This window comes from Streptomyces sp. NPDC042371 (genome assembly GCF_056437465.1).
In genome coordinates this window covers 222875-279240 of the sequence record NZ_JBWKAP010000009.1, presented here as the reverse complement: position 1 = coordinate 279240, position 56366 = coordinate 222875, and the positions used below count along the sequence as shown (strand labels likewise).

The window sequence follows — 56366 nt, the reverse complement described above, 5'->3', positions numbered from 1 at the left end:
TCGGAGCACGAGTCGCTTGGTTTTTATCGGTGCGGGGGGCCAAGTGGCGTCAATCGTTTCGTACATGGCGGTCAAGCTATCGCTCCCGTCGACCTCACAGGCAGGCGATGAGCTCCTCCCTGCTGGTCACGCCGGTCTTGCGGTAGACCGCCTTGAAGTGGTCGTTCACCGTGTGCGGTGACAGGTCGAGTCGGCGGGCGATCTGTTTGTTGGCCTGCCCCTGCAGCGCTCCCTCGACGACCATCCGCTCCCTGGCGGTGATGCCGTACCAGTGGGTGAGCGCGGGCAGCAGTTCGGCGGCCGGGGCGGGCTGCAGCGTGACCACGACGTCGCCTGTCATCGCGCCGTCGAGCGGGTGTGCCTGCAGCGAGAACCATCCCAGCGGAGTGGGGGCGCGGGTGATCGCGGGCGTTCCGGTGCGGCGGACGGTGTAGGTGATGTGCCAGATGAAGCTGAACAGCTCCTGGTCGGCGGCGGGGTAGACGCCGGGCAGGATTCCGCGCAGCGCGTCGCGTCCTGCCGAGGTCGCCCCGGCGATCTCGTCGTTCTTGCCGATGACGACGATGGCCGGTGGCAGGTGGAGCTGTCGGGGGCGCATCGGCTTGTCCGCCACGTACCGCGTCACGGCCGCGGCGAGCGGCTGCGCCAGTTCGGCGGCGCGGACGGCCTCCGCGGGGGAGAACGGCCTGGAGCCCCGCTCGCGCAGCAGCACCAACGCGCCCCGCGCGACGCCGCGTCGGGACAGGGCGATGCACAGCTCGCTGCCGTAGTCGTCGGCGGCCATGAGGTCGTGGAGGCGCAGCGTCTCGGGGCCCGGGTCCTGCGCGCCCGCGCCGAGCACGACGGCCGGGCAGGGTCCGTGCAGGAGGTCGGCGACGGGTCGGCGGGTCCTGCCGAGGGCGTTCGCCCGGTCCATCCGGCGGCGCGCTGCGCTGCTGTAGCTGTTCTCGCAGGCCAGGAAGCACCGCGCGCCCGTGACGGGGTCGAACCCGGAGAGCAGGTATCCGTCGTGCGGCAGGACCCGGCCGAGCTGCCGTGAGAGCACGCTGCCCAGCTCCGCCACGGTCCCCGCGCGCGCCGCCGCTTCCGGCAGGGCGCGACTCACCGGGACCGGCGCGCTCGTCCCCGTACTCGTCCCCATGACCATGGGTCGAGCATGGCAGCCGCTCCCCCGCAACTGCCGGGTTTTTCGCACACCTTGACATTACGTCTGGTATCGCCATGTCTCGTGTCACCCGGGGAGGCGGGCGCTAGGGGGTCGGGACGACCTGGAGGTGTTCGGCGGCCTCTGCCGCGGTGTAGGTGGAGGCGAAGGTGAACGCGCGCGGGGAGGGCCCGTTCGCCCGCAGGTCCGCCAGCCGCTCCAGCGCCTCGTCCACCGTCGGGAGGTGTCCGGCGGGAACCCACCACAGCACCAGGTGCGCCTCGACGTGCCGCTCGAACCACTCGCGCCGCCGCCGCATCACTTCCAGGTGTCCACTGCGGTAGGTGAACTCCCAAAGGGCTTCGGGGGTTTCCCACACCGACATGGTGATGATGACGTCCTCGCCCGCGGGGCGCAGCGCGGTGGCGTCGGGCTCCCCCTCCTCCACGAGCCGCCACACGAAGCCGGGCGCGCCGTCGGCGGCGGCGTTGACCGGGTTGAGCAGTTCGACGAACGGTGCGATGCGCGGGTCGGTCAACGGGTGGCTGAGCTTGGCGAGGTTGAGCTCGGCAAGATGCGCGACGGGCGCGGATGAGGTCATGACCTCATCCCAGCACGGGCCGCTTTTCTATGTCAATCATCATTATTTTTAGAAGACTCCAGAACGACGCAACACTCCCCCGGCCGGGCGTCCATCCGGGCGCGGACCGGCCCGTCCGCTCCGAGCAGCCCCTCGAGCAGCGCGAGGTTCATGCCGCAGACGAGCGGCGGAAAACGTTCGGCGACGGCGTGGAAGGGGCAGTTGCGCATGCGCACGACGCGGTCGGTCGCCCCACTCGCCTCCTCGGCGCCTTCGATGTGCGGTTCGTAGCCGCGCGCGGCCAGCATCCCCGCGGCCTCGTCGAGGTCGTCGCAGGGCGCCGTCGCGCCGCGCAGGGCCTCACCCCGGCGGCGCGCGGCCGCACAGAGCCCGGCGTCCAGACCGGCCTCCTCGGCAGCCTCGGCGAGCAGTTCGGCGGCGGTGCGGTAGTCGCGGGCGGGCAGCGACACCGACCGCTCGGTCCGTGAGCGCGTGTACACCTTGGCGGGGCGGCCCGCCCCCGGCCCCGAACGGCCCGTCAGGCGACGGCTGCCGCTCTCCAGCAGCCCGGCGGCCACCAGCTTGTCCAGGTGGTGTGCCGCGAGCGTGCGGGCCACTCCGGCCGCCTCGGCGGCCTCGTTGCGGCCGACCTCGCGGCCTTGCCCGGCCACGTACTCGTACAGACGACGCCGCACCGGATCCTGCAGTACCGCGATCGCGTCAATGTCCTCCACCTGGCCATTCTAGGAACAGCACCGGCGGGAGACGTTCCGCGGCCGCTACCGGACGTCGGCGGCGGGCTCGTCCACGAGGAAGGAGCCCACGAGGGAGGTGACCGCCTCGGGGCGCTGCAGCGGCAGCATGTGGTCGCAGTCGGGAAACGTCACGAACCGGCTGCCCTCGATCGTCGCGGCGAAGGCCTGCAGTCGCTCGCGGGGGTGGAGGTGGTCGTGCTCACCGCTGAAGACCATCGTCGGCACACCCGACAGGCCGCCCTTCAGGGGGCGGCGGCGACTGGTCAGAGCGGTGGCGAGCAGGTCCACCTTGCGCGGCACGCGGGCCGCGTTGCGCATGAAGCGCCGCAGGTAGCCGCGGGTCAGGTCCCTGCGGTAGACGTGGTGGCTCTCGTCGAGGCACAGCAGACCGTCGGCCATCAGGTCGGCGAAGCCGTCCGCGTCGCCGTTCCTCGCCCGGTCGACGGCGCTCCGCAGATGGGTGACGAGCTCTTCCGTGGCGTCCCCGGGGACGCCCCCGATGAGCAGGCGCTCGACGCGCTCGGGGCGGCGCTGCGCGTACTGCAGCGTGACGGCCGCGCCCAGGGAGTAGCCGTAGAGACTGACGCGGTCGGCGCCGAGGTCCTCGATGATGCCCTCGAGCCCTGTGCAGAGGGTGTCGAGGCCGTCCTGGCCGACGCCCTGGAACGCGGCGGGTTCCAGCCCGGGCAGGTCCACGGTGACCAGGCTCGCCCTCGGCAGGACCGCCCCTTCCAGGTAGGCCCAGTCGTGCATGCCCTCAAGCACTCCGCCCAGCACGAGGACCGGCGCCACGGTCGAGTCCGACTGCTGAAGTACCCGGTAGGTGTACGACACTCCGTGCACGGTCACCGTGCGGATGTGTTCCTGGATCATGCTTCTTCCCGGTTCAGTCGCGAGCGAGGACGAGTACGGCGTTGTGCCCGCCGAAGCCGAGCGACGTGCTCACCGCACAGTCGAGGCGGGCCGTTCTGGCGGTCCCGGCCACCACCTCGACGGGTACGCCCGGGTCCTGCGTCCGGAGGTTCACCGTGGCGGGCACCAGCTGCTCCTCCAGGGCGAGGACGGTGAAGGCCGCCTCGATGCCACCGGCGGCGCCCAGCGTGTGCCCGGTCATGGACTTGGTGGAGGTCACCAACGGCCCTTCACCCAGCACCCGGTGCAGTACGGCGGCTTCCACCAGGTCGTTCATGACGGTGGACGTGCCGTGTGCGTTGACGTGTCCGACATCGCGCGGGGAGACACCGGCGTCGGCGAGCGCGGCGCGCAGCGCCAGCTCGATGCCCGCTTCGCTCGTGGCGACGGGCGAGGACGCCTCGCTGGAGGTGGCCGCCCCGTACCCGCGCACGGCGGCACGGGACTTGGCGCCGCGGGCCCGCGCGTGTTCCGCACGTTCGAGCACCAGCACCCCGGCCCCCTCCCCCACGACGAACCCGTCCCTGTCGACGTCGAACGGGCGGCAGGCCGCGGCGGGGTCCGTGGTCCGGGTGGAGAGCGCTTTTGCGTTGCACGTTCCGGCGAAGACCGACCGGGAGAACATGGACTCCGCGCCGCCGGTGACGGCGATGTCGCAGGCCCCGGCGCGCAGCAGCTGGAGGGCGGTGCCGATCGCGTCCGTGCCGGAGGAGCAGGCGGTGGCCACCGCGAGGCTGGGTCCGCGGGTGCCGAGGTCCCTGGCGACGCTGCCCGCGGCTCCGTTGACGACGCTGAGCGGTGCCATGCGCGGGGACACCCTGCGTGTGCCGCGCTCGGTCAGTACGGCCTGCTGCTCGTCGTAGAAGGTGAGGCCGCCGTGGGCCGAGCCGACGACCACCGCGACGCGTGTGCTGTCCCAGGCGTCGGGGGCGAGTCCCGCGTCCGCCACGGCCTCCCGGGCGGCGACGACCGCGAGTTGGGCGAAGCGGTCCATGAGCCGGTGGCTGGCCACACCGAGGACGGCGTCGATGTCGAGGTCGTCGATGGTGTACATGAAGTCGCAGGGCAGATCCCGCAACGAGTCCGGCCGTCGCACTCCGCGGGGGGCGGTGGCAGTGGTGACCCGGCTCCAGGTGTCCTTCACGCCGATGCCCGCGGCGGTCACCAGGCCGAGCCCCGTCACGACGACCGCGGCGGGTTCCCGAGTCGCAGCCGTCATGCCGCCGCTGCCTTCTGGCGTACGACGGACATCAGGGCGGCGACCGTGTCGCGCGACGTCAGCGTCATGTCGGCCATGTCGATGGCGCACTCGTCCTCGATCTGCAGGAGGAGTTCCTCCAGCGCGAGGGAGTCGATGGACAGCTGGTACAGGGGGGCGTCGGGGGACACGTCGTCGAGACGGACCCCGAAGTTCTTGTTCAAGAGAACCGTGACGCGATCAGTGGCTTCCACTTCGGTACCGCTCCTTGCCTTGCGATGGTCCACTGGGGAACGCGTCACTGCTTGGGAGGTCACGGGTCACGGGCGGCGGGGGGTGCTTTTCCCGGCTCCGGTGCGACGCCCCGAACACACCTCGGGCCGGGCTGGATACCCGGCCCGAGGAGCGCGCTGAGATCAGTGGTTGTGCACGCCGTTGCCCGAAAGGGCCGGGATGTCGCTGACGAGGTGCGACAGCGGCTCGTCGCCCTTGGCCTGCGTGGAGTTCTCGGCGCACTGCTGGTTCTGCGGCGCCGAGAGGACCGGGATGTCCTGGACGGCGACCGGCACGAGGATGCCGACGAGGGCGCCCACGTTCGCCTTCACGGGAACTCCGGCGCAGAGCTTGTTCACCGAGCCGTCGACCAGGCGCGCCTGCGGGCTGAGGTCCCCCTGGGTGGCGCTGTTGCCGAACGCCTGCTCGGCGCCGTTGCCGCTGAGCGAGGTGGTGCCGGCGTCGTCGCCGATGGCGGCCGCGCTACCGGCGCCGCCGGCCAGTGCGGCGGCGGCGAGGCTCAGGGCGAGGGGGAGATTACGGGTACGCATGTCACTCCAGTACGGAACGTGAGTTGCCGGAAAAGGCCAGTACATTCGGGAACACCCCGGGCCCGGCGCCATTCACTCGTTGGCGGAGTGTCGGCGTGGCGAAGCTGACGACGGCGGCAGGCGAACACGGGAGGGTCCTCACGTGGACCCTGACGGCCGAATGCCGTCTATCCACGGGCGTGTTCATGCCAATATGCTGTGCGACCTTCGCGCCCTGGGGGGTCCCGTGAAAGGTCTCCGTACGGTCGTCATCGGTGCCGTGATCGCGTGTGCCGCGGTCCTGTCACCGACCGCGGTCGTCCCACCGGCCGTGGCTGCCACGTCGGCTGCGGCCGTGCGGTCCGACGCGGCCGTGGAGGCGAGTTGGTCGGCGCTGCCGGTGCCTGCGGCTGCCCCGCCTGCGAACGTGTCCGATCTCGCCGCGCGCGGGCCGGGCGAGGCGTGGGCCACCGGGACCGAACAGGCCGCCGACGGGCCAAGGCCGTTGCTCCACCGATGGGACGGCAAGGCGTGGAGCCGGGACACGACGTTCCCCGGTGCCGATGCGCCGGGCAGGCTCGGCAAGGTGCAGTTCGTCGGCAAGGAGACGTGGATCTTCCGGACCCGCGACGGGGCGGGGGAAATCCTGCGCCGGTCGGCGAGTGGGTGGAGCACCGTCCCGCTCCCCCAGACCCTGTGGACGTACCAGGACTTCACCGCGGTACCGGGTGCCGCATGGGTCGTCGGTGAGGACAGCACCGGACTGAAGGTGCTGCGCTACGACGGTGTCACCTGGACCACGCAGCCCACCCCGGACGGCGTGCTGTTCCTGATGGGGATCACCGCGCGTGCGGCCGACGACGCCTGGGCCTGGGCGGACACCACCAACGGCACCACCGTTCTGCACTGGGACGGCAAGGCCTGGCAGGACGCGAAGGTGCCCCTGCCGCCGAACAGCAACGTGCACACGACGCTCCTCGAACCGCACGGCCGGATGACCATCGGCGGCAGCCAGTACACCGACGGCGTGGGCCGCACCTACCTGATGACGTGGAACGGGCACGCCTGGCGCACCACGTACCCGCCGCTGGGCGACACCCACACCGCCGCGATGGTGCGCGGCCCGGACCACGCGCTGTGGCTGCCAGTGCGCAGCGACCGCGCGTTCCAGTCGAAGTACGCGCGGGTGGACGGCCGTCGCGTCACCTTCTCCTACGGCCCGGAGCGCGCGAGCGCCATCGACGTGAAACCGCGTGCGCTGGCGACCGCCGGGGCCGGGCTGCTGTCCTTCGGGACCGTCGAGATCTACGGCTCCAAACCGAACCTGATGAGCGAGCGGTGGGGAGACTGACCATGACGCGCCGACTTCGGCCATCCGTGCCGCGCCGACTGCTCGTCGCGGCCCTCGCCGTCGCCCTGACCGTCGTGGCCGTCATGTCCTCTGCGGCGGCGGAACCCCGGTCCTGGGTGCACGTTCCGGTCCCGGCGCAGGTGCGACCGCAGGCCGCGCTGAGCGAGGCCGTGGCGTTCGGCCCCGACCGGGCGTGGGCGGTAGGCGCCGACGCCGTCGGGCGCGAGGCGCCGGGGTTCCCGCTGGTGCTGCGCTGGGACGGCGCCGCGTGGCAGCGCCAGGACCTGCCCGGGGTCGGCTGGCAGGGGGAACTGCTCTCCATCGCCGCGGCCTCGGCGAAGGCGGCCTGGGCGGTCGGGCGCGACTCGGCGGGCGGCGCGCGCCTGCTCCGCTTCGACGGCACCGCCTGGCACGAGAGCCGGGCGCCGCGCGGTGTCGTGCTGACCAAAGCCGTCGCGGGCGGCGGTGAGACGTGGCTGATCGGCTCGCGGGACGGGGCGCAGGTGTTGCTGCGGCGGGACGGCGGGGGCTGGCGGGATCTGCCGGTGCCGCCGGGGGCCGTGTGGGGGCTGCACATCCTGGCGGCCGACGACGTCTGGGCCGCGGGGTCGGGCGCCTCGGGTGCGGCCGTGTCGCACTGGAACGGTCAGGAGTGGCAGCAGACGATCGTGGACGGGTTCCCGCGGGCGGGTGTGGGCTCGGTGCTCGCGACCTCGCCGACGGAGGTGTGGGCGGGTGGCACGGCCGGGTTCGTGGGCGGCCCGCCGGGCAAGCCGATTCCGCCGCTCCTGATGCGGTGGGACGGGGAGACGTGGAGCCGGGTAGCCGTGCCCACCGACTTCGGAGCGATCACCTCGCTGGCACCCGCCGCGTCCGGCAAGCTGGGCTGGGTCGGAGTGGCCCGCTCGCAGAAGTGGGGCCCGCCGGGCACCTATCCTCCGCTCGTCCCCGGGCCGGACTTCCTCGCCTGGGACGGGCAGTCGTTCACCGGGTACGACGAACCGGCGGTGGCCGGGGAGGGTGACTCCTCGTTGCTGCAACTGGCGCCGGTGCCGGGCACGGAGACGGTGTGGGCGGTCGGCCGGGCCGCCGGTCCCGAGAGCACGTTCGCGCCGCGCATCCTGCGGTTCGGCTGAGGGGTGTCCGGGGAGCGGCAGGGGGCGTCGACGTACACGCTCCTCGTCATCTCGTCGGGGCCCCCGGCAGGTGTGGTACCTGGCGGGCGTGCATCGTGCAGGGGCTCTGCCGGGGGACGCGGCGGCTGTCTGCGGTGGCCAGGGGCAGTGACCAGGACACGCGGATGCTGTCGATGAGCGGTCGCGCGCTGTAGGCCGATATGCCGAGTTCCTGGCGCGCCTGGGCGAGGCGCTCCGGTTCGCCGCCTTCGCCTCGTGCGGCGGCGTCCGTGGCCCGCTGGGAGAAGGGCCTGACGGTGAAGATGTCGAGCAGCGTCAAGGAGAAGTACGCGTAGGCGGAGGCCTCGTCGATGAGCTGGAGGGCCTCGGGCGTCAGCTGTCCGGCGAGGGCGGGCTGAAGGTGGTCGTCGGCGCCGCCGAAGGCGAACTCTTCGAGGGTGGTCTGCAGTTTGGCCTGGGTGCAGGGGCAGGGCCGGGGGTCGCTCAGGTAGGTGACGAGCGTGCCGAACCGGCTGAGGACCGTACGGGTCTCCGGCGTCCACTGGTGTTTGCTCAGCAGGGTCCTGAACCCGGCGAGGGTCTCGGAGAGTTCCTCGAGGACCAGGTGGCGGGAGATGTCGGTGAGTTCGTGGCTCTGCGACTTCTCCTGCATTTCGCTGATCTGGATGCCGTAGCGCATGAGGTCGCGCAGGATGCCGCCGGACAGAGCGTGGGCGAGCCGCACGTAGGGCTCTGTGAGCCGGTCGGTGCGTACGGCGAGGATGGTCCTCGATTCTTCGAGGGTGCTCGGCTGGACGTGGACGATGTCGTCCAGGGAGCTGTCGGTGACGCCCCGGTGGGGCAGGCCGCGACGGACGAACGTGGCACCGACGTCCTCGGCCACCGAGATGAGGTAGTAGACGTACGGGACGCCGAGGACGGCCTTGATCTCGCTGAGGAAGGCCAGGGCCTCGGTGTCGGAGCCCAGCCGGTCGACCTCGTCGATGGCGATGACGACGGCCCTGCTCGCCTCGCCTCCCCGCCCGGTGTTCCGCAGGTGGAGCGCCCAGGCGATCTGGGTCAGCAGCTCACGGAAGCTGTCGACGAGTTCGGGGTAGGTGGGCGGGACGGTGGTGACGGATGTGGAGTGGGAGCCGCCGAGTGTCAGGACCTGGGCGGGGCCGGTGGCGTTGAGGGTGTTGCCGGACATCTGGATGGTCTGCAGCCGGTAGAGGTGGTTGCGGCACCGGGTGACCAGCTCCGGTTCATCGAGCCGCGGCTCCCACCGCCCCACGCCGACCAGCGCCAGGCCCACCATGAAGACGGCCATGCGCAGGGGGTTGTCCTCATCGGCGAGCAGCGGGCGGATCTCGGGGCTGTCGACCACGTACAGCACGAGGGCGAGGGCGCCGATCGCCGCCAGCGGCTGGAACAGCCGCCGCAGGCTGATGTGCCACCGTCCCAGGTCGAACTCGAAGCCGGAGTCACGACAGGCGACGCAGAACCTCCACGTCAGAGCCAGCAGGCCCGCCGTCGCCAGCGTCTGTGGCCCGATGTCCAGGTCCAGTTGCCTCACCTGTTCGTCCAGGACGAGGCTGAGCGCCGCCAGGCATTGGAGAAGGTGGCCCAGGGCCCGGCCGGACCTTCGCCAGCTCTCCTTGATCAGCCGGGGCAGCCAGGCGGCGTGCCGCGACTGCCACCAGACAAGGCCCGCGAGGGTGACGCACAGGCTCGCGACGACGGCGTGCCCCTGCCAGATGTCGACGACGGCGTCGCGGAACCCGTCACCCTGCTCGCGACCGGTATCTCCGATGGAGTCGGCGTAATCCGTGTACAGGGAGCGGGCGGGGGCCGACAGGCCGAGCACCACCAGGGCGGCCGCCGGGAGGGCGAACACGCTCCAACGGCCCAGCCTCCGCAGCCGCGACCAGACCCGGCGCAGCAGCCGCCGGGTGGGCGAGAGGCGGGTGAACTCGGGGACGTCGTACCCCTCGTTGCCCAGGTAGGTCTCGCACAGCCGCACGGACAGGGAGAGCAGGAAGTCATGGGGAGCGTAGGTGGCCGGGGCCTGGGCCAGCAGGCCCAGCTCGGCGTCCTTGACGCACCCTTCGAGCAGGGTCGTCTTGCCGGAGCCCCGCGGTCCGCACACTGCGATGGTGCCGTACTCGACCTGGTCGAGCTTGCGCTCCAGCTGGAGCATCGCCCGGGTGTCCACGACGTGTGCGGGAGATCGAGGGGTGCGCAGCCCCGACGACCGGTCCGGGAGGAACACGGAGTCGGGTTCATCGCCCACCAGGCGGCGCACGACATGCGGGACCGCAGGCAGAATGCCTTCCTTCAGGAGCACCTTGCCCCAGTGGACGGCCCGCACCCCGACCTCGAAGCGCTGCACCGCCCAACTCACCGCCAGCGCGGCCTCTTTCAGGGACCGCAGCAGGTGGCCGCTCACTGACGCACCGCACCGGTGCAGCACGGACAACAGGGCCACCGCGGTCACCACCGACGCGCCCAGCCACAGCAGGTTGCCGAAGAGAAGCACCGCGAGCGCGCCGAGAGCCAGCAGTGAACAGGCCACCCGCCAGTTCCAGGCCGCCTCGCTCTCCGCGTCACGACGCCGTTCCTCGATCTCCGCCAGGGCCTGTCCTGCCCTCTCGAACGTCTGCAGTTCGACGTCCGGGCACCGGCTGATGGTGAAGTCCTTGAAGAGCGGGGCGAGCAGCTCCTCCCGGAGGTCGACCTTCGTCACGCTGCTGTGCGCCCGCAGCAGTTGCTCCGTGCTCGGGTCGTTCACGGCATCGTCCACGGTCCGGTCGTAGATGATGTCCATGTCCGGCTCGAAGAAGTCCCTGACCTTCAGCAATTGAAGTCGGTGCCAACTCCAGAGCCACAACATCCGCGCTTGTTACCTCTCTCCCGTGTCTTGCCCCGCATGATTCCCCGCTGGTTTCCCCACATGCAGAACCTGCGGATGGTACCGGCTCCGATCAGTCGGCAGTCGTTGCGGCCCGGAACCTGGTCTCCACGATGGACGATCTCAACGACTTCTACCGTCGGCTCCTGGGCGGGAAGCTGCTCGGCGCGGCGGAGCTGCGGGAGATGAAGACGACGGTGCCCGCGCACGAGCCGGAGCCGGGGCAGGAGGTCGTGCTGCGGTGCGGGCTCGGCCTGTTCACCCTCAAGATGCCCGGTGGCGGCTGGTACTGGGGCCATGACGGCGGCGTGTTCGGGGCGGGGACCTGGGCGCTGTCCACGGAGGACGGGCGCCGCCAGGCCGCGATCGGCTACAACCTGATGAAGTACGAGCGGTTCGACGAGGACGGCAGGCCGCTGCCGAACCCGATCGGCGAAGCGCTGGTCAGGTACATGGACGGAGCGGTGAGCGGCGCCCCGGCGAAGCGGGCCCCCGGCGCGTTGCCGGTGCCCGACCGCCTGCTCTCCCCCGCGCAACTGCGGCGCTAGGGCGGGCATCCGACGGCTCCCCGTGGGCGTTGCGGAGCAACTGGCGCACGGGGAGCGGAGGTTCATCGGCCGCAGCGGCGATACAGCCGGGCCTGATACCTCAGCGGAATGCGGCGATGTTGCGCTCGGCCCAGCCGCTGAAAGGGATGGGGGCGCGGCCGAGGACTCGTTCCACGTCCGGGCTGATCCGCAGTTCGGCGGGGTTCGGGGCGGCGATGATGTCCAGGGTGTCGTCGGCGAGCTCCGGCGGCACGGACCGGATCATCCCGGCCTTGGCCTCGTCGCGGGTGAGTTCGTGGAACCGCACCGGCGAGCCGAGCGCGGCGGCGATGGCCTCCACCTGCTGACGCGGCGTGATCACCTCCGGCCCGGTGAGCTCGTAGACCCCTCCGTCGTGCCGGGCGTCCAGCAGGCAGGCCGCCGCGACCTCGGCGATGTCCACCGGGTCGACGACCGGCACCCCGACGTCGCCGAAGGGTGCGGCGGCCGTCCCTTGGGTGCGGATGGACTCCGCCCAGGCGAAGGCGTTGGAGGCGAAGCCGCCCGGTCGCAGGACCGCCCAGTCCAGGCCGGACTCCCTCAGCGCGTCTTCCACCCCGCGCATCGCGACCCGCGTCGGGCCGAGCGGCCTGGTCGCCACGCCCTGCGAGGACAGCAGGACGACCCGGCGCACCCCGAAGGACGCGGCCAGGTCGACGATGTCGGTCGGCGTGGCGTCCGGCGCGTGCAGGTCCCCGGAGAGCAGGACGAACAGCGCCTTCGCGCCGTCCAACGCGGGGGCGAGGCCCGCCGGATCGGCCAGGTCGGCCGACACGTGCCGCACCCCGTCCGGCACCGCGGCCGCGTGCCGCGACACCGCCGTCACCTGCTCGCCCGCCTCGGCCAAGGCCTGCGTCAGGGGCCGGCCCACGTTTCCGGTAGCCCCGGTCACCACGATCATGTTCTGCTCCTAGTCCGTTGTGCACTACGGAAGTTGACGCTAGGAGCCGGGCTTACTTTTCGTAAGAACATACCCGGAGGTAAGCTCCGGACATGAAGGAAGGCGCGCAGCTTACGCAGGCCGAGTCGGACCGTCCCTATGAGGTGTTTCACACCGACTGCCCCGCGCGCGGCGTGGTCGACCACGTCACCAGCAGGTGGGGGGTGTGGGTCCTGATCTCCTTGCGGAGCAACGACCTTCGGTTCTATGAGCTGCGCGACAGCATCCAGGGGATCAGCGAGAAGATGCTCGCCCAGACATTGCGCGCGCTGGTCCAGGACGGCCTGGTCTGGCGGGAGGTCGAGCCGACGACACCGCCCCAGGTCACTTACGGGCTGACCGAGTTCGGTCAGGACATCGGTGAGCCGCTGACGGACTTGTTCGACCGGATCACGGAGCGGCTGCCGCAGCAGGCGCCGGAACGCAAAAACGGGGCCCCGAAGATCAAGTCTTAGGGGCCCCGCCTCCGCGACGCCTATGGCTATGCCTACGCCTACGCCAGCTTCGCGCTCTGCGCGTCCACGATGCCCTTGCCGATCTTCGCGTTGCCGGGGCGTGCCTGGGTGAAGGCCATGCCGTCCACCGCGTAGTAGACCGCGATGGTGTCACCCTGACGGACCGTCTGGGCGCGCATGGTGTGGGTGACGCCCTCGTGCTTCGTGGTGACCCGGAAGGCGAGCGACTCGTCGGCACCACTCGGCTTGGGGGCGGTCTCTGCGGTGATCGAGGAGATCGCGCCCTTGTTGCCGTTCGCCTCGGCCGAGAAACCCGCGCCGCAGGAGCGGATCGCCTTGGAGAGGTCGGCCATGGTGGTCTTCGCCTCGCCGCTCGCGTACGTGGCGAGCGTGACGTACGTGTAGTCGCCCGGCCCCTTCGCTCCCGTGGCCAAGCGGATCAGGTCGGCCTTCGGGGTGCCCAGGGGGAGCTGGTTCGTCGCGTACGCGAGCGGAGCGCAGACGGATTTGTCGAGCTTGACCTGGTCCTGGGACGTGGCGAACGCGTACTTCTTATCGGGCTTCTTGACCGTGAAGCCCTTCACATCGTTCGCGGTGAGGGCGGCACGGCGCAGCTCGGCGGCCGGGTCCGCGGTCTTCTCCGGGGACTTCGCCGATTCCTTCGGCTTTCCGGCGGAGGAATCCGACGACGAGGAATCCGAGTCGGAGTCTCCGCAGGCGCTGAGGACCATGAGGGAGGCCAGGGCGAGAGCGGGCGCGGCCAGGGCGGTTCGGGTCCGCTTCATGAGGGCTGGGGCTCCTGTCGTTGGACGTGCGTCGGCGTGCTTCGGCGTGCGTCCGCGGCACTCTACTGTGCGGGTGACTCAGGAGTCACAGGCGGTGTCCCCGCGCCCTCGACCGGACCGGGACCCGTCAGCCCATGGGCACCGACCGGCGCCGGACGAGCCCCCACTGGTAGGCGATGGAGACGAGCTCCACCCGGTTGCGGGCGCCCAGTTTGGCCAGGATGCGGCAGGCCCGGGTCTTGGCGGTGGTGCAGGAGAGGAACAGCTTCTCGGCGATCTCCTGGTTGGAGAGGCCGGTGCCGATGAGCACGAGCATTTCCCGCTCGCGCGGCGTGAGGCCGTCCAGCGGGATGCCCGGGGCCCGGTCCCGCAGGACGCATTCGTCGATGACGCGCTGCACGATGCGGGGAGACAGGTGTGCCTGGCCCTCGGAGACCACGCGGATCGCGCGCAGCAGTTCGTCGGGCTCGGCGTCCTGGAAGAGGAATCCGCAGGCGTGCGCCGCGAGCGCGTCGAACACCTGCGAGTCCGCGGCAGGTGCGGCCATCGCGAGGACGCGTACGCCGGAAAGCTGCGGGCGGGCCGTGATGCGCCGGGTCGCCTCGATGCCGCTCATGCCGCTCATGCCGGGCAGTTGTGGGTTCATCAGGACGACGTCCGGGCGGAGCCGCTCGGCGAGCTCCACGGCCCGGGCTCCGTCGCCGGCCTCCCCGACCACCTCTATGTCCGGCTGCGCGGCGAGCAGCGTGGCGCAGCAGGTGCGCAGCAAGGCGTCGGTGTCCACGAGGAGCACGGAGATGCTCATGGCGTCTACTCCCTAGGCGAGCGGCGAGGGATGGGCAGCGAGAGACGGGTGGGGTGGGTGTGACCACCGCAGCGTGGCCTCTCGAAGGTCCGATCCGCCGGGGGAACGGTGGTGAGGGCGGGTGCTGTCTCGCTCTACTGACGAACCAGGGCGAGGAGATGTGAGGCGATCTCCGCCGCCTTCGGCGACTTTGGCTCGAAGTAGGCCAACTTCCGCACGGCAGCGGGAGTGGGGGTGGGAGCGAAAAAAGACAGGGGTGTCCTCAGGACCCGGCGGTGGGAGCTGCCCTCAGGGCACCGTCAGGGCGTGCGCACCGTCGGCTGCGGTCCGGTCGCCGGAACCCTCGGGGTCTCCTGGGTGTGGAACTGCTCCAGGCGGCGCTGCGCGAGCAGCAGCGTGCCGCGTTGGCGGCCGGGAACCTGGCGGCGCAGGGAGACCAGGGCGGGGCCCAGCGCGCGGACGGCTTCGGCGTCCCGTATGCGGTCCCAGAGGTGGTGGGCCCGGTCTGCCGCCGCCTCCACCTCGGGGGAATCGGGCGCCTGGCCCCCCGAGATCCGGGCCGAGGCCACCGCGAGCCAGGTCTCGCAGCTGCGTGCCGGGTCGCCCGCGAACCTCGCCAGGTCCGCCCGTACTTCCATCCAGTGGATGGCTTCCTTGGAGCTCGGCCCGTGCATGCGCAGCGCGCTCTGCTCCCAGGACGCCGCCAGGGAGGCCGCCTCGCCGTGCCGCCCCGCCTCGACGGCCGCGGTGATCGCGGCGTGCGGGTCCATGTGGGCGTCGTCGGGCTGCGGCTGGTGCGGGCCGGGTGCGGCGGGGGACGGTGTGCTGGGGTCGTGGGCGGGCAGCAGGTCCGGGGCGTCGTCGCCGAGGCCCTGGGCGGCGGCCTGCTGGTGGAGTTGGAGCGGCGGCGGGCGGTAACCGCTGCGCAGGATCGTCGCGACGGCCTTCATGTACGCGGGGATCGCGGTCGTGCGACGCCGGGCGGGCGGGGCGATGCGGCCGTAGAGCGCGACGGCGGGGCCCGCGTCGAGGGGCTGTGCGGTGAGGGCCTGCCAGCTCTCCTGGTCGGTGTGCAGGTCGGCGATCACCGTGGTGCTGCCCGCCGGGCGCAGCCGCAGTTCCTGCGTGAACCAGTGCCACGGGAACCCGGTGTAGCGCACCGTCGCCGTGGTGGTCCGGGCGAGCGCGACGTGCAACTGCCGCTGGCGCCGGTCGAGGTGGACCTGCCCGATGAGATAGATCGTCAGGGGCCCGGGCGCCATCGCCGCGGCCCTCAGCCGGGTGAGCACCGTCTGCGGGTCCAACGGGTCCGCCAGTTCCACGATGCTCGCGGTCGGCGTCCCTGCAAGCGTCTCCGTGGGCACCGCCGCGAGGACGGGAAGCACGGAAGCCGCGTCCACCAGGCGTCCCTTGCCCACCGGGGCGGCCGCGATGAGCAGCACGGTTCCAGGCACGGGTCCCTCCCTCTCGATCATCACGTCAGCACCGTATCCGCATCTCACGCTCGACGCGCCCATCGGGATTCTCCTGCTGTGCGGTGACCGTACCGGTCGGCGCCCCGGGGCGGGTGCGGTTCAGGGTGCGGCTCCCGATGACTGCCCGCGCGGACATCGCCAGGGCCGCGAATCGGCAGGAGTTCGTTCTGTAGCACGGAACGAGCCGCGTAATCTCGTCCGTACGTACGGATGCGCGGGAGCGCAGCGGTCCTACCCTGCGGAGATGATCAGGCACATGTCGTCGCACCCCGCCCGTGGTCTGAGCCGGGTGCTCGACGACCTCGGGCCCTCGCTCCTGGACCTGCTCCTCGGCGACCCCGCGGCCGCGGCGGAGCTCGGCGGCGTCGGCATCCACGATCCGCACGACGAACAGCACTATCCGGAGCGCGCCATCGTGCTCGGGGTCGGTGTGCACGGGGCGGCGGATATCGCCCGGCTGATGCGCGGGCTCACCGGTGTGGGCGCGGCGGCGCTCGTCGTGCGCGGGCCCGTCGACACGGCGGCCCTCGAAGCCGTGGCGGACGAGACCGGGATCGCGCTGCTTGCGCTGACCCGCGGGGCGTCCTGGGCCCAGCTGGCGGCGATGCTGCGGACCCTGCTCTCGGAGGGCGACGTGGGCGGGCCCGGGGAACAGACCCTGGGCGGAGTGCCCTCCGGGGACCTCTTCGCGCTGGCCAACGCGATCGCGACCCTCCTTGACGCGCCGATCACCATCGAGGACCGCAGCTCCCGCATCCTGGCCTTCTCCGGACGCCAGGACGAGGCGGACCCGGCGCGCGTGGCGAGCATCCTGGCCCGGCGGGTGCCCGAGCGGTATCTGCGCATCCACGAGGAGCACGGCGTCTTCAAGGAGCTCTACCGCAGCGAGCAGCCCGTGCACATCCCGCCGCCCGCCCTGGGCGACGAGGTCGCGCTGCCGCGGGTGGCGATCGCCGTGCGGGCCGGTGACGAGACCCTCGGATCGGTGTGGGCGGCGCTGCGCGAACCGCTCACCAAGGAGCGCGAGGAGGCGTTCAAGGAGGCGGCCAAGCTGGTCGCCCTGCACATGCTCCGCTTCCGGGCGGGCGCCGACGCCGAGAACCGGCTGCGCGCCGATCTGGTGGCGACCGCGCTGGAGGGCGGTCCAGGGGCGGTCGGGGCGCTGGGGCGGCTGGGCCTCGCCGACGAACCCATCCTCGTCCTGGCCATGGGGCTCGGCACCTCGGCGGACGGCGACCACGCCCAGGTCACCGCCGAGCGGCAGCGGCTCGCCGGGGCGCTGGCCGTGCACCTGACGGCGGTGCAGCCGCGGTCGGCGGTGGCACTGCTCGGCGATGCGGTCTACGCCCTGTTCCCCGTCCCCGACGACTCGGCGTCCGCGCGCGAGCGGGCCGTGCAGGTGGCGGCGGACTTCCTGCAGCGCACCGGGGACCGCGGTGGCGCGCTCGTCGGCATCGGCTCGGTGGCACCCGAACCCGCCGCTCTGGCCCGATCCCGGACGAACGCGGACCGCGCGCTGCGCGTACTGTGCTGCCGACCCGGCGACGGCACGCGGCGCGTCGCCGCCATCGCGGACGTCCACATCGACGCGCTGCTCCTTGAGATGCGGGACCTGGCGGTCGCCAACCGCGATGAACTGTCGGGGCCCCTCGCCCGGTTGACGGCCTACGACCGTCGGCACAACGCCCACCTCGTCGAGACGCTGCGGGCGTGGCTGGACGCGTTCGGCGACGTGATCGGCGCGTCCGCGAGCGTGTTCGTCCACCCCAACACCTTCCGCTACCGGATCCGCCGCGTCGCCGAAGTGGGACAGATCGACCTCCAGGATCCGTCCGAACGGTTCGCCGCGATGCTGCAGTTGCGTCTGATGGGGCTGTACGACGGGGGCGGCGAGTCCGAACGCTCCTCGACGCGGTTCTCTCGCTGACGCACGCTGGACGGCGCCGCCCGCCCACCGACCGAAGGGACCCGCACCGTGCCCCAGGACCTCCACTCCCGTGCCGTCGTCGCCGACGCGCACAACGACCTCCTGATGGCGGTGACCGCCCGGCCGCCGGAGCGCTGGGCGAGCTTCTTCCGCGAGCGCTGGCTGCCCCAGCTGCGCGAGGGCGGCATCGACATCCAGGTGCTTCCCGTCTTCATCGACGACCAGTACCGCCCGGAAGGCGCACTCCGGCAGACCCTGCGCATGATCGAGTGCGCCCACGTCCTCGCCGAGGGCAACGCCGACCACGTCGCCCTGTGCCGCGACGGGGAGGAGATCGACGCCGCCCTGGCCTCGGGCCGCATCGCCCTGGTCCTCGCGTTGGAGAGTGCGCCCGGGGTCGACGCGCACGTGGAGCTGTTCTCCACCCTCTTCCGGCTCGGCGTACGAATCGCCTCCATAGCCCACTGGGGCCGTACGCCGCTCGCGGACGGCAGCTGCGAGGACGCCACCGGCAGCAGGCTGACGATCCCCGGTGTCCGGGCGCTGCGGGAGATGGAGCGCCTCGGCATGCTCTTCGACGTCTCCCACCTCGGGGCGAGCGGCGTCTCCCACGTCCTGGAGATCGCGACCCGCCCGCTCGTCGCCACCCATTCGTGCGCCCGGGCACTGCGCGACCACCACCGCAACCTGTCCGACGAACACCTGCGCGGCATCGCCGCCACGGGCGGGGTGGTCTGCGTGAACTTCATTCCGGGCTTCCTCACCGACGACCGGGACAAGGTGAGCGTCGAGCGGATCGTCGACCACATCGAACACATCGCATCCGTCACCGGCATCGACCACGTCGGAATCGGCGCCGACTTCATCCTGGAGGTCATGGCCGACCTCACCCCGCCGTGCTGCGAGTCGCTGGGTGACGAGGACCCGTTCCTCGACTTCCCCGGGCTCGAAGGTCCTGCGGGCATGCCGCTGGTCACCGGCGCGCTGCTCGACCGCGGACTGGCCGAGGACGACGTCCGCAAGATCCTCGGCGGCAATCTGAAGCGGGTCATGGGCTCACACATGGGCTGACAGGGGCGGATACGGAGGGGTCCGGGGAGGGCGGTCTGCGGCCTCTTCGTCTCTGGGTACGAATTCCCGTCCGACGCGGGTGATCCACGTACCAACTCCGCTTCCGGCGGCTTGCCTAGCGTGGTGGTCATCCCACCACCTGGAGGACTCCCCCGTGCAGGCCGACCACGTTTCCCACCCGGCGCCGCCACCCCTCGGCGCCATGCTCGACGACCTCGAAGAACTCGTGTCCTGCGAGTCCTACTCCGCCGATCACGCTGCCGTGGCCCGCTCCGCCACGGTCGTCGCGGAGCAGGGCAGCAGGCTGCTCGGCGCCCGGCCGCGGACGCTGGTGACCGGCGGAGTGACCCATCTGCAGTGGAGCTTCGGGACACCGCGCGTCCTGCTCCTCGGCCACCACGACACGGTCTGGCCCATCGGCACCCTCAAGACCCATCCGTTCTCGGTACGGGAGGGTGTCGCGCGCGGCCCCGGCATCTTCGACATGAAGGCGGGGCTGGTGCAGATGTTCCACGCTCTGTCCCTGCTGCCCTCCCTCGACGGCGTCTGCGTCCTGGTCACCGGTGACGAGGAGGTCGGCTCCGACACCTCCCGCACGCTCATCGAGGAGACGGCGCGCGCCTGCCGGGCCGCCCTCGTCCTGGAGGCCTCCGCGACCGGCGGTGCCCTCAAGACCGCCCGCAAGGGCGTGTCCCACTACGAGATCACGGCCCACGGCCGGGCCGCCCACTCCGGTCTCGACCCCGAGAAGGGCGTCAACGCCGCCACGGAACTGGCCCACCACCTCCTCGCGCTGCGAGGCATCACCGACACGGTGACCGCCCGCACCGGCCCGGGGACGACGATCACCCCGACGGTGATGTCGGCCGGTACGACCACCAACACGGTCCCGGCCCTCGCCCGGCTCAGCATCGACGCACGGGTGCCCACCCCGGCGGCCCAGACAGCGGTCGACGACCTCCTCAAGGGCCTCGTGCCGCACCACCCCGAAGCCCGGCTTGAGGTGTCCGGAGGCCCCAACCGGCCGCCCCTGGACGCCGAGGCCTCGCAGAGCCTGTTCGCGCTGGCCGCCGAAATCGCCGAGCGCACGGGGCTCGGCCCGCTCCGGCAGACGGCCGTCGGCGGCGCGTCCGACGGCAACTACACGGCGGGGGTCGGCTGTCCGACGCTCGACGGCCTCGGTGCCGTCGGCGACGGAGCCCACGCCGACCACGAGCACGTCATCACCGCCGACATGCCGCCCCGCACCCAGCTCCTCGCCCACCTCGTCGGAGCGCTGCTGTGAGCCACCTCGACATCCGCGAACTCCACACCATGGAGGAGTTCGAGACCGTCTGCCGTCTCTACGCCGACATCTGGGGCACCGAGCCGAGCACGGGCCCGATCTCCGCCGAGGTCATGCGCGCCCTGGCCCATGCGGGCAACTACGTCGGCGGCGCGTACGAGAACGGGCAGCTCAAGGGCGCCACCGTCGCGTTCTTCGGCGAGCCCGCGGGCACCACCCTGCACTCCCACATCACGGGCGCCGCCATGGGCCGCGGCATCGGCCTCGCCCTCAAACTGCACCAGCGCCAATGGGCCCTGGACCGCGGCCTGAAGCGCATCACCTGGACCTACGACCCCCTCATCCGCCGCAACGCCCACTTCAACCTCACCAAACTCGGGGCACGACCGGAGGAGTACCTGCAGTCCTTCTACGGCGCCATGGACGACGCCATCAACGGCGGCGACGAATCGGACCGGGTCCTGACCGCCTGGGACCTGTCGGCCCCGAGGCCGGAGGCCGCTCACGACGGCATCCCGCTGCCCGCGGGCGCCGCACACGCCGTGCGCGACCACGAAGGCCTGCCCCGACTCGGCCCCACCGGCGCCGAGTTCGTCCTCATCGACCTGCCGGACGACATCGAGGCGCTGCGCCGCACCGACGCCGCGGCCGCCCGCGCCTGGCGGGTCGCCGTCCGGGAGACCCTCGGTGGCCTGCTCGCCGAGGGAGCCCGTGTCCTCGGCCTCCACGACCGGCGCGGCTATGTCGTCCAGCGCTTCCCCGCCACCCCCGCACACCTGCCCACCGGGAGCAACCAGTGACCAAGACGAAGATCTCCGGCATCGAACTGCGCCGCATCGCGATGCCGCTCGTCGCGCCGTTCCGCACCTCCTTCGGCGTCGAGACCAGCCGCGACGTCCTGCTCGTGCGTGTCGTCACCGCCGACGGGGAGGGCTGGGCCGAGTGTGCGGCCATGTCCGAGCCCCGCTACTGCAGTGAGTACGTCGACGGGGCCCAGGACGTCCTGCGCAAGTTCCTCATCCCCGCGCTGCCCAAGGACGGCGTGGACGCGGCCGCCGTGGGCCGGGCCCTTGAGCCGTTCACCGGCCACCACATGGCGAAGTCCGCCCTAGAGAGCGCGGTGCTCGACGCCCAGCTCCGGGCCGCGGGCGAGTCGTTCGGCTCCTACCTCGGCGCCGCGCGCGACCGCGTCCCGTGCGGTGTCTCGGTGGGCATCATGGACTCGATCCCGCAGCTCCTCGACGCCGTCGAGGGGTACGTCGCCGAGGGCTACGTCCGCATCAAGCTGAAGATAGAGCCGGGCTGGGACGTCGAGCCCGTGCGCGCGGTGCGCGAACGCTTCGGGGACGACCTGCTGCTGCAGGTCGACGCGAACGCCGCGTACACCCTCGTCGATGCCCAGCACCTCGCCAAGCTCGACGCCTTCGACCTCCTGCTGATCGAACAGCCCCTCGCCAACGACGACATGGTGCAGCACGCGCAGCTCGCCAAGGTGCTGCGCACCCCGATCTGTCTGGACGAGTCGATCGAGTCCGCGGCCCACGCGGCCGCCGCCATCTCGCTCGGGGCCTGCTCCATCATCAACGTCAAACCGGCCCGCGTCGGCGGCTACCTGGAGGCCCGCCGCATCCACGACATCGCGCGCGCCCACGGCATCCCCGTCTGGTGCGGCGGCATGCTGGAGACCGGCATCGGCCGCGCTGCCAACATCGCGCTCGCGGCGCTGCCCGGGTTCACGCTGCCCGGCGACACCTCCGGTTCGAGCCGCTACTTCGCCACCGACATCACCGAGCCGTTCGTCCTCGCGGACGGTCATCTCGAAGTCCCCACCGGCCCGGGCCTCGGAACGGAGCCGCTGCCGGACGTCCTCGACGAGGTGACGACGGCCACGGAATGGATCGCCCTCTAGGCCCCGGTCACCGGTCACCGGTCACCAATCACTGGTTCGGGCGTCGAACATGTTGTAGCCGAGCGTCGACTTGCCCACGTACTCCAGGCACTGCTCAGGACCCGTGGGCGTCACCGAGCACAGTGCCGCCTCGCGCAGCAGCCGCTCCAGGGGGCCGGGGCCGCGCAGCGCGTCGGCGCCGCAGATGCGGACGGCCCCCAGGGCGAGCCTGGGGGCGAGTTCCGCGATGCAGTACTTCGCCGCGTGGACCGCGGTGTGCGCCTCCAGGCTCCCCTTCTCCTCGTCGACCAGCCGGGCGGCGGAGTGGACCAGCGCCCGCGCGGCCCTGAGGTCGACCGCGAGTCGGCCGACGTCCGCCTGGAGGGCGGGTGAGGAGCGGCGGTGCTCATCGCCCCGCAGGAGGCGGACCGTCAGCCGGAGGATGGATTCGGCGATGCCCAGATACGCGCCCATGCAGCCGGACACCGTCCAGTGCGGCTCCCTGACCAGTTTGAACAGGGAGAGCCCCTCCGCACCGAGGAAGAGCCGCTGCCGCGGGACGACGACGTCGCTCAGCGTCATGGTCGCGGTCCGGGTGCCGCGCAGTGCGGCGGCGTCCCGGGGGTCGCCGAAGGAGACCCCCGGGTCGTCCTTGGACACCACGAAATGCGACACCTCGTCGGCGATCGCGGCGCCTTCTTCGCGGGCCGCGATCACATAGTGATCGGCGATCCCTGCAGGTGACACCGAAGACTTGGTGCCTTTCAGGGTGTAGCTGTCACCGGTACGGCGATAGGTGGTGTGGATATGGCGAATTCTGGCCCCGCTGCCGGTCTCGGCCGTGGCCGAGGTGAACATGCGGCCGTGTTCCACGACTTCACGGAAGATCCAGGTGCGGAACCGGTCGGCGGCGGCGGGGAGTTCGGAACCGGCCGTTTCGCACAGGGATCCGATGGCCATGTAATGCATGTTCAATCCGAGGGCGGTCGCCCCGTCCCCGACGGCCAGCGTCTCCGAGATCCTGGTGTAGTCGAGGAACGACAGTCCCTCGCCGCCGAACTCCCGCGGAACCAGGAGGGTGAGGAGTCCCGCCTCCCGCACCGCCCGGTAGCCGAGGTCCGGGGCGGCCCGGCCGCTGTCGATCTCGGCCGAGCCGCGCCGGAGTTCGTCCGCCGCCTCGCGGACCCGGTCGAGAAGGACCGTGGTGTCCGCAGCGTCCATGATGTGAATCCGGCCCTTTCAGAAAGACACGGAAAGGCTCAGATAGGCCGGGGAACTCCGTGCTTGGACGAGTTCCACCCTGAATCCAGTGAGCGATCCATCGTTGGCCAACCCCTTTGATGTGCGCGGAAATGACGAAGCCCCGGCGGCGACGGTTGATGCCGGCGCGCACGACCGGGCCGCCTCAAATTCCTCACATGCCGTCACGCTTCATGTGAGGAATCTGAGCGCCCCGTGAATACGGCCGCGAATGACCGCCCTTTCCTTGCACGGTCAGTATCGTCCCGACGTTCCGAAGGCGTCCAATATCAGTTCGTACTGAGCACTAGTCCGGTCAGTTATGGAGGGCGGCCCGCCCCTCGGAGGAGACGGCGCGGGCGGGCCCGTGTCCACCGGATGGCGCAGTCGACGTGCGCTCCCCCGCCCGTGACTGTCTGCTGACTGAGATGGGCTACCACATAGACAGCCCGCGTGAAGCGGGCACCACACGACGTGACGTACTGGGCATGGCCGCGGTGCTGCTGGCAGGCGGCGCCCTGTCCGCGGGGGCCGCCGCACCGGCGGCCGACGGGGAGCTCGACGACTCCTGCGCGGCCGCCTACGACGCCGAGTTCGAGTCGGCGCTGGCCGACGGCGACGCGGAGTTCCCCGAGACCCCCGAGGACGAGGAGCGCGGCCTCGCAGCCGGTCCCCGCCGGTTCACCCTGCCGCTGCGCCGCCGTTTCCGGGTCACCGCCCGGTACGGGGTGCGCGGCAACTGGCTCGCGGGCCACCACACAGGCATCGACCTCGCGGTCCCCCGGGGCACCCCCGTGTACGCGGTGGGCGGCGGGGTGGTGGTGCTGGCCCGCTGGTCGGGTGCGTACGGCAACGCCGTCACCGTACGGATGCCGGACGGGCACTACGCGGTGTACGGGCACCTCTCCCGCATCCGGGTGCGCAAGGGTGCCCGCATCCGTGCCGGGACGCGGCTCGGGAGCAGCGGCAGCACGGGACGTGCCACCGGACCCCACCTCCACCTGGAGATCCGGGCCCGGCGCCACTACGGCTCGGACGTCAGTCCCTACCGCTACCTGGCGCGGCGGGGCGCTCGGCTCTGGTAACACCTCCGGCCGCCGGGGCTTCAGGACCGCAGGGACTTGAAGGCCCGCGTCTGCTCGACGATGGCCCGTTCCGTGGGCAGTCGCTCGATCGACGAGGCGCCGAAGAACCCGACGATGCCGGTGGTGTGCTCCAGCACGTACCGCGCGTCCTCGGGCTCGGCGATGGGGCCGCCGTGGCAGAGGACGAGGGCGTCGGGGTTGACCCGCTTGGCGGCGTCGTGCATCTCCTGCACGGCGGCCGCCGCCCGGTCGAGGGTCATCGCGGTGCCCGCGCCGATGGATCCCTTCGTGGTGAGGCCGACGTGCGGGACGAGGATGTCGGCGCCCGCCCTTGCCATCTCGGCGGCCTGCTCGGGGTCGAAGACGTAGGGCGCGGTGAGCAGGTCGCGTTCGTGGGCGGCGCGGACCATGTCGATCTCCAGGCCGTATCCCATGCCGGTCTCTTCGAGGTTGACCCGGAACGTGCCGTCGTACAGCCCGACGGTGGGGAAGTTCTGCACGCCGGTGAAGCCCATGGCCTTCAGCTGGTCGAGGAAGAGGTCCATGCGGCGGAACGGGTCGGTGCCGCACACGCCCGCGAGGACCGGGGTGTCGAGGACGACCGGCAGGACTTCACGCGCCATGTCGACGACGATCTCGTTCGCGTCGCCGTACGGCAGGAGTCCGGCCAGGGAGCCGCGGCCCGCCATCCGGTAGCGCCCGGAGTTGTAGATGATGAGCAGGTCGACGCCGCCCTCTTCCGCGCACTTGGCGGACAGGCCGGTGCCCGCGCCCGCGCCGATCACGGGCTGTCCCGCGGCGACCTGGGCGTGCAGCCTGGCGAGTGCTTCCTTGCGGTTCATGGGGTACTCCTCGAAGAGCGGATCAGCGGGCTGCCTGTGAGGCGGCGCGTTCGCCGATCATTTGGTGCAGACGGTCGGCCATGGTGACGGCGAAGGACGCGTCGTTGATGTGGGCGTCGACCTCGTGCAGGCGGACACCGCTGCCGCACACGGTGGCGCGCAGGGCGTCGAGGCCCGTCCTGTCGGCGACCGGGTCGGCGAACGGCGCATCCGTCATGTCCACCGCCGAGAGGCCGCGCAGGGGCCAGTAGAGCTCGGCGGGCCCGCGGGCCGCGGCGAGCTTGTGGCCGAGCATGGCGCCGAGGGCCGCCATCTCGCGGGCGGTCGTCCGCATCAGGGTGACCGTCGGGTTGTGGACCAGGAACCGCCGTCCGGCGAAGCGTTCGGGAACGCTCTCCGCGGGGCCGAAGTTGACCATGTCGAGGGCGCCGGGCGCGACGACCTGGGGGATGGCGGCGGCGCCCGCCGCGGTGAGCCGGTCGGGGCCCGCGCTGAGCACTCCCCCGACGAGTTCGTCGGCGAGTTCGGTGGTGGTCAGGTCGAGGACGCCGTCAAGGAGGCCGTCGGCGGCGAGCTTCTCCACGGCGCGGCCACCGGCGCCCGTGGCGTGGAAGACCAGGACCTCGTAGCCCAGTTCGGCGAGGCGGGCACGGGCCGCGTCGACGGCGGGCGTGGTCACGCCGAACATGGTCGCGGCGACGACCTTGCGCCGCGGGCCCGCGAGCTCCTCGTAGCTGCGCTCCTGGCGGCGGGCCATGCCTGCCGCGGCGGCCGCGGCGTTGCCGAGGATGTGGCTCGAGACGGAGTTGATGCCGGAGATGTCGACGACGCTGTACATCATCGTGAGGTCGCTGCTGTCGACGTACGGTGCCACGTCACCGCCCGCCATGGTGCTGACCAGGACCTTCGGCACGCCGATGGGCAGGGCCCGCATGGCCTGCGCGGCGATGGCCGAGCCGCCGCTGCCCGCCGCCGCGAGCACCGCGTGCAGCTTGCCCTGATGGTGCAGGTCGAGCACGACCCGGGTCAGTCCGTCGGCCATGGCGGCGACGGCCGCGCCACGGTCCCCGGCCGCGCGCAGCGCCGCCAGGTCGTGTCCGGCGGCCCGCGCCACCACGTCGGCCGGGATGTCGGCCGCGGGGGCGTGGGCGGGCGGCGGCAGGACGCCGATGTCGACCAGCAGGACGTCGCTGCCGTACTCACGGAGCCGCTCGCGCAGCCACGCGTACTCCTCGCCCTTGGTGTCCAGTGTTCCGACGAGGACCACCGTCGCCATGTACTTCACACTCCTTCAGGTGCTCGGTGCTGTTGATCCTGCGACCGGTCCTCGAGCGAGACAACGGCCAGTGGGGCCCGATTGGCCTGCGCATGGGCGAAGATGAGGGTATGGCGAAGATCCCGACGGCCCGTTTGTCGCGGCTGCTCACCGGCTGGTCATCGGAGGGTACGACTCCGCTTCCGCGTCGACTCGCGGACGCTCTGCGGGAACTGGCGGAGCGGGCGGACGTGACCCCCGGCTCGACCCTGCCCTCACAGCGTGAACTGGCCGGTGTGCTGGGGGTGAGCCGCTCCACGGTCACCGCCGCCTACAGCCTCCTGGAGGAAGAGGGCTGGCTGGAGAGCCGCCGCGGCAGCGGTTCACGGCTGCGCGGCTCGGGGGCCCTGGAGCAACAGGGCGGCGAGGAGCGGCACGGGGGCGAGGGCCGCCTCGCCAGTTTCGACGCGCGGATGAGCGGCGCCGATCTGTCGAGCGGCGCGCTGGACGGGCTCGGTGCGGTGGGCGACGCGGTCGGTGCGCTGTCGGGCGACGACCTCGCCCCGCTGCTGCGGGCCGACGGCTATCTGACGCACGGGCTGCCGGAGCTGCGCGAGGGCATCGCGGCGTACTACCGCGGAGCCGGGCTGCCCACCGAACCGGACCAGATCCTGGTCACGGCAGGCTCGCAGCAGGCCGTGTGGCTGGTCGCGCAGGCGCTGGTCGACCCGGGCGACACGGTCGTGGTGGAGAACCCCACGTACCGGGGCGCCCTGGAGGCGCTGCGGTCGCGCGGCGCGCGGCTCGTGCCGGTCGGCGGGGACCGTCCAGGGGCCGGTGGCGCGGGCTCCGACGCGGCGGCCCTGCGGCGCCTCGGCGCGAAGGTGCGGCCGCGGCTCGTCTACCTCCAGCCCGCCGTGCACAATCCGACGGGCCGCAGTCTGGACGGGGCGGCGCTGCGGGCGTGGGCATCGGCGCTGGGCGAGCGGGAGCTGTTCACCGTAGAGGACACCGCGTGCGCCGAGCTCGGTCTGGCGGACGACGGGGCCCCCGTGCCGCTGACGGCCAGGCTCCCGGAGGCGTCCACGATCACGGTGGGGACGCTGTCGAAGCTGTTCTGGGGCGGGCTGCGGGTGGGCTGGGTGCGGTCGTCGCCGCACATCGTGGCGCGCCTCGCGAAGATCAAGACGTCGGTGGACCTGTCGTGTTCGGTCGTGGACCAGCTGGTGGCGGTGCGGCTGCTGGCCGGGCTGCCGCAGGCGCGGACCACTCGCCGGGCGGCGCTGCGCGCGCAACTGGCGGGCGCGGAGAAGCTGTTGCGTTCGCGGGCCCCGCACTGGGAGTGGGACCGTCCGGCCGGTGGCCCTGCACTGTGGGTGCGGGTGCCGGGCGTCGACACGGAGGCGCTTGCGCAGTTGGCGCGGCGCCAGGGCGTGGCCGTGGTGCCGGGGTCCGCGTTCTCCGCGGTGGACGGTTTCCGTGACCGGCTGCGGCTGCCGTACGCCCACGGCGTCGACATGCTGGAACGGGCACTGCCGACCCTCCTCGACTGTGCGGAGCGGAGCCGGGTGACCGCCGGGGGCTGATCCTCCGTCACCGGCGCTCCGGGCACGGCCCGTTGTCAGACCCTGCTGACAGCATGCGGGCATGGGATTCTTTGACGACCTGGTGTATTCGCCCGACGAACCCCGCGAGGGACCTTACGAGGAGTTGTTCGAGGAGCCGGCCGCGCGGCGCAGCGAGGTGATCCGGCTGGGTCCGCCGGGTGAGGGCACGGCTCGCGAGCGCCCGCCGCTCGACTGGTTCGTGCCCGCGCCGGTGCCGCAGCTCGTGGTGGCCGGGGCCGGGACCACGGCGAAGGTCCTGCTGACCGGCTGGTCCGTGTGGCCGGATTCGGTCACGCTGCACCTTGTCGTGCACCGGACGGTCCACTGGCAGAACGAGGGCGAGGGACGGCAGTCGGGGCTGCGGGTGGGGCTCGTGCTGGGCGACGGGCGGCGGGTGACCTCGCTCGACGCGGACCGGGACGAATACTCGACGTTGGTCGGCCCGGCGGCGTCCCACGCCGCCGCCTCCGCCGGGCGGCCGACCGGGCTGATCCCGCTGGACCCCGGCGGGATGCGCGACTCGCTGTTCAGGACGGACGTCGACCTGTATCTGACGGAGCTGCCCCCGCCCGGCGAGGCGCGCCTTGTGGTGGAGTGGCCGGACGAGGACATCCCCGAGACGAGCACGCCGGTCGACGCCGATGCCCTGCGGGCCGCGGCAGCGCGCGCCGTCGAGGTGTGGCCCGGGCTGCCGACGCCTCCCGCCACGGGTACGGATTCCTTCGTCGTCTTCACCCGGCTCGGCGGGCCGCCCGGCTTCCTCGCCCGGCCGATGTCGGGGCGCGAGCGCGGCCTGCTGCGCGAGCGGGAGAAGGCCCGGGTGCGGTACGTGCCGCGGGGCGACTGGGCAGGCATGGGTTACGAGGACTGGAGCGACGCGGCGCTGATCCGGGCCCGGCTGGACGGCGGCGCACCGGTCGACGAGCCCGTCTGGTCGGGCGCCACCCCGCTGCACCTGGCGGCCGAGCGGGGCGCCGCGGAGTCCTTGGACCTGCTGCTCCCGCACGTCACACAGGTCGACGCGCCCGACGACGAGGGGCATACCGCGCTGTGGCACGCCGCCTGCCGGGGCAACGAGGACAGTGTCCGCGCACTGATCCGGGCCGGAGCGGACGTCTGGACCCCGCAGACCGGTCCCTGGTCGCCGGGGCGGCTGCTGCTGACGACGCCGCTCGCCGCGGTCGTCGAAGACCTGCCGGGCGCGGTGCCGCTGCCGGACGAGGAGCTGGCGGCCTTCCGCGCCGCCGACGCGCTCATCGCGGCCTTCGACGACCAGGACGCGTGGACGGAGGGGCTCGGGATCGCCTTCGTCCGCGATCTCGACGCGGCCGAGGTCGTCCGGCGGCTGGGCGCCGACCCCGCTCGCTGCCCCGAAGTCCCGGCGGAGCAGGCCCCGTTCGACGAGGAGGACTACGACACGTCCCTCCGCTTCGTCGCGGTGGCCGATCTGCCGGGCAGCCCCGGCGGCTGCGTCATCACGCAGGACGGGTACATGCCGGGCGACGACGCGGTGCTGCGCGCGATATCGGCGCACACCACCGCCTACGGGATGTACTTCAACCCCAAGGGCGGCACCCACGGCACGCTGGCGAGGGACGGCCGCTGCGTGGAGCACGAGGAGATCGGTCTCTCCCCCGACACGTCGGACCCGGCCGCGTACTGGCACTTCCGCTTCTGGCAGGCCGGTTCCGGTGTCCCGTTCGACGCGCTCGACCTCGCCTACGCCTGCGCGGCCGCCGGACTCCGCATCACCGACGGCCGCCCGGCCCTCGACGTCACGCTGCCGCGGCGCTGGGTGGAGCTGCCCCCGGAGCTCGTGCGCTGACCCATGATGATCACGGAGAAGGAAGGGGACCGCGCGTGCTGGAGCGGCTCAACCAGGCCATGGAGTACATCGAGCGCCACCTCGGCGACACCGTCGACGTGACGGAGGCGGCGCGCGTCGCGGCCACCTCCGAGTACCACCTGCGCCGGATGTTCTCCGCGCTCGCGGGCCTGCCCCTGTCGGAGTACGTGCGGCGCAGGCGGCTGACCCTCGCGGGCGCCGAGGTGTTGGAGGGACGCGACACGCTGCTGGAGATCGCGGTCCGCCATGGGTACGGGTCGGGCGAGGCGTTCGCGCGGGCGTTCCGCTCCATGCACGGCGTCGGGCCCGGCGAGGCCCGGCGCACCGGGGCCACGATCAGCTCCCAGTCCCGGATGACCTTCCGGCTCAGCGTCGAAGGGAGCAGCGACATGCGCTATCGCGTGGTGGACAAGCCCGCCTTCGCTGTCGTCGGCCCCAAGGCCCGGGTGCCGCTGGTGCACTCGGGACCGAACCGGGCGATCATCGACTTCGTCCGTGGGATCGCGCCGGAGGACCTGGAGCGGCTGGAGAAGCTGTCGGACCAGGAGCCGCGGGGCATCCTCGCCGTCTGCGACGACCTGGACCCGAGCCGCGCCGAGGGCACCGAACTCGACTACTACCAAGCGGTGATCACGTCCGCGGACGCCCCGGCGGGCACGAGCGTGCTGCCCGTACCCGCCGGGACGTGGGCGGTCTTCACGGCGTCGGGTCCCGCGCCGGAGGCCATCCAGAACCTGTGGCGGGACGTGTTCACGGAGTGGTTCCCCTCGAACCCCTACCGCGGCCGCCCGGGACCCGAGATCCTGCGCATGCGCCCGTCGCCGGACAAGTCGTCGGCGGAGACGGAGGCGGACGCCGAACTGTGGCTCCCGGTGGAGCGGGACCAGGGCTGATCCCGGGGCTGGCCCGCTCCCTTCGCGGGGCTCAGCCCACCGACGCGGTGGAGACGAAGCCGCGGGTGACGTGGGTGCCCGCGCCGTCGTTCTCCGCGCGGTAGCCGGACTGGCCCACGCAGTCGCTGTACTCGTAGTTGGCCCTTGCCGTGCCGCTCAGGCCGCCCGCGTCGCCGGACGTGGGCCCGCCGAAGACGACGTCGGACCTGGGCATCTCGGCGCAGCTCGGGATGCCCGCGTAGTACTCCACGAAGCCGCCCTGGGAGCCACGGAGGTTCCCGCTGCCCGCAGGAAGCGTGTACGTGCCGAGGTGTGTCTCCTTGCCGGTGACCGTGTCCCGCGCGGTGCCGGTCCAGGTGTCGGTTCCGGTCCGCTCGACCTTGATGTCGTAGCGGTGGCCGTAGACGCCGTCGAAGTCGACCGCGCAGGTCACGCCCGGTCCCCCGTCGGCTCCTTCGTGGCACAGCGGGTCGTTGGTCGTCGAGCCCGCGACGAAGTTGGAGAAGCGTGCGGAGAGGCGCTCGCTGCCACCGCTGTTCGCGCGGGGCTGCAGGCCGGTGTAGCCCACGTCCGCGGCGTTGGTGAAGTTGAACTGCTGGGCGAAGTAGATGCCGCTCTGGTGGGCGGTGGCCTTGTTGACCGTCATGGGGAAGGTGATGTCGCGCAGGCCGTCCGTGGGGGTGCCGGGGATGGACCAGCTGATCGACACGTTCCCGCCGCCTACGGCCGCGGTGGCCGGACCGGGCATGGCCACCAGCAGTCCGGCGACGGCCGCCGCGACCGCGCCGCTTCGGCGCCAGGTTCTGAGTGCAGACATGTGCTGTTCCTCCTCGGTGGGGGGGCGAAGAACAGTGCGGGCGCGTTCACAGTGTCGCGCCCGCGCCCCGCGCCACCGCCATGGACAATCGCGGCACGGCCTTGGACTCTTGCCCCTCCCTCACCGCTCCGCTATCCCTCCGGGTAGAAGACGAAGAGCGTGCATCCTGCGGTCGTCTGCGGGATGTGCGAGGAGCCCGCGGGCGCGTGGATGAACGAGCCCGCCGGATAGTCCCGTTCGCCGTCGTTGAACACCCCGGAGACCACGTAGACCTCCTCGGGCCCGGGTTCGTGCACGTCGATCCCCTCCCAGCGGGAGTTCGGGTCCATCTCCAGGACGTGGGCCTGCGCACCGTTGTCGCCCGTCCACAGGGGGCGCAGCCGGATGCCGGGGAAGAGTTCGCGGGTGGGGGCGTCGCGCACGGCCGCCCATGCGTAGCCGGGCCCGGTGTCCGGCACTGCCGTCGAGGCGTTCTGTTCCGTCGTCATGGCTCCAGCCTCCCCGGCGGTGATCGTCCCGCCGAGTGTCAGAAAAGTCATGCTGAGATACTTTCCTGCCATGCATCGTGTCGTCGCGCTCGTCCACGCTCCCCAGTCGACCTTCGAACTCGCCTGTGCGGCGGAGGTGTTCGGCATCGAGAGGCCCGGCATCGAGCGGCGGTACGTGTTCGGCGTGTGCGCGGAGCGCCCGGGGCCGGTGGCGACGCGAGCCGGATACGACATACTCGTGACCGACGGCCTGGACGCACTCGACCGCGCCGACACGGTGATCGTCCCGGGCTGGCTGCCCACCACGGAGGCCCCCTCCCCCGCCCTGGTGCGGGCACTGCAACGCGCGCACGGCCGCGGGGCGAGGATGCTCAGCATCTGCTCGGGCGCCTTCGTGCTCGCGCACGCGGGGCTCCTCGACGGGCGCCGCGCGACCACGCACTGGGCCCTCGCGGACGAACTGGCCGCCCGCTTCCCGGCCGTCCGGCTCGACCCCGACGTGCTGTACGTGGATCACGGGGACGTGGCCACCAGTGCCGGTTCCGGCGCGGGCATCGACCTGTGTCTGCACGTGGTCCGGGCCGACCAGGGCGCCGGGTACGCCGCGCAGGTGGCGCGGAACATGGTGATGCCGCCGCACCGCGAGGGCGGTCAGCTGCAGTACGCGGCGCCCGCGCACCCCGCCCAGTTCGACGGCTCGCTCGCGCCGCTCCTCGCGTGGACCTCGGAGCATCTCGACGACCCGGTCGGCGTCGACGACCTGGCGGCGCGCGCGGGCGTCTCCGCCCGGACCCTCGCGCGACGCTTCGCCGACCAGCTCGGCGTCAGTCCAGGTCAGTGGCTTCTCGCCCAACGCATCGGGGCCGCACGCCAGTTGCTGGAGTCCACCGACCTCCCACTGGACGCGGTGGCCCGGCGCGCCGGGCTCTCCTCGGCGACCAATCTCCGCAGGCGTTTCCTGCGCGCCCTGGGGACGACGCCGGGCGCCTATCGCCGGGCCTTCCGCGCAGCCCCTCGGGCGGACAAACCCCTGTGATTACTGTGTGTAATCACTGAGTTGACGCTTCATCAGCTCCGCTTTTCGACCAATCACATCACCGTACGAGGGTACGAATGGCTCTGAGCGGGAACGATTGACACATGACCTCGGTGCCGCCCAGGACCCCGGTGGCGTCCGGCGCCGGTCTTCGTACGCCGCGCCACCGACATTTTGATTACTCTCCGTGAAGGGAAGAAGACACTGCTGGACTGGGAAACGGGCACCGCTGACTTCACCTTCGGCCTGCAACACCGCGTGGTGAACGGCACTGATGTCCTTGCGTTTTGGGGTGAACTGGACGCCTGGGCCGACCAGGAGCTCGCCCCCCGTGTCATGGCACTTCTGGACCATGCGGGCCCTCGGGTCGTCGCGGACCTCCGGGAGGTGACGTTCATGGACGCCGGCGGCCTGCGGCTGCTCGTCCGGATCCGGAAACGGGTCGCCCCCGGCCGAGGCACCTTATGGCTGGTGCCCGGCAGCGCGCGCAATCGGCGTCTGCTGCGCATCACATCACTCGACAAGGCGTTCACGATTCCGGCAGGCATGCCGGTCCCGTGCACACGAACCGGCACCCGGAGCGGGTTCCGCTGACGCGGCCCCACGACCGGGACTCGAGGAGCGTCGATTCGCCTTGAATCAGCGCGTAAGTGCGTGAAAGGCGCCATCACTGCCTATATGGGAGCAGGAAACGGCTCGCATGAGGCAGGGCGCCCGGGGCATTCGGTAGTCATGCATCTCCCCTCCATGCGCCTCCCTTCCGTGCGTCTCACATCGGCCACCGCGCGCGGCAAAGGCTCGGCGCGGCGCGCGGCCAAGGGACGCGGCGTGGCCGCGGTGGCACGCGCCGGATTCATCGGGCGTGGCGTCCTGTACCTGCTCATCGGGGCGCTGGCCCTGCGCATCGCCTTCTCCGACGGCGACGACCGCCAGGCGGACCGCGGCGGTGCGCTGGCCGAGCTTGCGGACCGGCCGTTCGGGCACGTACTGCTGTGGCTGCTCGGCGGCGCCCTGGCGGGCATGGCGCTGTGGCGGCTCTCCGAGGTCTTCTTCGGACAGGCGGGACCGGACGGCGGCGACGCGAGCAAGCGGGCCCTCGCGGGCGTGCGCTGTCTCTTCTACGGCTTCGTGTCGTACTCCGTCATCGCCTACGCCGTCGGCGACCAGGGCAGCGGCAGCGGCTCCAGCGACCGGCAGACGCAGGACGCGACGGCGAAGGTGCTCGACTGGCCCGGTGGACAGTGGATCGTCGCGGCCGCGGGCGCCGGTGTGCTCGGTGCGGGTCTCTGGATCGCGGGCCGAGCGCTCCTGCGGAAGTTCCGCGACCGGCTGCGCGTCTCCGAGATGCCGCGGCAGATGCGCCGGGCGACCGACGTCGTCGGCGTCACCGGCGGGACGGCACGCGGCGTGGTCTTCGGCGCCGCGGGCGCCTTCGCCATCACCGCGGCCCTGCGGCACAAGCCCGGCGAGGCCAAGGGCATGGACAACACCCTCCGCTCCTTCGCGGACACCGGCGCGGGTCCCTGGCTGCTCGCGCTGATCGCCGTCGGCCTCGTGGCCTTCGGGCTCTTCTCGTGGGCGAGCGCACGCTGGCGCAAGCTCTGACCTGCGACTGCTGGGAACTCCGGCCGACCCGGCAGAGGGCGGCATCCTTCGCCATCCGCGGCACGGGATGCCGCCCCGCCCCCGAGTGACGAAGAGGGCATGCGAACGCCCGAGATGTACGATGAACCGGTGACTTCCCACCCCCGAATGAGCCTGGCCGAGCGCAAGCGCCGCCTCGTCTCGGACGAACTGACCGAGTCCGCGCTGCAGTTGCTGGCGCTGAAGGGGTACGACGCGGTCACCATCGACGAGATCGTGGCCACCGCCGGAGTGTCCCGGCGCACGTTCTTCCGGTACTTCGCGTCCAAGGAGGACGTGGTCATCCAGTTCCTGGCCGACATGGGCACCGGCATGCGCGCGGAGCTGGCGGAGCGTCCCGCCGGTGAACCGCACTCGACAGCGCTGCACAACGCCGTCAAGGTCCCTCTCGCCATCTGCTCCGACCGGTCCGACCACTCCGAGCGCGCGCTGAGCGTGGTGCAGCTGATCCTGCGGACGCCCGCTCTGCTGGCCCGCTTCCTGGAGCGGCAGGCGCAGTGGCGCGGCGACCTGACGGAGGAGATGGGCCGCCGCACGGGGCTCGACCCCGAGACCGATCTGTACCCACGGCTGGCCGCGGGGATGGCCCTGACCGCGTTCGACGCCGTGCTGCAGCGGTGGAGCGGCAGCAACGGCACCGAGGACCCGGCCGAACTGCTCGACCGGGCCTTCGACGTGATCACCCCGGCCCTGGACGCCGTCCGGGCCTAACCCCTTCGGGGCGCAACCCCTTCAGCGCGGGTCGGGGTGGTGGGGCTCGTCACCCGCTCAGAGGCCGAACTCCTGCGGCGACACGTTCAGCGCCGCGCACGCTTCCCGCAGGACCTGCTCCTCCGCCGGGGCGATGTACCCGTCGGCGCCCGCGACGACGAAGCCGGTCTGCACGACCGCCTTGGCCTCCACCGGCTTCTTCGCCGCCTTGGCGATCTCCTGCATGACCTCGGCCTTGCCCTGCTGGAAGTTGAGCGCCAGCTGGTCGACGTGCTTGTTGAACCGCTGGCGCAGCTGGTCCGGCGGGAAGTTCTGCAACACGTCGTTCTGCACGATCAGGGACTCCACGTGCTGGCGCTCGGCCGGGTCGACCGTGCCGTCGGCCGCCGCGACCAGGGCGCACATGGCCATGCTGGCGTCCCGGTAGGCACCGCTCTTGAGCTCCGTCTTGAGGGAGGCCAGCTGGGTCTTGAGCACCCCCACGAGCTGAGTCTTCGATCCGCCGCCGGAGCCCGAACCCGGTCGTCCGTGGCCGCCGGAGCTCCGCGCCCCCTGCGACTGCTGCAGACCCTTCGCCTGGTCCTTGATCCGGTCCCACATCGCCATCCGTGCCACCTCGACTGCCTAGCTCGTCCACGCGCTTGTGCGCGTCACTCCGCCAACGCCTTCCCTGCCGTCGAAGTTCCGTGGTCGGCCGGGCCGTTCGACGGCTCGGGACGTCCGGTGCGCAGGACCCTGTTCACGCGCGCGGTGTCGAGGACGCGTTCCCAGCGGGCGACGACGAGGGTGGCGACGCTGTTCCCCGCGAGGTTCGTCAGGGCCCGGCACTCGGACATGAACTTGTCGATGCCGAAGATGAGCATGATGCCCGCGGCGGGGACGGTGCCGACGGTGGAGAGCGTGGCCGCCAGGGCGATGAACCCGGCGCCCGTGACGCCGCCGGACCCCTTGGACGTCAGGATCATGACGGCGAGAAGTCCGAGCTGCTGTCCGAGGGTGAGCGGGGTGTCGGTGGCCTGGGCGATGTAGACGGCGGCCAGGGAGAGGTAGATCGAGCTGCCGTCGAGGTTGAAGGAGTAGCCGGTCGGCACGGTCAGGCCGACGATGTCCCTGCGCACGCCGAGCCCTTCGAGCTTGGCCATCACCCGCGGCAGCACGCTCTCGGAGGACGACGTGCCGAGGACGATGAGGAACTCCTCGCGCAGGTGGTGCAGCAGCCGGAAGATGTTGATCCGCAGCAGGGCGAGGACACTGCCCAGGACGACCACCACGAAGAACAGCGACGTGCCGTAGAAGAGGCCGATGAGTCGGCCGAGGCTGGTGAGGGTCGAGATGCCGTACTTGCCGATGGTGTAGGCCATGGCGCCGAACGCGCCGACGGGGGCGGCGAGCATGACGTAGTGGAGGATCTTGAAGACGACCGCGCTCAGCCGGTTGACTCCGTCGACGAGGGGCGCGCCCACCGGGCCCACGGCTTTCAGCGCGACGCCGAACAGGACGGCGAAGAAGATGACTTGGAGGATGTTCCCCTCGGCGAACGCCCCGACCGCGCTGGAGGGCACGATGTCGGTGAGGAAGTGCCACCAGCTCTGGCCCTCGCCGTCCTTGACGTACTGCGCGGCGTCACCGGAGAGCTGCAGGTCACCGGGGTGGGCGTGGACACCGGCGCCGGGCTGGAAGAGGTTGACCGCGAGCAGTCCCACGGCGAGTGCGACCAGGGTTCCCGCCTGGAAGTAGAGCAGGGATTTCAGGCCCACCCTGCCGACCCGGCGGAGGCTGTCGACACCGCCGATGCCCGCGACGACCGTCAGGAAGACGATCGGGGTGATCAGCATTTTGATCGCGTTGACGAAGGTGGTGCCGACCGGCTCCAGGGCGACGCCCAGGGACGGCCGGAGCCAGCCGGTCAGGATGCCCGCGACGATCGCGGTCAGGACCCAGAGGTACAGCTGCTTGTACCAGGGTTTGGCGGGCTCGGACGGTGGTGCGGCCGACGGTGTGCCGACCGTGGTGGACGCGGTTGCTGCCATGGCGTGTCTCCTCGCCGGGGAACGTGGACGCGGCCGGGACGCGGCGGCCGTCCGTCGCCGCCCGGGCCTTGCGCGGTGTCAGAGCAGTTCGAGGAGCTTCTCGGTGAACTCGGTGGTGCTGCTCTCGCCGCCGAGGTCCGGGGTGCGCACGTCGGTCTTGGCGAGCACCGCGGCGATGGCGGCCGTGATCTCGTCGGCCGCCGCACGGTGTCCGAGGTGGTCGAGCATCATCGCGGCCGACCAGATCGCGCCGAGGGGGTTGGCGATGCCGCGGCCCGCGATGTCGGGGGCGGAGCCGTGCACCGGCTCGAACATCGAGGGGAACTCGCGCTCCGGATTGAGGTTGGCGGCCGGGGCGATGCCGATGGAACCGGCCACGGCGGCGGCAAGGTCGCTGAGGATGTCACCGAAGAGGTTGGAGGCGACCACGACGTCGAAGCGGGCCGGGTCGAGAACGAACTTCGCGGCCAGCGCGTCGATGTGCTCCTGGTCCCACACCACCCGCGGATGGGCCGCGCCCCGCTCGGCGACCAGTTCGTCCCAGAACGGCATGGTGTGCACGATGCCGTTCGACTTGGTGGCCGAGGTGAGCCTGCCGCCGCGTCGTGCGGCCAGGCCGAAGGCGTAGTCGAGGACGCGGGTGACCCCGGCACGGGTGAACACGGCCTCCTGGACGGCCATTTCCTCCGCGAAGCCCCGGTTCAGACGGCCGCCGATCTCGCTGTACTCGCCCTCGACGTTCTCCCGCACGACGACGAAGTCGACGTCTCCGGGCGCGGCGGCCCGCAGGGGGCTCTCGACTCCCTCGAAGACGCGGATCGGCCGCACATTGACGTACTGGCGAAAGCCCCGCCGGATCGGGATCAGCAGCCCCCACAGCGAGACGTGGTCGGGCACGCCCGGGTAGCCGACCGCGCCCAACAGGATGGCGTCCTTGTCCCGCAGCAGGTCGAGCCCGTTCCCGGGCATCATCGCGCCCTCGCGGGCATAGCGCTCGCAGGACCAGTCGTACGTCGTGTAGGAGCAGTCGAAGCCGTGGCGGGCGCCGACGGCGTCGACGACCCGCTGTGCGGGTGGCAGCACTTCGGCCCCGATGCCGTCACCGGGAATGAGTGCGATGTGGTGGTGGGTCATGCCCTGATTGCAGCAATCGGGGCGTTCGACCGTCCAAGACACTCTGCCGATCTGCCTTATAGGGCAGACCTATGAGTGCCGTTTATGAGGGCACCGTCTCTCCCTGCCCGACGGCGGCGAGTCCACAGGCCAGGAACGTCCGGGCGGCCGGTGACTGCGCGGCCCTGCGGCTCACCAGCGCGATCCGGAGCGTCGTCCTCGGCTCGATGTCCAGGACCAGCGCACCGGCCCGCTCGGCGGTCGTGCGCCAGGATTCGGTGACGACGGCGAGCCCGACCCCCGCGAGCACCAGCGGCAGGATCGCCACCCGGTGTTCGGTCTCCGCCGCGATCGTGAAGTCGATTCCCCGCTCGCGCAGCCCGTCGACGTACGCGCGCATGCCGGTGCCCCGCTGCCCGACGATCAGCCGTTGGCCCGCCAGCTCCTCACGGGCGACCGGGCGGCCCGCAGGGAAGGGCCCGTCGGGCGGGGTGACCAGGACGAATCGCTGCTCGCCCGCGGCGTGCGAGACCACCTCCTTGTCGGCCACGGGGCCGGACGACGCGAGGAGGCCGAGCTCGGCGGCGCCGGTGCGCACCATGTCGATGACGTCCCGCGAGGTGAACGCCGCCCGGATGTTCACCGACACCCCGGGATAGCGGTCGCTGAAACCGCGGACCATCGTGGTCAGCGGCTCCACCGCCTGGGAGGGCATGGCGGCGATGTCCAGCCGTCCCTCGCGCAGTTCGTGCACCGCGGCGACGCTGGCGCGGGCCGTCTCCAGGCTGCGTACGGCCGCCCGCGCGGGCTCGATCAGCGCCGTACCCGCCTCGGTGAGCACGGCCCGGCGGCCGATGCGGTGGAACAGGCTGCTGCCGAGGTCCCGCTCCAGGGCCCGCACCGCCTGGGACAGCGACGGCTGCGAGAGGTAGAGAGCCGACGCCGCCCGGTTGAAACCCCCGTGATCGACGATCGCGAGGAAGTACTCCAGCTGACGAACATCCATGCGCCCATCCTCGCGCCGGTGTCACCGCCACACCGCCACGAGGTCGGCACGAGCGCCCTGCCGTCGGTCAGTGGGCAGGGGTCAGTCCCGGTCGACGTGCTCCCGGAGGATCTTGCGGTGGGTCGCGTCGATGTCGAAGGTCGTCTTGTTCCAGTCGTCGGTCGTGACGACGTCGACGGACCACAGCACCATGGCGCCCTTGTCGGAGTCGTCCAGCTCCACGGAGGTGACCGTGCCCTTGGTCTTGTCCGTGGCGGTCTGCGCGGCCTGCTGCGGCGTCACGGTCGCCTTCTTCAGGAGGTCGGCAAGCTCGCGCTTGTCGTCCTGGTCCTGGTCCGTGTCGGCCTGTGCCTGGCCCGCCTTGCCGGTGACCGCGTCGACATGGACGGTGTGGGCCGCGCCGTCCGCGGTCGCCACCTCGGCTTCCCAGCTCGGCTTGTCCGGCGTGCCCTCCAGCTCGACCGAGACCGGCTTCGACTTGTCCACCGTCGCCACCGCGGCGTCCAGGGCCTTGGCGTAGCCGACCTTGGCCTTGGGGACGAGCGCCTGCCGCTCCCGCTGGTCGTCCGTGAGGGTGGCCCCGTCGGTCGGGGAGGGCGACGCCGCCCGTCCGGCCGTGGACGCGTCGGTCTGCGCGGCGTCGTCGTCGCCCTCGCTGCCGCAGCCGGCGAGCAGAGCTCCGGCCGCGGCAGCGACACAGATCAGGCCCGCGCCTCGCGCGACCGTGCGGCGTCCACGCCTGGCAACACTGTCATTCCTTTTTGTGACCATATGGCCACGTTAGGCGACATACCCATTCGGCACCCGAGGAGACACGTCGACGACCGCACACGGCCCTCACACGACCGCCCCGGTTCCCCGCTCCCTCCTCCGGCGCACCTCCAACGGGCTGTATCCGTCGGCCGCCTCACCCGAGCAACCGGAACCTCCCGAGCCACCTGACCGGCCCGAACGTCCCGGCCGCGAAGGTGGCGGCGCCGGATTCCGGCGTTCGAGCGCGACGGCGATCGGGACGGCCGTGAAGACGGTCGAGGCCATGCCGATGAGAACCCCGGCGATCAGCGCGAGCGAGAAGTCCGCGAGCGAGTCGCCGCCGAGCACCGCCAGGGCGGTCAGGATGAACAGCGCGCCCATGCCCGTGTTCACCGTCCGTGGCAGCGTCTGGACGACGGCGTGGTTGGCGGTGGCCGCCAGGTCGCCGCGCGGATCCCGGCGGCGTACTTCGCGCACGCGGTCGAAGACGACCACCGTGTCGTTGACCGAGTAGCCGATCACCGTGAGCAGGGCGGCGAGGAAGACACTGTCGACGGGCTTGCCGAGCCAGGCGAACAGGCCCACCACGAGCAGTACGTCATGGGCCATCGCCGACACGGCCGCCGCCGCGAGGGTCCAGCGGAAGCGCACGCTCAGGTAGATCAGCTGGGCGGCGACGGCGATGCCGAGGGCGATGAGCGCCTTCTGGCGCAGCTCGTCGCCGAGGCTCGGCCCGATCATCTCGTCGCGCTCGACGGTGACCGTCCCGCCGGGCCGCTCCAGGGCCGACTTGACCCGCTGCTGTTCGGCGTCGGTCAGCCGTTCCGTGCGTACGGTGATGTCGCCGTCCCCCGACTCCTGCACCACCGCGCGCGGGAAGCCCGCGTCGGACACGGCGCCGCGGGCGGTGTCGGCGTCGACGGGCCTGCTGGTGCTGTACTCCACGAGGCGGCCGCCGGTGAACTCGACGCCGAAATCCAGGCCGCGCAGCGCGATGCCCGCGACCGCCACGGCGACCAGGACGGCGCTGGCGCCGAGCCAGCGGCGCCGTTGGCGCCGGTGGCCCACCAGGTTCGGCTTGCGGCGGGCCAGCCAGGCGCGGACGCGGCCCGTGGAGGCGATGCCCGTCAGGGCGGGCCGCTTGCGTACGAAACCGCGGCCCACCGCGAAGTCGGCGAGGACGCGCGTGATGACCAGCGCGGTGACCATCGACGCGAGGACTCCGATGGACAGGGTGACGCCGAATCCCTTGACAGGACCGGTGGCGAAGAAGAACAGCAGCCCGGCGGCGAGCAGCGTCGTCACGTTCGAGTCGACGACCGCGCTCCACGCCTTCGCGAAGCCCGTGCGAACGGGCTTGGCCAGATCCGTGGACCGGACGCCGAGGTACTCCTCCCGTGCGCGCTCGAAGACGAGCACGTTGGCGTCGACGGCCATGCCGATGGCCAGGACGAACCCGGCGAGTCCCGGCAGGGTGAGCGTCGCGCCGAGCGCGACCAGGGCGGCGTACGAGATCAGGCCGTACAGCGCGAGGGCGAGGGCGGCGAGTGCGCCCATGAGCCGGTAGACGGCGGTGATGAACAGCGCGGTCAGGGCGATGCCGATGAGAGCGGCCGTGGTGCTCGCCTCGATGGCGTCGGCGCCGAGCGTCGGGCCGACGGTGCGCTGCTCGACGACGTCGACGGGCACCGGCAGCGCGCCGCCCTTGACGAGCGCGGCGAGGTCGCGGGCCTCGGCCTGGTCGAAGTCGCCAGTGATCTGTGTGCTGCCGCCGGTGATGCCGGTCTTGCACGCCACGCCCTCGTTGACGCCCGGCGCCGAGATGATCTTGTCGTCGAGGGTGATGGCGACGCGGCGTTCGGGGGCGTTCCGCGGCGCGCAGGCCGCGTCGCCGGTGATCCGCGCCCAGGTGTCGCCCGCTTCCTTGCGGAAGTCCAGGGAGACGATCCAGCCCGCGAGGGACTGCTGGTCGAGCGTCGCCGCGGCGTCCTTGACGCCCTGGCCGGTCAGCGCGGTGGGGCCGAGCGTGAGGTAGGCGCCCGGCCGTTCGGGGTCGGGCAGGGTCCGTGAGCCGTCGGCGGCGGGCTTGGCCGTGCCCTTCTCCGCCGACTCCCCCGTCACGGGATGGACGGTCAGCTGGGCGGTGCGGCCGATGACCTCGGACGCCTTGCGCGGGTCCTGGACGCCGGGGAGCTCGACGATGATGCGCTTCTCGCCGGAGCGTGCGATGCCGGGTTCGGACACGCCGAGCGCGTCGACGCGCTGCCGCAGGACTTCCAGGGCGCGGTCGGTGGACTCGGCGTTCGCCTTGGTGGTGGGTGAGTCCTTGGTCTCCAGGACGATCTGCGTGCCGCCCCGCAGATCGAGACCGAGGCGAGCGGATTGGGTGAGGGCGACGTACACGGAAAGGGCGACGACCGCGAGCGCGACGATCGCCCGCCACAAGGGCGCGCGGGACATGGGTTCTCCACGATGAGGGCAGGACGGAAGGACACGTGACCGGGCGCCGCGAAAGCGGTGCGCCGGGTCAGGCGTCGGGGAGGGTCTGCGTGCTCATCGGTGGGGCGGGCCGCGCGGGGCGGCCGCCGCGCAGGACCGCCGCGGCGGGGCGGGCGCGGTGGCGGGGCGAGCGTCGGGCCCGCCCAGGGCGCGGTGCGGCGCCGTGTCGACCGTCGTGCGCGGCGGGCCCGTCGGCTGTGGCCCCGGGATGTGGGCGTCGGGCCGGTGCGTGACGGCGACGTGGAGCGCCGGGACGTCGTGCGGTCCGGCCTGCTGCCGCGCGTGGGCCGCGACGGTGTGGTGGGTGAGCGGCGCGTCGGCCGCTGTCCCGTACGCCGCGGCGGAGGGGACGAAGAGGGCGAGCACGGTGACGACGAGGGAGACCGCGGACGCGGCCAGGCGCGCGGAACGGCTCTGCTGCGACACGCGTGCCCCCGTCCCCTCGGCTCTGTTCTCCCGGGTGCGCACGGCGTGGCCCCGCCCTGCTCAACGTATGGGACGCAGCGGTTCGTTCCGTGCTGCGGACCGAACATCAAGTGCCGTACTCCACCAGGTTGGTGGGCACCACGATCTGGCGCGCTTCCCCGGTCACGGCCCGGCCGCCCGCCGTCCCGCTCCCCTTGCCGTGCAGGCGGTCGGTGAGGAGCCTGCCCGCCGCGCGGCCGAGTTCGTCGCTGTCGTACGCGACGAGCGTGAGCGGCAGGCCGAGCGCGTCGGCCAGCTCGAAGTCGTCGAACCCGGCGAGGGCGACGCCCTCGCAGTCGACGCCCCACCCGCCCCCGTCCCGCGCGCCCACGTCCCGCAGCGCGCGGAACGCTCCTATCGTGTTGCGGTTGTTGGAGCAGAACAGCGCGGTCGGCGGGTCGGGCAGCGCGAGGAGCTCGGCGGCGGCCCGCTTGGCCTGGTGGGGTTCCGTCTGGCCCTGGCGTACGAGGCGTGCGTCGACGGTGAGGCCCGCGGAGGTCAGGGCCGCCGCGTAGCCGCGGAGCCGTTCGGTGCCGGTGTGGACGGCGGGCGGCGAGCCGAGGAAGCCGATGCGGCGGTGGCCGCGCGCCAGGAGGCGGGCCGTCGCGTCGCGGGCGCCGCCGAAGTCGTCGACCAGGACGCAGTCCGCCGCGAAGCCCTCGGGCGGGCGGCTGGCGAGGACGACCGGCACACCACCGGCCACCGCCGCGGCCAGATGGCGCTGGTCGGCGCAGGCGGGCACGACGATGATGCCGTCGACGCGGCGGGCCACGAGGTCGGCCACCAGTTCCCGCTCGGCGTCGAGGTCCTGCCCGGTGTTGCCGATGACCGTCTTCAGGCCGTGCTCGGCGACCACCGAGTCGACGCCGAGGGCGAGGCGTGAGTAGAAGGGGTTGGCGAGGTTGGTGACGACGAGTCCGACGAGTCCTGTGCCGCGGCCCAGCCTGAGGCTGCGGGCGACCTCGTTGGGGCGGTAGCCGAGGTCCGCGGCGGCGGCCCGGACCCGCTCGCGGGTGGCGGGCAGGACCTGCGGGTCGTCGCGCAGCACCCGGGAGGCGGTCATCGCGCTGACCCCGGCGCGCTCGGCGACGTCCCGCAGGGTGGGCGGGCCGCTCTTGGGGTCGCGCGGAGCCCGGCCGCCGCGGGCGTCGCGCGCGGGGCGGCCCGCGTGCGGATCCTGCGTCGGCCGCCCACCGTGCTGGTCGTGCGGTGACCGACCGCTCTGCGGGTCGTGCGGTCCGGGCATGGTGCGGACGTCCTTCCGTTCGGCGCGCTGCCTCGGCGCGGCGGTTCAGGGCACGGCGGCCGCGTGCGCCGCGGCTCCGACGAGCGCCGCGTCCTCGCCGAGTCCCGCGGGACGCAGCGTGACGGGAGTATCCCGCAGCCCGGCGCGCAGCGCGGGGCGCAGCAGGTCCCACGAGTCGGCCATGGCGCCGCCGACGACGAGGACGGTCGCCTCGAAGTCGCGCAGGTGCGGGGCGAGCACGGCGCCGAGGGTCGTGAACGCCTCGTCGAGCACGCGCCGCGCACGCCGCTCCCCCGCCCGCGCCCGGTCCGCGACCTCGCTGACGTCCAGGTCCGCGGGCGCGTCCGCACCGGCGTAGTGCGCGAGGATCGCCCGCCGCGACACGGAATCCTCCAGCGGTCTGCCGCCCGTCTCGACGAGGTCGATGCGGCCTTGCGGCGGTACGCCGGGCCCTTCGTGCTGTGCGCGCCCTGCCACCAGGAAGGCAGATCCCACACCCGTCCCCAGGGTGATGCCCACGCAGCGGTGCTCGCCGCGCGCGGCGCCCGCCCGCCACTCGCCGAGGAGGAAGGCGTGCGCGTCGTTGAGGAACACCGCTTCGCCTGGGCGCGGCCGCACCGCGTCGAGGAGCACCGCCCGTACGTCGATGCCGTACAGGTCGTCGAACTTGCCGACGCCCGCGAACCGGGCGATGCCCTTCTCGTGGTCGAAGGGGCCGGGGACCGCGACGCCCCACACCTGCCCGGCGGGCGCGTCCAGCGCACCGGCGCAGCGGACGAGCGAGCCGAGGACGTGTTCGGCGGTGCCCCGGGGGCGGACCGGTTGTCGCACCTTTCGCAGCACGGTGGCGGTGTTGGGGTCCGCCAGGGCCGCGGTGACGTGGGTGCCGCCGAGTTCGAGGACGGGCCGCCCCCGGTCAGGCGTCGTCACGGGATCGCCCGGGACTGCCCGCCGTGCGCGGACGGGGCAGGGCTCTCGGGCCGGACCAGCGCCTTGACGACCCTGACCGGGGATTCGCCGACCGCCGTCAGCCGGTAGGGGCCGACGGCCGCGGGTACCGTCAGCGTCTCCGAGCGGAAGAGCATGTGCCGCTCCCCCGACCGCTCCCCCGCCGCCGTGTGCAGCACGATGCCCTCGCCCTCCACCACGTTGAGGACGTGGAAGCGGCCCGCCGTGTCGTCGTCGGCCGCGGCGCCCGCGTCCAGGGTGTGGCGCCGCACTTCGTAGAACATCTCGTCCAGCGCGCCCAGGAGTTCCTCGCACCAGCCAGGACCCGTGCGCAGCGTGCGCGGTTCCTGGACCAGGTCCCTGCCGATTGCGTCGCCCCGGCGTCCGGTCTCCAGGTTGGCGAGGCCGTGCTCGTAGGGGAGCTGGCGGGGGCGGCCGTCGGCGTCGGGGCGGAGCCAGTCGTAGAAGCGCAGGGAGTAGAGGTAGGGGGTGGCGCTGATCTCCAGGACGACGTTTCCGGCGCCGGAGGCGTGCGGGGTGCCCGCGGGGATCATGAAGAGGCGGCCCTGTTCGGCGGGGAACGTCAGGACGTGGTCCTCGGGGTCCATCGGGACCCCGTCGTGCGCGGCCTCCTCGATCTCTTTGCGGAAGAGCTCCAGGTCGGTGTCCTCGCGCAGGCCGAGGTAGACGCGGGCCCCCGGCCCGCCGAGCGCCATGTAGTACGTCTCGTGCTGGGTGTAGGACCAGCCGAACCGCTCCTTCATGTACCGCGCCTTGGGGTGGCAGTGCAGGGAGAGGTTGCCGCCGTCCAGCGTGTCGAGGTAGTCGAAGCGGATCGGGAAGGAGGTGCCGTAGCGGGCGGCGACCTGCGGGCCGAGCATCCCTTCGGGGTGCAGCACGCAGAGCAACTGGAAGGGCACTTCGGCCTGTTGGCCGGGGTGGGTGCCGATGAGGACGCCCGCCTCCGGGGCGATGAGCTCGTATCCGAGGGCGGTGTTGCGTGCCGCGGGGTCGAAGCCGAGGCGGCGTTGGGCCCAGTGCCCGCCCCAGGGCGTCGAGTTGAAGTAGGGGCGGGTGCGCAGGGGCCGACGGGTCAGGTCCGTGAGGGTGGCGCGCAGCCCGGGGCCGTCGATGTACGTGGGCCGCTCGGGGTCCTGTACGTCCAGCCAGGCGTCCAGCCGGGGTGCGAGGGCGTCCCGGTGGCGGTCGAGTGCGGGCCAGTCGAGGTAGAAGAGCCTCCGCAAGCTGCCCTTCTCGTCGGGCAGCCCGAGGTTGCGGCCGGTGCCCGCGGCGACGGCCGCCTCTGCGTGCCGCTTGGGCAGGTCGGCGTACCAGAGCAGATCGTGCGGCAGGAGGGAGGCGCCGGGGCCAAGGACGATGAGCACTTCGCGGCCCTGCGGCGGTCGCGGGCGCGGCAGGTCGTCGAAGAGGTCGCGCAGCGGGGTCTCGGCGAGCTTGGCGTAGTAGGGATCCTCGGTGTCCTCTGCGGATTCGGTGCGGCGGCGCACCTCGGCGGGCGGGGCGTGGTGGGCGCGCAGGTCGAGGGTGCGCACGGTGGCGCCGCGCGCGGTCAGCTCCTCGGTGAGCCGTGCGGCGAGGTCGCCCCAGGCCGCGGTCGGCGGGCCGTCCACAGCGAGGGTGGCGGGGCCCGGGGGCAGTTGTGCGGCGACGGCTTGCCAGCCGGTGGCGAGGACGGCCCCGGGCGCGGGGGCATAGCGCGGGTCGAGCCGGTACACACGTTCTCCTTCACGCGGGCGCAGGGAGGGCAACGCTCGGGGGCGGGTTTCCGGAAGTCAGGGACGTACGGAGGGGTCTGCGGGCGAGTCCGCGCCGGGGCGCTCGAAGAGTACGGCCGTGGTGCCGAGCGCCGGTACGTCGAGGGTCGTCTCGCCGTCCGCGCAGGGCAGTTGGTGGGCGAGGTCGCCGAGGAAGTCCGCGCGGTGTGCGGCGGTGACCGTGAAGTGGGTGCGGATCCGGCAGGTCAGCGGCTGTTCCGCGAACGACTGGAGGCGCAGCAGGACGTGTCCTGGGCGTGGCGTGGTGGCGCCGACGAGCCGGACGCGCGGGTCGTCGATCTCGACGAACGAGTGGGCGTCGGCCGGGTCCGGCGCGCCGCCCGAGCTCCCCCGGGCTCGGACGGCGCGCATCGGGCGGCTCCAGGCGGCGGCCGTCTTTGGCCCGAGGCCGCCGGCACCGGAACCGCTGGCCAGGCTGTAGCGGAAGGTGAATTCGAAGCCCTGCTCGCTGGGGAAGTTGGTGTCCCACAGGTTGTTGTGGATCCAGGAGAAGACGGTGGCGGACTCGTCGTGGCCCATGGTCTTCGGGAACGGCGCGTAGGGCAGGGCGATGTTGCCGAACTGCACGAGCGGCGCGTCCTGCGTGGACCAGGCCACCGTCAGGTCGTCGTCGCCGAGCGTCACCCAGCGGCGCACCGCCCGCATATGCAGGGCGGAGCCCGGCACGACCGGCAGCCCGCTGCCCGTGGCACCGCCCGAGGCCTCCATGCGCACGACCGGGTCTTCGAAGGCGAAGGGGAAGGCGAAGTAGGCGCTCTCCTTGCCCGGGCGGGCGTCCTTGTCGAGGCGGTTCTCGATGTCGAGCCGGGGCACGCCGCGGCGGAGGGTGAGCGTGGTGCGCAGCCGGTTGGCGCCTGCCGGGCGGGTCTCGTACGTGATCGATTCGGCGGTGGGCGTGGAGCGGCGGGCGATGAGCGCGGCGGGCGGCGGGACGGCGCGGGCCCCGAGGTGTTCGAGGCGGTCGGATGCCGTGGTGCGGCTGGAGTTGTGGTTGAAGGCGCCCGCGGTGGTGTAGCTGTCGTGGAGGTAGCCGTTGAAGCCGGTGATGGCGTCCTGGCGGACGAGTTCGCGTCCGGTCCTCTTGTCGGTGATCGACGAGACGCAGGCGTGCGCGAGGTCGACGCGGACGGCGAAGTACTCGTTCTCCAGGAGGGTCGGATCGGGGTGCGCGAGGGCCTGTGCCGCGGTCTCGGCGGGGTCCTGGCGTTCGGTGCCGCCGGTCGGGTTCCAGCCGGTGGCGGCCTTCACCGTCGTGCTCCGCGACTCCTCGTGGGCCGCGGCGGCCGCGGCGACGACGTCGAGGCGCACCGATCCGGCGGGCGGCACGTCGTCGACGCGGACCAGGAGGAACCGCCCCGCGTCGCGGTGGTCGTCGTTGGTCTGCGGACTCTCCTCATGGGTGAGCAGGCGTCCGTCGCGCGCGTCGCGGACGGCGACCCGCCGCTCCAGCGGCACGGTGCTCTCGGGCAGGAAGACGCGCACGACGTCGGTGCGCGGCCATGAGCACGTGTTGACGACGTGGTACGTCGCCACCGCGTCCGGCGCGGCGGCGAGCCGCTGTCCCAGGCGGGCGCTCGCGCGGGCGAGGAGCGCGTTGCCGTCGTCGTGGGCGCGCATCGCCTGCCCGTACTTCCAGTGCCACTGGTGCTCCCCGGAGTGGCCGCCCTCGTCGCCGTGGGTCCATGGGTCGCCGGCGCCCCAGGTGTGCTCGTCGAAGAGCGACACCGCTTCGTAGACCCCGGCGGCGTCCCTGCTGTCGTCCTCGGCCCCCGTGGCGCCGAGGAGGGCGGCGAACGTGCCGATGGTCTGGGCGTCGGCGACCACGGACTGGGCGGTCCTGGCCAGGGACAGCGGGCGCGCCCCCGACCCGACCCCGTCGACCCACCAGTCGGTCCAGTCGCCCTCGAAGGTGCGGATGCGGCCGCCGAGCCTGGCCTCGGCGTCGGTGAAGAAGTCCTCGTTGCGGGAGAGCCGCAGCTGCGGGAAGGCCCAGGTGTCGTTCCAGCGGCGGACCGTGTCGGCGATGATGCGGCGGGGCGGCGCGTTGTCGCCGAACTTGCCCTGGACGCGCAGGTGGAGCACGTCCCACGGGTAGGGCTCGCGCTTGACCTCGGTGTGGTCCACGGCCCAGCCGAAGATGCCGCCGCGGTAGGGGTAGGGGTTGGTGGCGAGGGAGGTCAGATAGGCGGGGAGCAGGTCGTCTACGTCGGCGTAGTCGGTGTCGAAGCCCAGCAGCGGTCCTTCCATGTAGGCGAGGCCGTGCGGGGTGTCGGTGACCCACACCAGGACGCTGTTGCCGCTGGGCGCGCGCCAGCGGAAGAGCCGGGGCAGCTTCTCGCCGCCGACCAGGTGGGGGACGGAGCGTCCGGCCCAATTGTGCGCTACGGACAGGTACTTGACGCCCGCGGCGGCGAGGGCGTCGACGAGTCCGACGACCGCGCCCGGCACGTCGGTCTGCATGGCGGAGGTGAACTCGACGCCGTGTTCGTCGCGCACGGTGCGGGCGAGCCGCAGCAGTTCGTGCAGCTCGTCCGTGGAGCAGGTCTCGGTGTGCAGGTTGAACGGCAGCGCGGTCAGCTCGATGCGGCCCTCGTGCACCCTGCGCACGAACTCCTCGACCTGCTCGGCGGGGCGGGCATCGGCCCACTGCCGGAACGACCACAGCGACTCGACGCACCACCGGAAGCGGGACTCGGTGGGCCAGTCGTCGGTGGCGCGGGTGAGTTCCAGGCAGGAGTCGAGGAAGGACAGGTGCTCGGCGAGGACCCGGCCCTGGGGGTCGGTGTAGCCGATGTCGAGGTGGGAGTGGTGCACCAGGTGCAGGGTCCAGTGGCGCTGCGGGGTCAGTGGTACGTCGATGCCGTCCCGTCCTTCGGGGAGGCCGACGGTGACGCGGGTCGCCGCGTCGACGGCGGGCAGCAGCAGCCGTACGGAGCGGCCGGGCCCTGCGACGCGCTCGCAGCGCAGGGCGGCGCCGGAGTCCGTGCGCACGGTCAACCCGTCCGGCACCGCGGTGCCGTTGACGGGTTCGACGCGCAGGGACTGGAGCAGCGTGCCGTCGTCGGCGTGGCGCAGCAAAGGCTCCTCGGTGAGCCGCAGGGCGGTGCCGTCCGCCAGCGTGCCCTCCGCGCTGACCACGTCGGCGCGCAGGCTCTCGCGGATGCGGTCGTTGTCCCAGTCGGTGGTGCGGACCAGAGCCCGTGTCGTCATGCGGTTCTCTCCCGGGGAAGGGGGCGTGTCGGGTCAGCGGGCGGATGTGGTGATGCCGCGCAGGAAGAGGCCGCGGAACACCAGGAAGAGGAGGAGGGTCGGTACGGACACGATCAGCGCGCCGGCCAGGATGACGGGCGGTCCCGTCGAGGAGTAGGCGTTGTTGAGGGTGGTGAGGGCGGCCATGACGGGCTGCACGTCGCGGCTGCGGCTGAGGGTGATGCCGAGGAGGAGGTCGTTCCAGACGGCCGTGAACTGGAAGATGAAGGCCGCGCCGAGCCCCGCCTTCATCAGCGGCACGTGGATGCGCCAGAAGATCCGCCGGAAGGACGCCCCGTCGATCAGCGCGGCCTCGGTCAACTCGGGTGACATCATGGTTATTTGATTGCGGATCAGGAAGAAGGCGAAGGGCACGGCCCAGGCCGCGTACACGAGCATCAGGCCGATCCTGGTGTCGTACAGATTGACGTCCGCGTACAGGCCGAAGAGCGGCGCGAGGAACATCTGCAGCGGGAACAGCGTGCCGGAGTAGATCAGCCAGAACCAGAACGCGGGCTTCGGGATGGGCAGGACGACGACGGCGAACGCCGCCATGGCCGCCACCAGGACGGCGACCAGGCCGCACACGACGGCATAGAGCAGCGAGGCCTGGAAGCTGTCGCCGATGCCCGCCACGTCCCAGGCGGTCCTGACGTTGTCCCACAGGGCGAAGCCCTGGACGCTCCACCCGGGCTTGCCCGCGTACTCGGCCGCCGGGGTCAGGGCGTTGACGACCAGCAGGTACAGCGGGATCAGCCAGAACACCACGCATCCGGCGACGAAGACGTTGCGCACCGCGCGTCCCATGGCCCCTCCTCAGCTCTTCGCCGTGCCGGTGTCGGGCATCTGGCGGCGCAGATACGTCCAGGACGAGGCGACGACGATCACCGAGAGGACGAGCGCGATCGCCGAGCCGTAGCCCACGTGGAACAGCTGGAACGTCTCGCGGTACATGGTCAGCGCGAGGGTCTCCGAGGAGCGGGACGGGCCGCCCTTGGTGAGGATCCAGATCATGTCGAACGCCTTGAGGCTGTTCACGATGGCCATGCCGACCACCACGACGGTCACGGCGCGCAGTTGGGGCAGGGTGATGTGGCGGAACATCCGCCAGCCGCTCGCGCCGTCCAGTTCGGCGGCCTCGACGGTCTCGCGCGGGATGGCGCGCAGCCCGATCGCGAAGAGGACGACATTCAGGCCGGTGGCCTGCCAGGTGCTCGCGACGATCATGGCGAGGGTGTTCTGCGGCCACTCAAGGAGCCAGGTCTGCGCCCAGCCGTCCAGGCCGATGCCGCGCAGCACCTGGTTGACCGCGCCGTCGGACGTCAGCATGAAGTTCCACAGGACGGCGGTGGCGGCACCCGAGATCGCGAACGGCAGCACGATGATCAGCTGCGCGATGCCGCCGAACCGCATCCGGTGGGTGGCGACGGCGATGAGGAGTCCGGCGAGAACGGGCAGGAGCAGTGTGCCCGCCACCCACATCAGGGTGTTGAGGACCGACCGGCCGAAGATCGGGTCGTCGACGAGCCGCGCATAGTTGTCGAGTCCGGTGTAGCTGCTGGTGAAGCCGTTGTCCTCGAAGAAGCTTCCGTAGACACTGCGGAAGAAGGGGTAGACGAGGAGCACGCCGACGAAGGCGAACGCGGGCAGCGCCCAGGGCAGGGCGGCGAGGGGGCCGCCGAGCCTGCCGCCGCCCGCCTTCGCGGCCTGGTGCGGGGTGCGGGTGGGCACCCTGCGGCGCACGCGCACGGTCTTCGTCGCGCCGGGTACCGGGGTCGCGGTTCCGGTCATGTCTCCTCCGCCTCCCGCCACACCTGCCAGGCGTCGTCGGCCCGGTCCTGCATGGTGCGCAGCGTCTTGCGGTACGAGGACGGGTTCAGCAGGAAGCCCGCGAGGTCGTCGACGGTGGCCTCGACCAGTTCGGGCGGGCCCTGTTCCCAGAAGCGGTTGAGGAGCCACAGCTTGTCGCCGCGCACCTTCCGGGCGAGCTTGCCGATCACGGGGTTGGCGGGCGCGACCTCCGGGTTGGGGCAGCCGTCCTGGAGGGTGTGCGAGAACGCCTTCATGACGGTGGGGTGCAGCCAGGTCCTGGTGGCCTTCAGCGCCTCGGTGCGGTCGGGGCCCTTCACGGTGGCGACGAGGGCGCTGGACTCGAAGATGACGCTGGGGCGGGCCTCCGGGTCGGCCATGGGGAGCACGAACGCGCCGAGGTTCTTGCCCGGCCTGCCGCCCGCGGCCGCGAGGGTGGAGCCGAGCCAGGTCCCGCAGGGCACCATGCCGACCTTGCCGTGCAGCATGGCGGCGGCCGCGTCGACGTGGTTCATGTCCATGGGGGTGAACCAGTCCTTGTCGAAGAACGACGCGATGGTGCGCAGCGCGCGCTCCGCCCGCGGGTCGGTGTAGCGCTCCCGGCCGTTCATCAAGTCCTGGTAGAACCGCGGGTCCTGACGGCTGAGGACCTCCTGGAACCAGATGAAGGAGGGCCAGCGCCCGTCGGCCGTGCCGTGCAGCGGGGTGATGCCCGCCTTCTTCAGGCGGGCGCAGGCGGCGTAGAACTCGGCCCAGGTGGCGGGCGGTTCGAGGCGGTGTTCCCGGAAGACCTCGGGGTTGTAGTAGAGCACCCAGTACGCGAGGTTCATCGGCAGGCCGTAGACGCGCCGCCGGTAGGTGAAGGCACCGCGCAGCGAGGCGTCGGCCCAGCCCTTGGCTACGGCGGCGTCCCACTGCCGGGTCAGGTCGACGATGCCGCCGGTGCGGGCCAGGTCCTGGAGGCGGTAGCCCGACCAGTACTTGAGCATGTCCGGGGTCCTGCGGGTCCGCAGTGAGGACTTGACGATCTGCTCGAACGACTCAAGGGACGGGTTGACCTCGGGCACGAGGCTCAGCGCCGCCACCGACTTCATGGCCGCGCCCGCGGCCGCCATGGGCTTCTCCCACGCCGCGCTGTCGCCGAGGACGGCGACCTTACCCGGGGGCTGTCCCTCGGCGGAGCCGCAGGCGGTGGCGAGCGCGCCGGTCGCGACGGTGGCGGCGGCCAGGAGCAGGGTGCGGCGTTCCAGGGGCGGCGGGCGGCGTCCGAGGGGCGGGCCCGGCGCCAGGGGCGCGCTCGGTGAAGGGTGACAACTACCTGACATGGATGACTCCCTCAGGTGTGCCTTCAGCCCGGTGTTAGCGTTAACACGGGGCGTCTTGGAGCTTCACCGCGGTGGCGCCGGATGTCAATGGGGCGCGAGCCGCTCTATCTCCCGGACGACGTGGTGGGCGTGCGGCTTGAGCTGCGGGAGAAGATCGTCCCAGCGCTCCTCCGCCGCCCCGAGGTAGACGGCACGGGCACGGCTCAGCACGGGCCGGTGCTCGGCGGGGATACGGTCCAGAACCCAGTCGGCCGCCGCGTCCTTGGACTTGATGTCGCCCGTCGCGAGGGTCGTCCAGATGCGGGCGAGGGTCAGCAGGACGTTGCGGGTGTCGGTGTCGAGCTCGGCGAGCAGCTCGGGGACGGCGGCGGCCATCGCGCGGGCGACGTCGCCCGGCGGGACCGGGTCGAGCACCTGGTCGGGTTCCGGCCCCCGGAGAGCCGCCCTCCCCCGCAGCACCATCGTGACCAGGAGCGCGAGGTCCGGGCTCGGCGCGGGCTCCGGAGTCCGGCCGCGCAGGTACGCCTCGCGCAGCCACTCTCCGTACTGGAACTCGACGCGGGGCGGGTACGTCCAGGGGCGGATGTCGTCCTGGACGGCGACGGTCAGTTCGACGGGACGCAGGGGCTCGCCCGGGGCGCCGCTGCCGGAGAGGGCGAGCAGTCCGTCGGTCAGGGCCTGGCGCTGCCCTGCCGTGGTGCGCCGCCCCGCGACGACGAACACGTCGATGTCGCTGTGCGGGCGCAGCCCGCCGAGGACGGCCGAGCCGTGCAGGTAGACCCCCACGATGTCGGCGTCGCCGAACACGTCACGAACCAGGCGGACCACGTCGTCGGTCTGCGTCATTCGCTGCTCCGTTCGTCTCGCGTCGCCCGCATCGTAGGCACCCGACGGGCCCGGCCGTCACCCGGTTCCCGAGTGGTGAGGCGTCAGAAGGGCTTGGTGGGAAGGTACTTGCCGTCCAGGGTGATCACCGCGCGCTCGCCGCCCTCGGGGTCGGCGACCTTCCGCACGTCCAGCTTGAAGTTGATCGCGCTGATGATGCCGTCGCCGAACTCCTCGTGGACCAGGGCCTTCAGCGTGGTGCCGTAGACCTGGAGCATCTCGTAGAAGCGGTAGATCGTCGGGTCGGTCGGGATGCCGCCGGAGATGGAGCCGCGGGTCGGGATCGTCTGCAGCAGGGTCGCCGCGTCGTCGTCCAGGCCGAGCAGCTCGGCGACGGCCTTCGCGGCGGGCTCGGGCAGGGCGTGCTGGCCGAGCACCGCAGCGGTGACGAAGGCGACGGACAGGCCCGCCGCGTCGGCGATCTGCTGCCAGGACAGGTCCTTGCGCACCTTGGCCTCGACGGCCTGGACCGCGAGGTTCTGGCGGGCGGTGGGGTCGAACTGGGCGTGGATCATGAGAGGGGTGTCCTTTCGGGGTCCGGGCAGGGACGGGCCCGCCACGGAGATGGTCAGGAGTTGGGGGTGCTTCAGGCCGCGGTGGCGGCCGTGAGGGGGGTGATGGCGGTGACGTCCTCGACGGCGCCCGTGGGGATGTCGTAGACCCAGCCGTGCAGCGTGAGCGCGTCGTGGGACAGGGCCCGCGCCACCGAGGGGTGTGTGGCCAGGTGGGTGAGCTGGGCCAGGACGTTGTCCCGCACCAGGGTGGCCACCCGCTCGCCGCCGGTCGCGGAGTCGGGGGTCCGGGCCAGGGCGGCGTCCGCGTGACGCAGCCAGTCGGCGACGGCCGGTGCGCCGGTCAGGTCCTGGCGTTCGGCGAGCGCGGTCATCGCCCCGCAGGCCGAGTGGCCGCACACCACGATGTCGGTGACGCCGAGGACGGATACCGCGTACTCGATGCTCGCGGCGATTCCGTCGGCGTACGGCGTATGGGCCGGGACGAGATTGCCTGCGGTGCGGATGACGAACAGCTCGCCCGGCTCGCGCTGGGTGAGCAGTTCGGGGACGACGCGGGCGTCGGAGCAGCCGATGAACAGCGTGTCCGGTGTGTGGCGGGTGGCAAGGCGCGCGAACAGCTCGGCCTTGGCCGGGAAGACGTCCCGCTGGAAGCGTTGCACTCCAGCCGCGAGGTCTCGCATGGTCACTCCCTTCGGTAGGGGTCCGCCCTGTCGGGCTGACGAGATCCACCATGCATGACCTGCATCTATAGCGTCCAAGACGCACTATCCATGACTTCCATCGATGCCATCTATAGATGGATCTATAGTGGGAGACATGGCTCCCGAACTGCGTCATCTGCGCTATCTGCTCGCCGTCGCCGAGCACGGCAACTTCACGCGGGCGGCCGAGGAGCTGCACATCTCCCAGCCGACGCTGTCCCAGCAGATCCGGCAGCTGGAGCGCGCGGTGGGCGTCCCGCTCCTGGACCGCAGCGGCCGCGCGGTGCGCCTCACCGACGCAGGCGCCGCCTACCTTCCGTACGCGCGGCGCGCTCTGCAGGACCTGGCGGCGGCCGAACGGGCCGTGCACGACGTGACGGACCTGTCCCGCGGCGCCCTGCGCCTGGCCGTGACACCCACGTTCACCGCCTACCTCGTCGGCCCGCTCACCGCCCTGCTCCACGCCCGTCACCCGGGGATCTCCCTCTACCTGCGGGAGCTCCCCCAGGAGCGGATCGAACCGGCCCTGCTAGCCGACGAACTCGACCTCGGCATCGCCTTCCAGGGCACACACCT

The 56366-nt window shown here is 72.0% G+C and carries 53 protein-coding genes (2 of these 53 running past the window's edge); 18 read left to right on the top strand and 35 right to left on the bottom strand.

Annotation, left to right across the window (positions count from 1 at the left end; all coding sequences use genetic code 11):
- The 8 genes from AC068B_RS28005 to AC068B_RS27970 all read right to left on the bottom strand — a co-directional run.
- Positions 1-66, bottom strand: the beginning of a protein-coding gene (locus AC068B_RS28005; RefSeq protein ID WP_478674388.1) for a GNAT family N-acetyltransferase. Its footprint begins 528 nt before the window's first position; the window shows 66 of its 594 coding nt (coding positions 1-66); it begins with the start codon at positions 64-66; its stop codon lies beyond the left edge, outside the window.
- 28 nt (positions 67-94) lie between these two features.
- Complete coding sequence (locus tag AC068B_RS28000; RefSeq protein WP_478674387.1) at positions 95-1147, bottom strand: helix-turn-helix transcriptional regulator; 1053 nt, start codon at positions 1145-1147, stop codon at positions 95-97.
- A gap of 103 nt (positions 1148-1250) precedes the next feature.
- On the bottom strand, positions 1251-1745 hold the full coding sequence (locus AC068B_RS27995; RefSeq protein WP_478674386.1) for a DUF3291 domain-containing protein: 495 nt from the start codon (positions 1743-1745) through the stop codon (positions 1251-1253).
- Positions 1746-1777: 32 nt separating this feature from the next.
- Positions 1778-2458, bottom strand: a complete 681-nt coding sequence (locus AC068B_RS27990) for a helix-turn-helix transcriptional regulator (protein ID WP_478674385.1) — start codon at positions 2456-2458, stop codon at positions 1778-1780.
- A 45-nt stretch (positions 2459-2503) separates the two neighbouring features.
- Positions 2504-3352: an alpha/beta fold hydrolase gene (locus tag AC068B_RS27985; protein ID WP_478674384.1), complete on the bottom strand. Its 849-nt coding sequence runs from the start codon at positions 3350-3352 to the stop codon at positions 2504-2506.
- Between the two features lie 13 nt (positions 3353-3365).
- A complete protein-coding gene (locus AC068B_RS27980) occupies positions 3366-4610 on the bottom strand; it encodes a beta-ketoacyl-[acyl-carrier-protein] synthase family protein (protein WP_478674383.1) in 1245 nt (414 codons plus the stop codon).
- Positions 4607-4843 carry an acyl carrier protein gene (locus AC068B_RS27975; RefSeq protein WP_478674382.1) on the bottom strand — a complete coding sequence of 79 codons (237 nt, stop codon included), beginning with the start codon at positions 4841-4843 and terminating at the stop codon, positions 4607-4609. The genes AC068B_RS27980 and AC068B_RS27975 overlap by 4 nt, the downstream gene beginning before the upstream one ends.
- A 162-nt stretch (positions 4844-5005) precedes the next feature.
- Complete coding sequence (locus AC068B_RS27970; protein WP_478674381.1) at positions 5006-5413, bottom strand: rodlin; 408 nt, start codon at positions 5411-5413, stop codon at positions 5006-5008.
- 226 nt (positions 5414-5639) lie between these two features.
- On the opposite strand from AC068B_RS27970, the gene AC068B_RS27965 reads away from it, so the two are divergent.
- Positions 5640-6743: a hypothetical protein gene (locus AC068B_RS27965; RefSeq protein ID WP_478674380.1), complete on the top strand. Its 1104-nt coding sequence runs from the start codon at positions 5640-5642 to the stop codon at positions 6741-6743.
- A 26-nt stretch (positions 6744-6769) separates the two neighbouring features.
- On the top strand, positions 6770-7879 hold the full coding sequence (locus AC068B_RS27960) for a hypothetical protein (protein WP_478674492.1): 1110 nt from the start codon (positions 6770-6772) through the stop codon (positions 7877-7879).
- Positions 7880-7925: 46 nt separating this feature from the next.
- Here AC068B_RS27960 and AC068B_RS27955 read toward each other — a convergent pair whose 3' ends face one another.
- Complete coding sequence (locus tag AC068B_RS27955; RefSeq protein ID WP_478674379.1) at positions 7926-10718, bottom strand: hypothetical protein; 2793 nt, start codon at positions 10716-10718, stop codon at positions 7926-7928.
- On the opposite strand from AC068B_RS27955, the gene AC068B_RS27950 reads away from it, so the two are divergent.
- A complete protein-coding gene (locus tag AC068B_RS27950) occupies positions 10718-11317 on the top strand; it encodes a serine hydrolase (RefSeq protein ID WP_478674491.1) in 600 nt (199 codons plus the stop codon). The genes AC068B_RS27955 and AC068B_RS27950 overlap by 1 nt on opposite strands.
- Before the next feature lie 100 nt (positions 11318-11417).
- Here the strand turns inward: AC068B_RS27950 and AC068B_RS27945 are convergent, their stop codons facing one another.
- Positions 11418-12257 carry an SDR family oxidoreductase gene (locus AC068B_RS27945; protein ID WP_478674378.1) on the bottom strand — a complete coding sequence of 280 codons (840 nt, stop codon included), beginning with the start codon at positions 12255-12257 and terminating at the stop codon, positions 11418-11420.
- Between the two features lie 92 nt (positions 12258-12349).
- On the opposite strand from AC068B_RS27945, the gene AC068B_RS27940 reads away from it, so the two are divergent.
- The gene (locus AC068B_RS27940) at positions 12350-12751 is read left to right on the top strand and encodes a winged helix-turn-helix transcriptional regulator (protein WP_478674377.1); all 402 of its coding nucleotides are present in this window, start codon (positions 12350-12352) and stop codon (positions 12749-12751) included.
- 38 nt (positions 12752-12789) lie between these two features.
- On the opposite strand, the gene AC068B_RS27935 is transcribed toward AC068B_RS27940, so the two are convergent.
- The 3 genes from AC068B_RS27935 to AC068B_RS27925 form a co-directional block, all read right to left on the bottom strand.
- On the bottom strand, positions 12790-13536 hold the full coding sequence (locus AC068B_RS27935; RefSeq protein WP_478674376.1) for a hypothetical protein: 747 nt from the start codon (positions 13534-13536) through the stop codon (positions 12790-12792).
- Positions 13537-13663: 127 nt separating this feature from the next.
- Positions 13664-14341 carry a response regulator gene (locus AC068B_RS27930; protein ID WP_478674375.1) on the bottom strand — a complete coding sequence of 226 codons (678 nt, stop codon included), beginning with the start codon at positions 14339-14341 and terminating at the stop codon, positions 13664-13666.
- Positions 14342-14640: 299 nt separating this feature from the next.
- Entirely contained in the window at positions 14641-15795 is a 1155-nt protein-coding gene (locus AC068B_RS27925) for a hypothetical protein (RefSeq protein ID WP_478674374.1), read from the bottom strand.
- A gap of 265 nt (positions 15796-16060) precedes the next feature.
- On the opposite strand from AC068B_RS27925, the gene AC068B_RS27920 reads away from it, so the two are divergent.
- From AC068B_RS27920 to menC, 5 genes are all read left to right on the top strand, one after another.
- Positions 16061-17743, top strand: coding sequence for a PucR family transcriptional regulator (locus AC068B_RS27920; RefSeq protein WP_478674373.1), 1683 nt, complete (start codon positions 16061-16063; stop codon positions 17741-17743).
- Between the two features lie 48 nt (positions 17744-17791).
- Positions 17792-18814 (top strand): dipeptidase, encoded by a 1023-nt coding sequence (locus tag AC068B_RS27915; protein ID WP_478674372.1) that lies wholly within the window; start codon positions 17792-17794, stop codon positions 18812-18814.
- Positions 18815-19016: 202 nt separating this feature from the next.
- On the top strand, positions 19017-20099 hold the full coding sequence (locus AC068B_RS27910; protein ID WP_478674490.1) for a M20 family metallopeptidase: 1083 nt from the start codon (positions 19017-19019) through the stop codon (positions 20097-20099).
- Positions 20096-20899 (top strand): GNAT family N-acetyltransferase, encoded by an 804-nt coding sequence (locus AC068B_RS27905; RefSeq protein WP_478674371.1) that lies wholly within the window; start codon positions 20096-20098, stop codon positions 20897-20899. The genes AC068B_RS27910 and AC068B_RS27905 overlap by 4 nt, the downstream gene beginning before the upstream one ends.
- Positions 20900-20940: 41 nt before the next feature.
- Positions 20941-22008, top strand: a complete 1068-nt coding sequence (gene menC / locus AC068B_RS27900; protein ID WP_478674489.1) for an o-succinylbenzoate synthase — start codon at positions 20941-20943, stop codon at positions 22006-22008.
- Between the two features lie 21 nt (positions 22009-22029).
- Here the strand turns inward: menC and AC068B_RS27895 are convergent, their stop codons facing one another.
- Positions 22030-23208 (bottom strand): acyl-CoA dehydrogenase family protein, encoded by a 1179-nt coding sequence (locus AC068B_RS27895; RefSeq protein ID WP_478674370.1) that lies wholly within the window; start codon positions 23206-23208, stop codon positions 22030-22032.
- Between the two features lie 446 nt (positions 23209-23654).
- On the opposite strand from AC068B_RS27895, the gene AC068B_RS27890 reads away from it, so the two are divergent.
- Positions 23655-24311, top strand: a complete 657-nt coding sequence (locus tag AC068B_RS27890; protein ID WP_478674369.1) for a M23 family metallopeptidase — start codon at positions 23655-23657, stop codon at positions 24309-24311.
- Positions 24312-24331: 20 nt separating this feature from the next.
- Here the strand turns inward: AC068B_RS27890 and AC068B_RS27885 are convergent, their stop codons facing one another.
- Entirely contained in the window at positions 24332-25153 is an 822-nt protein-coding gene (locus AC068B_RS27885) for a phosphoenolpyruvate hydrolase family protein (protein WP_478674368.1), read from the bottom strand.
- A gap of 22 nt (positions 25154-25175) precedes the next feature.
- Positions 25176-26429 carry a Tm-1-like ATP-binding domain-containing protein gene (locus AC068B_RS27880; RefSeq protein ID WP_356265259.1) on the bottom strand — a complete coding sequence of 418 codons (1254 nt, stop codon included), beginning with the start codon at positions 26427-26429 and terminating at the stop codon, positions 25176-25178.
- A 110-nt stretch (positions 26430-26539) separates the two neighbouring features.
- Between AC068B_RS27880 and AC068B_RS27875 the strand changes: the two genes are divergently transcribed.
- The 3 genes from AC068B_RS27875 to AC068B_RS27865 all read left to right on the top strand — a co-directional run bounded on the left by AC068B_RS27875 (position 26540) and on the right by AC068B_RS27865 (position 30754).
- Positions 26540-27994 (top strand): aminotransferase-like domain-containing protein, encoded by a 1455-nt coding sequence (locus tag AC068B_RS27875; protein ID WP_478674367.1) that lies wholly within the window; start codon positions 26540-26542, stop codon positions 27992-27994.
- Between the two features lie 61 nt (positions 27995-28055).
- Positions 28056-29840 (top strand): ankyrin repeat domain-containing protein, encoded by a 1785-nt coding sequence (locus AC068B_RS27870; protein WP_478674366.1) that lies wholly within the window; start codon positions 28056-28058, stop codon positions 29838-29840.
- Between the two features lie 35 nt (positions 29841-29875).
- Entirely contained in the window at positions 29876-30754 is an 879-nt protein-coding gene (locus AC068B_RS27865; RefSeq protein WP_478674365.1) for an AraC family transcriptional regulator, read from the top strand.
- A 31-nt stretch (positions 30755-30785) separates the two neighbouring features.
- On the opposite strand, the gene AC068B_RS27860 is transcribed toward AC068B_RS27865, so the two are convergent.
- Both AC068B_RS27860 and AC068B_RS27855 read right to left on the bottom strand, forming a co-directional pair.
- Complete coding sequence (locus tag AC068B_RS27860) at positions 30786-31571, bottom strand: hypothetical protein (protein WP_478674364.1); 786 nt, start codon at positions 31569-31571, stop codon at positions 30786-30788.
- Between the two features lie 131 nt (positions 31572-31702).
- Positions 31703-32059, bottom strand: coding sequence for a cupin domain-containing protein (locus AC068B_RS27855; protein WP_478674488.1), 357 nt, complete (start codon positions 32057-32059; stop codon positions 31703-31705).
- A 70-nt stretch (positions 32060-32129) separates the two neighbouring features.
- Here AC068B_RS27855 and AC068B_RS27850 point away from each other — a divergent pair, with 70 nt between their 5' ends.
- From AC068B_RS27850 to AC068B_RS27835, 4 genes are all read left to right on the top strand, one after another.
- Positions 32130-33095, top strand: coding sequence for a helix-turn-helix domain-containing protein (locus AC068B_RS27850; protein WP_478674363.1), 966 nt, complete (start codon positions 32130-32132; stop codon positions 33093-33095).
- 174 nt (positions 33096-33269) lie between these two features.
- On the top strand, positions 33270-33689 hold the full coding sequence (locus AC068B_RS27845; protein WP_478674362.1) for an STAS domain-containing protein: 420 nt from the start codon (positions 33270-33272) through the stop codon (positions 33687-33689).
- Between the two features lie 168 nt (positions 33690-33857).
- Positions 33858-34700, top strand: a complete 843-nt coding sequence (locus AC068B_RS27840; protein ID WP_478674361.1) for a DUF1206 domain-containing protein — start codon at positions 33858-33860, stop codon at positions 34698-34700.
- 147 nt (positions 34701-34847) lie between these two features.
- The gene (locus AC068B_RS27835; protein ID WP_478674487.1) at positions 34848-35450 is read left to right on the top strand and encodes an acyl-CoA-like ligand-binding transcription factor; all 603 of its coding nucleotides are present in this window, start codon (positions 34848-34850) and stop codon (positions 35448-35450) included.
- Positions 35451-35507: 57 nt separating this feature from the next.
- Here the strand turns inward: AC068B_RS27835 and AC068B_RS27830 are convergent, their stop codons facing one another.
- The 17 genes from AC068B_RS27830 to AC068B_RS27750 form a co-directional block, all read right to left on the bottom strand.
- Entirely contained in the window at positions 35508-36056 is a 549-nt protein-coding gene (locus AC068B_RS27830) for a tellurite resistance TerB family protein (RefSeq protein ID WP_356265237.1), read from the bottom strand.
- Between the two features lie 44 nt (positions 36057-36100).
- On the bottom strand, positions 36101-37480 hold the full coding sequence (gene dctA / locus AC068B_RS27825) for a C4-dicarboxylate transporter DctA (protein ID WP_478674360.1): 1380 nt from the start codon (positions 37478-37480) through the stop codon (positions 36101-36103).
- A gap of 78 nt (positions 37481-37558) precedes the next feature.
- Complete coding sequence (locus tag AC068B_RS27820) at positions 37559-38614, bottom strand: tartrate dehydrogenase (protein WP_478674359.1); 1056 nt, start codon at positions 38612-38614, stop codon at positions 37559-37561.
- 82 nt (positions 38615-38696) lie between these two features.
- Positions 38697-39599: a LysR family transcriptional regulator gene (locus tag AC068B_RS27815; protein WP_478674358.1), complete on the bottom strand. Its 903-nt coding sequence runs from the start codon at positions 39597-39599 to the stop codon at positions 38697-38699.
- A gap of 81 nt (positions 39600-39680) precedes the next feature.
- Complete coding sequence (locus AC068B_RS27810; protein ID WP_478674357.1) at positions 39681-40370, bottom strand: PepSY domain-containing protein; 690 nt, start codon at positions 40368-40370, stop codon at positions 39681-39683.
- 66 nt (positions 40371-40436) lie between these two features.
- A complete protein-coding gene (gene secD, locus AC068B_RS27805) occupies positions 40437-42812 on the bottom strand; it encodes a protein translocase subunit SecD (protein WP_478674356.1) in 2376 nt (791 codons plus the stop codon).
- A gap of 93 nt (positions 42813-42905) precedes the next feature.
- Positions 42906-43277 (bottom strand): hypothetical protein, encoded by a 372-nt coding sequence (locus AC068B_RS27800; RefSeq protein ID WP_478674355.1) that lies wholly within the window; start codon positions 43275-43277, stop codon positions 42906-42908.
- Positions 43278-43383: 106 nt separating this feature from the next.
- A complete protein-coding gene (locus tag AC068B_RS27795; RefSeq protein ID WP_478674486.1) occupies positions 43384-44415 on the bottom strand; it encodes a LacI family DNA-binding transcriptional regulator in 1032 nt (343 codons plus the stop codon).
- A gap of 192 nt (positions 44416-44607) precedes the next feature.
- Positions 44608-45492 carry an ROK family protein gene (locus AC068B_RS27790; RefSeq protein WP_478674354.1) on the bottom strand — a complete coding sequence of 295 codons (885 nt, stop codon included), beginning with the start codon at positions 45490-45492 and terminating at the stop codon, positions 44608-44610.
- A complete protein-coding gene (locus tag AC068B_RS27785) occupies positions 45489-47246 on the bottom strand; it encodes a class I mannose-6-phosphate isomerase (protein ID WP_478674353.1) in 1758 nt (585 codons plus the stop codon). Before AC068B_RS27785 ends, AC068B_RS27790 begins: the two co-directional genes overlap by 4 nt.
- A gap of 57 nt (positions 47247-47303) precedes the next feature.
- Entirely contained in the window at positions 47304-50516 is a 3213-nt protein-coding gene (locus tag AC068B_RS27780) for a glycoside hydrolase family 38 N-terminal domain-containing protein (RefSeq protein WP_478674352.1), read from the bottom strand.
- A gap of 33 nt (positions 50517-50549) precedes the next feature.
- Positions 50550-51362, bottom strand: a complete 813-nt coding sequence (locus AC068B_RS27775; protein WP_478674351.1) for a carbohydrate ABC transporter permease — start codon at positions 51360-51362, stop codon at positions 50550-50552.
- Between the two features lie 9 nt (positions 51363-51371).
- Entirely contained in the window at positions 51372-52346 is a 975-nt protein-coding gene (locus AC068B_RS27770) for a carbohydrate ABC transporter permease (RefSeq protein ID WP_478674350.1), read from the bottom strand.
- The gene (locus AC068B_RS27765) at positions 52343-53689 is read right to left on the bottom strand and encodes an ABC transporter substrate-binding protein (protein ID WP_478674349.1); all 1347 of its coding nucleotides are present in this window, start codon (positions 53687-53689) and stop codon (positions 52343-52345) included. The genes AC068B_RS27770 and AC068B_RS27765 overlap by 4 nt, the downstream gene beginning before the upstream one ends.
- Positions 53690-53773: 84 nt before the next feature.
- Complete coding sequence (locus AC068B_RS27760) at positions 53774-54535, bottom strand: aminoglycoside adenylyltransferase family protein (protein ID WP_478674348.1); 762 nt, start codon at positions 54533-54535, stop codon at positions 53774-53776.
- A gap of 83 nt (positions 54536-54618) precedes the next feature.
- The gene (gene cynS / locus AC068B_RS27755) at positions 54619-55089 is read right to left on the bottom strand and encodes a cyanase (protein ID WP_478674347.1); all 471 of its coding nucleotides are present in this window, start codon (positions 55087-55089) and stop codon (positions 54619-54621) included.
- 71 nt (positions 55090-55160) lie between these two features.
- Positions 55161-55769, bottom strand: coding sequence for a carbonic anhydrase (locus AC068B_RS27750; RefSeq protein WP_478674346.1), 609 nt, complete (start codon positions 55767-55769; stop codon positions 55161-55163).
- Positions 55770-55905: 136 nt separating this feature from the next.
- On the opposite strand from AC068B_RS27750, the gene cynR reads away from it, so the two are divergent.
- On the top strand, positions 55906-56366 hold the 5' portion of the coding sequence (gene cynR, locus AC068B_RS27745) for a transcriptional regulator CynR (protein ID WP_478674345.1). It continues 460 nt past the right edge of the window; the window shows 461 of its 921 coding nt (coding positions 1-461); its start codon is at positions 55906-55908; its stop codon lies off the right edge, out of view.

Bases quoted from the DNA above. Each gene is read 5' to 3' on its own strand.
- AC068B_RS27935 (WP_478674376.1), bottom strand. From the start codon at position 13,536: ATGAAGCGGACCCGAACCGCCCTGGCCGCGCCCGCTCTCGCCCTGGCC.
- AC068B_RS27980 (WP_478674383.1), bottom strand. From the start codon at position 4,610: ATGACGGCTGCGACTCGGGAACCCGCCGCGGTCGTCGTGACGGGGCTC.
- secD (WP_478674356.1), bottom strand. From the start codon at position 42,812: ATGTCCCGCGCGCCCTTGTGGCGGGCGATCGTCGCGCTCGCGGTCGTC.
- AC068B_RS27770 (WP_478674350.1), bottom strand. From the start codon at position 52,346: ATGACCGGAACCGCGACCCCGGTACCCGGCGCGACGAAGACCGTGCGC.
- AC068B_RS27985 (WP_478674384.1), bottom strand. From the start codon at position 3,352: ATGATCCAGGAACACATCCGCACGGTGACCGTGCACGGAGTGTCGTAC.
- AC068B_RS27820 (WP_478674359.1), bottom strand. From the start codon at position 38,614: ATGACCCACCACCACATCGCACTCATTCCCGGTGACGGCATCGGGGCC.
- AC068B_RS27780 (WP_478674352.1), bottom strand. From the start codon at position 50,516: ATGACGACACGGGCTCTGGTCCGCACCACCGACTGGGACAACGACCGC.
- AC068B_RS27885 (WP_478674368.1), bottom strand. From the start codon at position 25,153: ATGAACCGCAAGGAAGCACTCGCCAGGCTGCACGCCCAGGTCGCCGCG.
- AC068B_RS27850 (WP_478674363.1), top strand. From the start codon at position 32,130: ATGCATCGTGTCGTCGCGCTCGTCCACGCTCCCCAGTCGACCTTCGAA.
- AC068B_RS27910 (WP_478674490.1), top strand. From the start codon at position 19,017: ATGCTCGACGACCTCGAAGAACTCGTGTCCTGCGAGTCCTACTCCGCC.
- AC068B_RS27750 (WP_478674346.1), bottom strand. From the start codon at position 55,769: ATGCGAGACCTCGCGGCTGGAGTGCAACGCTTCCAGCGGGACGTCTTC.
- AC068B_RS27760 (WP_478674348.1), bottom strand. From the start codon at position 54,535: ATGACGCAGACCGACGACGTGGTCCGCCTGGTTCGTGACGTGTTCGGC.
- AC068B_RS28000 (WP_478674387.1), bottom strand. From the start codon at position 1,147: ATGGTCATGGGGACGAGTACGGGGACGAGCGCGCCGGTCCCGGTGAGT.
- AC068B_RS27830 (WP_356265237.1), bottom strand. From the start codon at position 36,056: ATGGCGATGTGGGACCGGATCAAGGACCAGGCGAAGGGTCTGCAGCAG.
- AC068B_RS27880 (WP_356265259.1), bottom strand. From the start codon at position 26,429: ATGGCGACGGTGGTCCTCGTCGGAACACTGGACACCAAGGGCGAGGAG.
- AC068B_RS27775 (WP_478674351.1), bottom strand. From the start codon at position 51,362: ATGGGACGCGCGGTGCGCAACGTCTTCGTCGCCGGATGCGTGGTGTTC.
- AC068B_RS27855 (WP_478674488.1), bottom strand. From the start codon at position 32,059: ATGACGACGGAACAGAACGCCTCGACGGCAGTGCCGGACACCGGGCCC.
- menC (WP_478674489.1), top strand. From the start codon at position 20,941: ATGCCGCTCGTCGCGCCGTTCCGCACCTCCTTCGGCGTCGAGACCAGC.
- AC068B_RS27895 (WP_478674370.1), bottom strand. From the start codon at position 23,208: ATGGACGCTGCGGACACCACGGTCCTTCTCGACCGGGTCCGCGAGGCG.
- dctA (WP_478674360.1), bottom strand. From the start codon at position 37,480: ATGGCAGCAACCGCGTCCACCACGGTCGGCACACCGTCGGCCGCACCA.
- AC068B_RS27970 (WP_478674381.1), bottom strand. From the start codon at position 5,413: ATGCGTACCCGTAATCTCCCCCTCGCCCTGAGCCTCGCCGCCGCCGCA.
- AC068B_RS27940 (WP_478674377.1), top strand. From the start codon at position 12,350: ATGAAGGAAGGCGCGCAGCTTACGCAGGCCGAGTCGGACCGTCCCTAT.
- AC068B_RS27870 (WP_478674366.1), top strand. From the start codon at position 28,056: ATGGGATTCTTTGACGACCTGGTGTATTCGCCCGACGAACCCCGCGAG.
- AC068B_RS27945 (WP_478674378.1), bottom strand. From the start codon at position 12,257: ATGATCGTGGTGACCGGGGCTACCGGAAACGTGGGCCGGCCCCTGACG.
- AC068B_RS27930 (WP_478674375.1), bottom strand. From the start codon at position 14,341: ATGAGCATCTCCGTGCTCCTCGTGGACACCGACGCCTTGCTGCGCACC.
- AC068B_RS27815 (WP_478674358.1), bottom strand. From the start codon at position 39,599: ATGGATGTTCGTCAGCTGGAGTACTTCCTCGCGATCGTCGATCACGGG.
- AC068B_RS27920 (WP_478674373.1), top strand. From the start codon at position 16,061: ATGATCAGGCACATGTCGTCGCACCCCGCCCGTGGTCTGAGCCGGGTG.
- AC068B_RS27835 (WP_478674487.1), top strand. From the start codon at position 34,848: ATGAGCCTGGCCGAGCGCAAGCGCCGCCTCGTCTCGGACGAACTGACC.
- AC068B_RS27810 (WP_478674357.1), bottom strand. From the start codon at position 40,370: ATGGTCACAAAAAGGAATGACAGTGTTGCCAGGCGTGGACGCCGCACG.
- AC068B_RS27875 (WP_478674367.1), top strand. From the start codon at position 26,540: ATGGCGAAGATCCCGACGGCCCGTTTGTCGCGGCTGCTCACCGGCTGG.
- AC068B_RS27890 (WP_478674369.1), top strand. From the start codon at position 23,655: ATGGGCTACCACATAGACAGCCCGCGTGAAGCGGGCACCACACGACGT.
- cynS (WP_478674347.1), bottom strand. From the start codon at position 55,089: ATGATCCACGCCCAGTTCGACCCCACCGCCCGCCAGAACCTCGCGGTC.
- AC068B_RS27995 (WP_478674386.1), bottom strand. From the start codon at position 1,745: ATGACCTCATCCGCGCCCGTCGCGCATCTTGCCGAGCTCAACCTCGCC.
- AC068B_RS27860 (WP_478674364.1), bottom strand. From the start codon at position 31,571: ATGTCTGCACTCAGAACCTGGCGCCGAAGCGGCGCGGTCGCGGCGGCC.
- AC068B_RS27765 (WP_478674349.1), bottom strand. From the start codon at position 53,689: ATGTCAGGTAGTTGTCACCCTTCACCGAGCGCGCCCCTGGCGCCGGGC.